Below are 41505 nucleotides of genomic sequence, written 5' to 3'. Positions count from 1 at the left end.
CCGACGCTCTTTCGGCGCGAGATCGCATCATAGTCTATGACATTCGCCTGCCGCGCGTCGCTCTAGGCGTTCTGATCGGCGCCGCGCTCGCGGTATCGGGCGCCGTAATGCAGGGCCTGTTTCGCAATCCGCTCGCCGATCCAGGCATCGTCGGCGTGTCCAGCGGGGCGAGCCTTGGTGCGGTTTCGGTGATCGTGCTCGGCGGCACGGTACTCGCGCCGCTGACCGGATCGCTCGGCATCTACGCGCTACCGGTGGCCGCCTTCCTGGGTGGGCTTGTCGTGACACTGGTGCTCTACCGCGTGTCGACGCGGCGCGGCCAAACCTCGGTCGCCACGATGCTGCTTGCCGGCATCGCGCTGGGCGCCATGGCCATGGCCTTCACCGGCATGCTGGTCTTCATGGCCGACGATCGCCAACTGCGCGACCTGACGTTCTGGCAGCTCGGCTCGCTCGCCGGCGCCACATGGGCCAAGATTGCGGCGGCGGGGCCGATCATCGCGCTCGGCCTGGCCGTCTCGCCCTTTCTGGCGCGCGGGCTGAACGCGCTGTCGCTTGGCGAGACTACGGCAAATCATCTCGGAATTCCGGTGCAGCGGCTCAAATATGTAGCAATTGTCGCGGTCGCCGCAGCCACCGGCGCGTCGGTCGCGGTAAGCGGCGGCATCGGCTTCGTCGGCATCGTCGTGCCGCATCTGCTGCGCCTGCTGATCGGACCGGACAACCGCTATCTGCTGCCGGCCTCGGCGCTTCTAGGCGCTTCGCTGCTGCTGCTTGCCGACGCGGTCAGCCGTACCATCGTCGCGCCCGCCGAACTGCCGATCGGCATCGTCACGGCTGCCGTCGGCGGTCCGTTCTTCCTGTGGATATTGCTGCGCAAGCGCGGCATCCTCGATCTCTGAGGCCGGCCGATGATTGAAGCGCGCGACGTCTCGGTATCGATCGGCCGCAAGCGGATTATCGCCAATGTCGATTACGAGATCCGGCCGGGGGAGATGGCCGCCATTGTCGGCCCCAACGGGTCGGGCAAGACCACCTTCCTGAAAGCGGTTTCGGGCGACCTGCCTTATACGGGCAATATCAGTATCAACGGCCGGGACATCGCCTCGATGAAGCCCTGGCAAGCGGCGGCGATGCGCGCCGTGCTGCCGCAGGCGACCACGCTGTCCTTCCCGTTCACCGTGCGCGAGGTCGTTAAGCTCGGCCTGACCGGCGGGCGTTCGGGCGTGCTGCCGGGGGAGGATGGAAGGCTGCCCGACAGCGCCCTGGCATGCGTCGATCTCGACGGCTTTGCCGGCCGGTTCTACCAGGAACTCTCCGGCGGCGAGCAGCAGCGCGTCCAACTCGCGCGCGTGCTCTGCCAGGTCTGGGCGCCGGTGCTCGACGGAAGTCCGCGCTACCTGCTTCTCGACGAGCCGGTTTCCAGCCTGGATATCAAGCATCAGCTCATCATCATGAACATCGCGCGCGATTTCGCGCGGCGTGGCGGAGGCGTGGTGGCGATCCTGCACGACCTCAATCTGGCAGCCATGTTTGCCGACCGTATCTTCGTCATGCATCGCGGGAGCCTGGCCGCTGCCGGCTCGCCGCAATCGGTGCTGAGCGACGAACTGATTTCAAGGGTATTCGAGTGCCGGCTGAAGGTCGGGGCGTTGCCCGCCGGCAATACGCCGTTCGTGTTGCCGCAGTCGGCGGCGGTTTAAGCCGCCGAAGCGGGCGCGGGTCGCTCCGGTAGAAAATCGATGCCGAGCCGCGTGCGCATGTCCTGCTTCGATGCGACGAGGTCGGCGATCGAATGGCGCGCCAGCACCGCGAAAAACGCGTTCAGCGCCTCGCGTAGCGCCGCGTTCAGCCCGCAGCTGTCGACCAGCGGGCATTCGGCGGCATCGGTCTCGAAGCACTCGGCCATGGCGAAGCTCTCCTCGGTCACGCGCACGACGTCGAACAGGCTGATCGTCTCGGCCGACCGACCGAGCCGCACGCCGCCATTGCGGCCGCGCACCGTTTCGACAAGGCCATGCTCGACGAGCGGCTGCAGGATCTTGAACAGAAAAAGCTCCGACACCGAATAGGAACTGGCGATCTCCGGAATCCGGCTGAGTCGGCCTTCATTGACCGCGCAATACATCAGAATGCGCATGGCATAATTGGTCTGGCGGGTTAGCCGCATCGTCTTTCCTTCGCGAGCACTGCTTTGCCGGAATATGGCCCATAGTTTGGAATAATTCCAGACAAGAGTGAGCATAAACATGACAAAGAAGTTCATATTATGCCGCGCCATACCTGAGCTGGCTGGAAAACCTTCTCCTCTCGACTTTTGGGAGAGAGCTGGCGCGATCTTGCAATCCATGTTGCAGTGCACAATATATGGACCGTGTCGATCGTCGTCGACTCTGGGAGGACCCATGAGGACCACGACATGCAAACGATGCCACCTTTCACCACTTTTCCGCCAGGCACGATCCGGCAGCTCAGGCCTTCCGACCTGCCGCGGTTTCGTGAACATCTGCTGAGGCTCGATCCGGAAAGCCGCCGCGACCGCTTCAATGGCGTGGCGGACGACAATTACATGGCTTCCTATGCAGAACGCTGTTTTGCCCAGGGCACGACCGTGATTGGCTATGTAGAAGGCGGCAAGGTTTTGGGCGCTGCCGAACTGCACGAGCGCCCGGATCTACCCGAGCCGACGGGCGAGATCGCCTTCAGCGTCGAACGCGAATTGCAGCGTATGGGTGTCGGCCGGGGGCTGTTCGAACGGCTGATCGGCAATGCCCGCGGTCTCGGCTACACCAAGCTCAGGGTCACCACCCACCCGTGCAATGAGACCATGAAGGCGCTGGCTCGCCGCTTCGATGCCGCGCTGTCGTTCGAGGATGGTGAAACCGTCGGCGTTATCGACCTCGATCCGCCTGTCCATGACGGACGCGGATTTTTTGTATCTCCAGCGGAGCGCATGTTCACCTGAGCGACGCAATGGGCAGGCATGAGCCCTGATCAGTCCTCCTCGACGAAGACCTCTTCGCGCTTCTTGCGGATCGAAGGCAGGAGGGACAAGACGATCGCAAGGGCAGCGACGGCAAGCAGGCCGGCGCTGATCGGCCGCTCGATAAACGTCATCGGGTCGCCGCGCGAGATGATCATGGCGCGACGCAAGTGCTCTTCGAGCAGCGGGCCGAGCACGAAGCCGAGCAGCAGCGGCGCCGGTTCGCAGTCGAGTTTGATCAACACGTATCCGATGATAGCAAGCACCACGATCGCATAGATGTCGAATGCGTTCAGTCCGATAGAATAGGTGCCGATGCAGGCGAAGGCGACGATAGCCGGAAACAGCATCCGATAAGGGATCGTCAGCATCTTCACCCAAATGCCGATCAGCGGCAGGTTGAGCACCACCAGCAGGAAATTGCCGATCCACATCGATGCAATCAGGCCCCAGAACAATGCCGGCTCGTCGGTCAGCACGTTCGGCCCCGGTGTAATGCCGTGGATAATGAAGGCGCCGATCATCAGCGCCATCACCGGATGAGCCGGGATGCCCAGCGTCAGCAGTGGGATGAAAGATGTCTGCGCGGCTGCGTTGTTGGCCGATTCGGGACCGGCGACACCCTCGATTGCACCCTTGCCGAATTCAGCTTCGTTGCGCGACAGCTTCTTTTCGAGCGAGTAGGAGGCGAAGGCAGCGAGCACGTGACCACCGCCTGGCAGCACCCCGAGGATGGAGCCGAGGCCCGTGCCGCGCAGGATCGGACTGACGATCCGCCGGAAATCTTCCTTCGTAAGCCAGAGATTCTCGACCTTGCTGACCAGAACAGTGCGGGTGGATTCGCTCTCCAGATTGCGCAGGATCTCGGCGACGCCAAACACGCCGACGGCCACTGAGACGAAGTTGATGCCGTTGTAGAGTTCGAAAAATCCGAACGTGAAGCGCGGCTGGCCGGAATAGAGGTCCTGACCGACCATGCCCAGCAAGAGCCCGAGCACGATCATGGCGAGCGCCTTGATGATAGAGCCGTGCGCCAGCGCGACCGACGCGATAAGACCGAGCACAATCAGCGAGAAATATTCCGCCGAGCCGAATTTGAGAGCGATGTTGACCAGCGGCGGCGCGGCCACTGCCAGCAGCAGCGTGGCGACCGAACCAGCGAAGAAGGAACCGAGCGCGGCGGTGGCGAGCGCCGGCCCTGCGCGCCCTTGCTTCGCCATTTCGTAGCCGTCGATGGCGGTGACCGCGGATGACGATTCGCCGGGCAGATTGATCAGGATCGCCGTCGTGGAGCCGCCATACTGCGCGCCGTAATAGATGCCGGCCAGCATGATTAGCGCGGTCACCGGCTCGAAGGTGAAGGTGATCGGCAGCAGGATGGCGACGGTTCCGGTCGGGCCGATGCCGGGCAGCACGCCGACCAGGGTGCCGAGAAGAACACCGACGAAGCAATATAGGATATTGTTCAAGGTGAGGGCGGTATCGAAACCGAGACCGAGGTTGGCAAGCAGATCCATATTCGATCCTCAGAATCTCAGCCAGGGACCGGTTACGGCCAGCGACAGGCCAAGCGCCCAGATGAAGATGAGTATGCAAATGGCTGTCAGCGCCGTGGCGAGGAGGAACGCGCCGACAACGCTGGTGCGCTCGCTGGCGAAGGCGCTCATGAAGGTGGCGACGAAGAGCGACGGCGCAAGGCCAAGACCGCGCACCGTGACCCCGAAGAAGATCAGACCGCCGGTCAAAAGGATAAGGCCGAACCAGGGGACACGCCCGAGCGGAATTTCGTCGGGGCCGGCGGCGAGGGATTGCACGAAGATGACGACGCCGAGCAGCAAAATCACACCCGACAGGATCAGCGGGAAATACCCAGGTCCCATCCGCAGTGCGGTGCCAATTTCGTAAGTGAGCGAAGCGTAGCCGAAGGCGAGGCCGAAGCCGATGAAGATCAACCCGGCAAGCAGGTCTTTCATGGATTTCTGACTGGTCATGGCGCGCCCGTTCCGAACGATGACAATGGGAGCAGGACAGGACGGCTATTCGCCATCCCGTCCATGCCGTCGATGGTGTCCGATCAGTTGGCCGATACGCCGGCCGCCTCGATGATCGGCTTCCACAATTCGGTCTGCGACGATAGCGTTTCGGTATGGGCCTCGGGCGTCGCGCGCTCCTGCGCAACCGGCGTGGTGCCGAGTTCGGCGAAACGGTCGATGACGTTCTGATCCTTCAGGGCCGTCTGAAGCGCCGCGGTCAATTTCTGAACCACGTCGTCGGGTGTGCCAGCCGGTACGTAGAGGCCATGCCATACGCTGACTTGCATATCGAGGCCGGCTTCGGTGGTGGTCGGCAGGTCGGGCAGGCTCGCCAGGCGCTCTCCCGTGGTCACGGCATACGCCTTCACCTGGCCGCCTTTGATCTGACCGGTCGTGTTGGTGGTCTGGTCGCACATGAAGTCAACCTGGCCGCCGACGAGATCGGTCAGGGCAGGGCCGGTGCCCTGATAGGGAACCGTGGTCAACTGGGTGTCGATCGCTTCCATGAACAGCATGCCGCAAAGGTGCGACGCCGCGCCGATGCCGGCATTCGCATAGGTGACTTTTTCCTTGTTCGCCTTGGCGTAATCGACGAGTTCCTGCAGTGTATTTGGCTCGAAATCCTTGCGTCCGATAATCGTCATCGGCACTTCCGTGACGAGGCCGACGGTCGCGAAATCCTCGAGCGGATTGTAGGGCAGGTTCTTGTAAAGCGTCGGCGCCGTAGACATGCCTATGTGGTGCATCAGCACCGTGTATCCGTCAGCCTCGGCCTTGGCGACCTGGCCCGCCGCGACCGTGCCGCCCGCGCCGGTGACATTCTGGATGACGATGCTCTGACCGAGCGCTTTTCCCATGGGCTCGGCGATCAGGCGGGTGACCGTGTCCGTCGGGCCGCCGGCCGAGAACGGCACGACGATCGTGATCGGCTGCGTCGGATAGTCCTGCGCGCTGGCCGAGAATGAATAGAGGGCTGCGGCGGCTGCCAGAGCGGCGACGAGTTTCTTCATCCTGAAATCCTCCCAAAACTAACACACCGCCCGGCGCGGGAATCTTCTCCCGTCGCCCTATGCGGATGATGCATAAAATAGGCCGGCCCGACAGATTGCAACTGCCCAGCGCGCTGCCCCTACGAAAGGCCGAGACAAATCTCGGTGCGCGAGCCGAAAGAGCCGCTTCGGTTTCGCGGCGATCTTCGTCGTACAGCTCACGTGTAAATGTCCGGTGAGAACACTAGGTTGACGATCGGGCCAGCAGGAGAGTTCAGCGAATGTCTTTAACCGGATATGATGCGCCCATCGAAGGGACGATCGCCGACGACGCCGCCAAGGTCGCTGCGCTGAGGCGCACCAAAGTCATAGCCACCGGGGCACTCGCGCTTTGTGTCGCCGTTTATGCGATCGCCAAATATTTCGAGCCGATCCTGCCCTGGCTGGGTTTCGTCGCGGCCTTCGCCGAGGCGGCGACGATCGGCGGACTGGCGGACTGGTATGCAGTCGTAGCGCTGTTCAGGCGGCCGCTCGGCCTGCCCATCCCGCACACGGCGATCATCCCGGAAAACCAGAACCGTATCGCAGACAATCTCGGCCGCTTCATCGAAGTCAATTTCCTGGCGCCCGGCCCGGTGCGAGAAAAGCTGAACGAGGTGGATTTCGCGGCGCTCGTCGCCGACTGGCTGTCCGATCCGGAGCGCGCGGCCGGCCTGTCGCGCTTCGTCGCGCGGCTTGTGCCGCAGACGCTGTCGGCCATCGAGCGGTCAGGCTTGCGCGACTTCGTCACGCAGAGAATTGTCGAGCAGGTCGAGAAGGTGCCGGTTGCGCCATTGGCCGCCGAGTTGCTGTCGGCCTTCACCGACGACCGCCGCCACCAGAAACTGTTCGATGAGTTCACCAAGGTCGTCGGAAGATTTCTCGCAGACGACGAGGCGCTCGCCGCGATGCGCGAGAAAATCCGCGAGGAACTGCCTACCGTGTTCAACCTGTTTCGCGCCGATGCCTATCTCCTGAAGAAGATCGTGGCGTCGACCGGCTTGCTGCTGGAGGAAGTGCGGGCTGATCCGCACCATCCGATGCGGCAGGAATTCGACCGTTTCGTGCTCAATTTCCTCGAAAAGCTGCGCACTTCCAGGGACTATGCCAAACGTGCCGAGAAGTTGAAGCGCGATTTCCTGGCGCGGCCCGAGCTCCGCGAGCTTGCGCAGGACATGTGGGAGAGCCTGCGCTCCGTCATCGAGCATGACGCCAGTGCGCCCAAATCGATGATCCGCGAGCATCTGGCCGGGATGTTCGTCGAAGTGGGACGGCATCTCGCGAGCGACCGGAAAATCCGCGCCGACATGAACCAGGGTTTCGTCGTCGCGCTGGCTTCCTTCGTCGAGAGCCAGAAAAGCGGCGTTTCCGGATTCATCGCCGACCAGGTCAAGCGTTGGGATCTGGCGCAACTCACGCGGTTGATTGAAATGAATATCGGCCGCGACCTCCAATATATCCGATTCAACGGCATGCTGATCGGCGGCATGGCCGGGCTGATGCTCTATGTCGGCGAGCTGCTTTTCCTGGCGAATTGACCCGGCCGGGCAAAGCTCTATTCTCGCTTGGCAAACGCCTGCGCGGCAAGGGAGAGAGCCATGGCCAAGAAGCCCGAATCCGAATCCTTCGTGGATATGTTCAGCAATTTCGGCCGTGACCTGAAGATGCCGAATGTCGATATCGAGGCCATCCTCAACCACCATCGCAAGAATCTCGAGGCGTTGCAGAAATCGGCTGCGGCCTCGGCGTCGGGCGCGCAGGACCTGATGGCCAAGCAGCGCCAGATCCTGCAGGACACGATGAGCGAAATTACCGATATGGCGCAGAGCTACCGCGCGCCCGGCAATCCACAGGAGATGATGACAAAGCAGGCCGAATTCGTCCGACGTTCCTTCGAGACCGCCGTCAAGAACGCCAGCGAAGCCGCTGAAATCATCAAGAAATCCGGAACCGAATCGGTTGAGGTACTGCGCGAGCGTATCCGCGAGACGATGGAAGAGATCCGCCAGGGCTACGAAAAGAACAGATAGCGGCGCTTGGCAGGGACATTGCTACCACTTCGGCGAGCAGCGGACCGAGCGCGACACACAGAGATCCAGGTTTCTGGCACGGGTGGAGCCGAGGCTCCGCTTCAGGTCGCCTGTTCCAACTCGCCGCGGGCCTTGGCGGCCGACACCTGCCGGATCGCGTCGGCGAGGGTGTCCGCGTCCTGCGCGCCCATGACCGCATATTTGCCTTCAAGCAGGAAGCAGGGAACGCCGGTTATGCCCATCCGGGAGGCCGTCGCAACCTCCGTCGCCACTGCATCGCGGTCCGCGTCGGTCGGCAAAAGGGTTTCGACGACCGCCGCGTCCATGCCGACTTCGCGCGCGGCCTCGATCAGCACGGCATGGTCGCCGACATTGGCGCCTTCTTCGAAATAGAACTGGAACAGCCGCTTCGCCAATCGGTCCTGCAAATCGCCGCCGGCCGCCGCCGCCCAGCGCAGCAGGCGGTGAGCATCGAGCGTGTTGGGCGAAACCTTGATCGCCCCGAAATCGAAGGCGATGCCTTCTTCCACGCCCAGCGGTTCGATGCGGGCGTGTATTTCGTGCAACCGCTCCTCGCTGCCGAATTTCGCCAGCATATAGGCCTTGCGGTCCTTGCCTTCGGGCGGAATGGTCGGGTCGAGCTGATAGGGTCGCCAGCGCACGTCAACATCGATTTCTGGAACCGCTTCCAGAGCCCGGCCGAGCCGCTTCTGGCCGATGAAGCACCAGGGACAGACGACATCGGACACAACATCTATGGTGATCGCCGGGCGTTCGGTCATAGGGCTTTCCTTTGCGCTGGATTATTCGGGCTTTCGCCACCAGGTCGGAAGTTGGAAACCGAATATAGGCGTCTTGTCCGGATGCGCCAGATAGGTCCAGTAGGCGACGGACTGTTCGGTATTGTGCTGCATCGGAACCATGTAGGCGCCGGATATCAGCAGACGGTCGAGCGCGCGCACCGCAGCGACGTAATCTTCCTTGTCGCGGGCGTTGAGCATCGCGTCGATCATCGCGTCTACTGCCGGATCGGCAACGCCGGCCAGGTTGAAGGAGCCTTCCGCATCCCGGGCTTCCGAACCCCAGCGGCCGATCAGTTCGATCCCTGGCGACAGCGTGCCGGAAAAGCCGGTCGAGCCGATCACCACCTCGAAGTCGAAGCGCTGCTTGCGCTGCTGGATCTGAGCGTCGTCGACGCTGCGGATGGAAACAGCGATGCCGAGTTTCTGCAGCGTACGCTGGTAAATCGAGGCGAGGCGCTCTTCGCCCTGCGAGGCAGTCAGGATCTCGAAGCCGAAAGGCTGGCCGTCCGGCCCTGTCAATGCGCCGCCATTCATTGCGAAGCCCGCGCTCTTCAGAAGCTCGAACGCCGACCTCAGGACAGCCCGGTCGCGGCCTGACCCGTCCGTCGCCGCCGGCCGCCAGGTGCCGTCCATCACCTCGGGAAGCACCGAGCCGGGAAAAGGCGCGAGCAGCGCCTTCTCCTTCTCGCTTGCCGGCCGGCCCAGCGCTGACAGTTCGGAATTCTGCCAGTAGCTCGCGGTTCGCTCGAATTTGCCGTCGAATATATTCTTGTTGGCCCATTCGAAATCGTAGAGCATCGCAAGCGCACGCCGCACCCTGACATCGGCGAATTTCGGCAGCCGCGTGTTGAACAGGAATCCTGTAACGACCGGCGGCAGATTCCGCTCGAAAGATTCGACGACCACGTCGCCGGCCTTGAATGCGGGAAAATCGAAATCTCGCGCGACCTGGGTTGGGTCGAGCCCCGTGTAGATCGGCCCGGCATAGGCCGAGCAGATGCCCTTTTTAAACGCCTCGAACTGAGAATTGGCGTTCAGGAAATATTCGATGGTGATGCGGTCGTAATTGTCGAAACCGCGCTTGGCGGGAAGGTCCTTGCCCCAATAGTCGGGGTTTCGCTCGAAGATTACGCGCTCGCCGGGCTCGACTTCGGCGATCCTGTAGGGGCCGCTGCCGGTCACCGGCTTCAGCGTCGTCTGGTCGAACGTTTCCTTGTCGAAGGCGTGCTTCGGCACGATCGGCGTCAAGGCGATGATCAGCGGAAATTCGCGGTCGGCATGCTCGTTGAAGGTGAAGCGGACCGAGTGCTCGCCGGTCTTTTCCAGCTTGGCGACCTTGGCCATGCGGTCGCTGTAGGGCGGCCGTCCCTTCTCGGTATAGACCTCATAGGTGAATAGTACGTCCTCCGGTGTGACCGGCTTGCCGTCCGACCATTTCGCGTTCGGATTGAGGTTGAATTCGACGGTCTTGCGATCCGGCGTGATGTCGATCGTTTCGGCGAGCAGCCCATAGAGCGAGAATGCTTCATCGGCATTGCGCGTCATCAGCGATTCGAACACCAGATTGCCGAATATGACGTCGATCACGCCGCGCGCCGTCGTGCGCAGACTCTTGACGATGAACGGGTTCAGATTGTCGAAGCTTCCGATCACGCAATAGGTGATGCTTCCGCCCTTCGGCGCGTTCGGATTGACGTAGGAGAAATGCCGGTAGTCCGGCGGCAGTGCCGGTTCGCCCTGCATGGCGATCGCGTGTCTCGGTTCGGCGCTTGCCGTTCTGCTCACGAGCGGCGACAAGGCCATCGCGGCGCAAAGGGCAAGAAGAAGGCGGCGCATTGGAACGTCCTGTCGTCGGTTCTTCGGATGATTCGAGTTTCACCCTATCACGATGGCGCCATTGTGAGATTAGCTCGGCATCCAGCCAAATAATCGAAAGCGGCGTCTGGATTCATGTTGCCGCGCGGTGTAACACGCCCGCGACAGTCATGCTGTTGCCTCATTTGGCCAACAGGTACGCGATGACTTTCGGCCGAAACGGCCGATCCGAGATCGTTTGAGAGGATATCGACAAGATGACGAGCCTGAAAACCGACTTTTCCCGCCTTTCGGTCTTGGCCGCAGGCGTGGTCGGGCTGCTCGCCGCCGGTCTTTCGCCGGCCGCGGCTCAACAGCAGCCGCAGATTCCGCAGGGCTGGTTCAAGGCCTGCTCCAAGCAGGAAGACGTGGATATCTGCAATGTGCAGAACATCACCACCGCCGCCAGCGGTCAGCTCGTCACCGGCATCAGCTTGATAGAGCTCAAGGGCAAGATCAACCGCAAGGTGTTCCAGGTCACGGTCCCGACCGGCCGTCTCGTGCCTCCCGGCATCGGCCTGCAGATCGATGGCGGCAAAGCGCAGAAGCTCGACTATGTGATCTGTTTCCCCGATCGCTGCGTGGCCGAAGTGGCGCTTTCCGACCAGATCGTAACGTCCTTCAAGAAGGGCCAGGAGCTGACCCTCACTTCGGTCAATTTCCAGAACCAGCCGAACCCGGTAAAGGTTTCGCTGAAGGGCTTCACCGGCGCCTTCGACGGTCCGCCGCTGCAGCAGTCCGATATCGAGGACCGGCAGAAGAAGCTTCAGGAATTCGTCAATAAGAACAATGAGGATTTCGCCAAGAAGCTCAAGGAAGAGCAGGACAAGGCGAAGGCGGCCAACTGACCGCATTCAGCAAGACACGAAAAAAGCGGGGCTTCGGCCCCGCTTTTTTGTACCTGCAATGCCGGGCCTTAATGGCTTAGATGGCTCTTCGGCCGGTACCGGCCGTCGGCGGTCTTATCAAAGATCTCGCCAATTTGCGGATGCCGCACCGGTTCGCCGGATTGGTCCTCGAGCAGATTCTGCTCCGAGACATAGGCAATGTACTCGGTCTCGGCGTTTTCTGCGAGTAGGTGATAGAATGGCTGGTCCTTGCGCGGCCGCACCTCGGCCGGGATTGCTTCGTACCACTCTTCCGTATTGGCGAATTGCGGATCGACATCGTAGATGACGCCGCGGAACGGAAACAGCCGATGCCGCACCACCTGGCCAATCGCGAATTTAGCTGTCTTCATTTCTTCCACGTGAAAATCTTTTTCGCCTATGTGGCGCAGGGCCGGGCGGAATTCAACCTTATACGCCCTTGACGCGTTGAGGAACAACGCGTTAGCGCGAAGGCCGATTTTTCGCGGCGGGGAACATATGTCTGACGTCATCGGCCTCGTCCTGCCGTTCTTCGGCTTGATCTTCATGGGTTTTCTGGTGGCGCGCATAACGCGCCAGCCGCTCGAAGCACTGGGCTGGATGAACACCTTCATCATCTATGTCGCGCTGCCCGCTTTGTTCTTCCAACTGCTCGCCAAGACTCCGATCGAGAGGCTGACCGAATGGAGCTACATTTTCGGCGCGGTGTTTTCGACCTACGTGGTCTTTTCCATAATGTTCGTCGGGTCGGTGCTGCTGTCGCGCGGCGAGATCGCAGAGTCCACCATCAAGGGACTGGCCGCCGCCTACGGCAATATCGGCTATATGGGGCCGGGGCTGGCTCTGCTCGCCTTCGGTCCTGAAGCCGCGGTTCCGGTCGCGCTGATCTTCTGTTTCGAAAACATCATGCATTTCGTCATGGCGCCGTTGATGATGGCGCTATCGGGCGGCGAAAAGACACCGCCGCTGCAATTGGCGGCCGGCGTGGCAAAAAAAATCGTCCTCCACCCGTTCATCATCGCCACCGCCGTCGGCGTGGCCGCTGCGGCGATCGAGTTCCGGCCGCCTCTGCCGATCGAGCGCTTTCTCGAATATCTTTCGAGCGCCGCCGCGCCTTGCGCGCTGTTCGCCATGGGCGTGACTTTGGCCTTACGGCCACTCAAGCGCGTCCCCAGAGAACTCGCGCCGATCGCCGCGCTCAAGCTGATCGTGCACCCGCTGATCTGTTACCTTGTCTTGAGCTGGGTGGGCAATTTCTCCGAAATATGGGTGTTTTCCGCTGTGCTCTTGGCGGGGCTGCCCACGGCGACCAACGTCTTCGTTATCGCCCAGCAATATGGCGTCTGGGTGGAGCGGGCCTCGGCAAGCGTGCTTATCACCACCTGCCTTTCTGTCGGCACGGTGACAGCGCTTCTCTACGCAATCACCACCGGCATGTTGCCGCCCGACCTATTCCCTTGAGAAAATCGAAGAGAAGCCGCTGCCCGGCCTGAGACCTTCGCGCATGAAGAATGCGCGTAGCGGCGCGAAAGAGCCGAGCACGCCGAGGCCTGCGCTGCGCATCAGTTGCGCCGGTAGCATGTTCGACAGCAGCGAACGGTTCAGCAGGCTGACGGCGCCAGTGCGCGCCAGAATGTCGGGCCGGCGCTTGGCGTCGTAAGCTGCCAAGGCGACTGGTGCTCCCGGGTCGGCGCGGTTTTCCGCTGCAATCGCAATTAGTTGCTCGACGTCCCTGATGCCGAGATTCAAGCCTTGCGCGCCGATGGGCGGGAAAACATGGGCGGCCTCGCCGACGAGCGCTACCCGATTTTGCGCAAAACGTGCCGGCGTCGCCGCCGATAGCGGATAGACCTGCCGGCCGGGCTCCACCCGGACGCGACCGAGCATCGACTGCATGCGCTCCTCGACCTTGGCCGAAAGAGCGTCATCGTCGAGGGCGGCGAGTTTCTCGGCGGTTTCGAGCGCGACCACCCACACCAGGCTCGAACGGTCGCCCGGCAGCGGCACCTGCGTGAATGGCCCGGTTTCAGTATGGAATTCCGTCGAGATGAAGCCGTGCGGCCGCGCATGCGCGAAATTGATGACCAGTGCGGCCTGGCGGTAGGCTCGCGTCGAGGTAGATATGCCGGCCGCCTGCCTGGCAGGCGACATGCGCCCGTCGGCAGCAACCGCAAGCGCGCCCGACACCTCGTCGCCGTCGGCCAGAACCGCCGTGACCTGGTCCGTCCCGACCGCCCAGTTTTCGACCAGTGTCCGCGGCCATTCGATACGGGGATGCGACGTCACCGCCTGCTCCAGGGCGGCATTCAAGTCACGGTTGGGAACGTTTAGCCCGAAGAACTCTTCCCCGATCTCGCCGGCATGGAAGGTGACGACAGGGCTGCGGATCAGCCGGGTCGTCGCGTCGACTATGCGCATGACGCGCAACGGCGCCGCCTTCGCCTTGATCGCGTCGGCAACGCCAAGCGTGTCGAGAAAGGCGAGCGCTGGAGACATCAGCGCCGTGGTGCGGCCGTCGTTGCGGCCGACTTCGGGACCGGCCAGGATCACCGGGAAGCCGGCATGCGCCAGTCCTAGGGCTGCTATCAACCCGGCCGGCCCGGTTCCCGCAACGATCACGTTCTGTGGATTATCCTGATCCAAGGCTGCTTCCGGACGCTCGGTGGCTTCGATGAGGGTATAGGCAGCCGACGCGCTCGGAGCAACGCGGCGATTCAGCCTATCGATGGTGGGCTCAATAGCGCTTGTACGGGCGACAGGGCTGCGATTAAGGTCAGGTTGACGGAAGAGGACAATCCATGGCGGACAGCCCGCATGTCGGTCGCACGAAACGCAGGCAGGTCACCTGGCCGCAGGCGAAGGCCTTTTCGGTTCATCTGCTCACCGCCTCGGGATCATTCCTGGCCTTTCTGTCGCTTGTGGCGGCCAGCGAGGAGCGCTGGACGGCTATGTTCTGGTGGCTTGGGCTGGCGCTGTTCGTGGACGGCATAGACGGCCCGATCGCGCGCAAGCTCGAAGTCAAGGAAATCCTTCCGACCTGGTCGGGTGAACTTCTCGACAACATCATCGACTACGTCACCTATGTTCTCATCCCGGCTTTCGCGCTCTATCAGTTTGGGCTGATGGGCGAAGGGCTCTCCTTCCTGTCCGCGGCGATCATCGTGGTTTCAAGCGCGATCTACTATGCCGACACGGGCATGAAGACGACGGAGAACTTCTTCAAGGGATTTCCGGTGGTGTGGAATATGGTGGTGTTCACGCTGTTCGTCACTGAGCCGGGCCAGTGGCTTTCCTTCGCCGTCGTTGTCTTCGCCGGCATCCTGACTTTCATGCCGGTCAATTTCCTGCACCCTGTCCGCGTCAGGCGGCTGCGGTCACTCAACCTGACGATCACGCTATTGTGGTGCGCTTTCGGCGCACTTGCGCTTGCGCAGTCGGCGCTCGCGAATTTCTATGATCGGATCGGTGTGCTGTCGGCCAATGTCGGTCTGTTTACCAAAGTTGGCATTGCCTCGACTGGTATCTACCTGTTCTTCATCGGCGGCGTTATGCAGCTGTTTCCCAACCTAGGCGCCAGGAAAGTCTGACATGTCGAAAGCAATAAAGATCCAGGCCAATGGCGGGCCGGAGGTGATGGCCTATGGAGAGAACGATCCAGGCCGTCCCGGTCCGGGGCAGGTGCTTGTCCGCCATACCGCGATCGGGTTGAACTTCCTCGATGTCTACTACCGCAGCGGGCTCTATCCCGCGCCAGCGGGATTTCCGCTTATCCTCGGCAATGAGGCGGCGGGCGTGGTTGTCGAGATCGGCGATGGCGTCGAAGGGCTGAAGAAAGGCGATCGCGTCGCCTATGTGGGACCGCTCGGCGCTTATAGTGACGAGCGGGTCATCACAGCGTCGGTTCTCGTCAGGGTTCCGGACGGCGTCAGCGATGAGCAGGCGGCTGCCATGATGCTGAAGGGCATGACCGCCGAATATCTGTTGCGCCGCACATTCCCGGTGAAGCCCGGCGACACCATCCTCTACCACGCCGCGGCCGGGGGCGTTGGACTGATCCTTGGCCAGTGGGCGAAACATCTCGGCGCAACCGTTATCGGTACGGCTAGCTCGGCCGAGAAGATCGCCCTGGCGAAGGCGCATGGCTTCGATCACGTCATCAATTACCGCGAGACCGATTTCGTGGGCGCCGTGAGGGAGATAACCGGCGGCAAGCTCTGCGACGTCGTTTACGATTCCGTCGGCAAGGACACGTTCCCGGGATCGCTCGACTGCCTCAGGCCGCGCGGCCTGTTTGTCTCCTTCGGCCAGTCGTCGGGTCCGATACCGCCTTTCAACATGGCGCTGCTGTCACAGAAGGGCTCGCTCTATGCGACCCGGCCGACGATCTTCTCCTATAACGCGAAGCGCGAGGATCTCGAGGCATCAGCGAAGGCGCTGTTCGAAGTGGTGGCGAGCGGTGCGGTCAAGATCGAGATTAACCAGCGCTACGCGCTGAAGGATGCGGCCAAGGCCCATTCCGATCTCGAAGCGCGCAAGACCACGGGGACAAGCATTCTCCTCCCTTGAGTTTTCTCCGAAATTCTTGAAGCACTTTCAAGCGGCGCCCGGCTTTGCGTTATGCAACGGCCGCGCCTACGATGCTTTCGGGAACAAAAATCAAGATGGGGGGCGTTGTGACGGCAACCCTTGAGACTGAAGGCGGCAACCTGCTCGAGGTGCGCGGCCTGACGAAAATCTTCGGCACGCTCAAGGCGTGCGACAATGTCGATCTCACGGTCGGCCGGGGCGAGATCCACGCGCTGCTCGGTGAAAACGGCGCCGGCAAGTCCACTCTGGTCAAGATGCTGTTCGGTTCGCTGGAGCCGAACGCCGGCGAAATCCGCTGGAACGGACAGGTCGAGCGCATTTCCAGCCCGGGCGCGGCCCGCAAGCTCGGCATCGGCATGGTTTTCCAGCACTTTTCGCTGTTCGATGCGCTGACCGCGGCCGAAAACATCGCCCTGTCGCTCGACGACGATACGCCGATCGCCACCATCGCCGCCAAGGCCAAGGCGCTCTCCTACAGTTACGGCCTGCCGCTCGATCCCTATTCGCTGGTCGGGGACTTGTCGGTGGGCGAGCGCCAGCGCATCGAGATCATCCGCTGCCTTTTGCAGACTCCGCAACTCATCATCCTCGATGAGCCGACATCTGTGCTGACGCCGCAGGAAGCCGACCGGCTGTTCGAGACGCTGGAAAGGCTGCGCGCGGAAGGCAAGTCGATCCTCTACATTTCGCACCGGCTGGAAGAGGTCAAACGCATGTGCGACCGCGCCACCGTGCTGCGGCACGGCAAGGTCGTCGGCCATTGCGATCCGCGCAAGGAAACGGCCTCGTCGCTGGCCCGCATGATGGTCGGCAACGAGGTGCAGGCGGTGGTGCGCGATCCCGTCCAGGGCATGGATAAGGCCGCCGCGCTGCTCGAGGTGCGCAATCTCTCGCGCACTCCCGCAACACCTTTCTCCATCCCGCTCCGCAACATCAATCTCAGCGCCCGCGCCGGTGAGGTGATCGGCATTGCCGGCGTCGCCGGCAACGGCCAGGGAGAATTCTTCGAGGCGGTGTCGGGCGAAGTCCTGCAGCATGATGCGGCGAGCGTCCGCATCCGTGGCAAGGATGCGGGCCGGCTGACGATTTCGGGCCGCAGGCTGCTCGGCGCTGCCTTCGTGCCGGAAGAGAGGCTCGGCCATGGCGCGGCACCGCGCATGCGGCTTTCCGAGAACCTGCTTCTGTCGCGCCACGCCACCGACCGCAAAGCCTTTCTCGGCACGGGCGGCACGGTGCAGACCCGCGCCATCGCCTCGGCCGCGCAGCGCATCATCGAAATCATGGACGTGCGCAAGAGCGCGCCCGACCCCGAAGCCGCGGCGCTTTCAGGCGGCAATCTGCAGAAATTCATCATCGGTCGCGAACTCGACCGCCGCCCTGCGGTTATGGTGGTCAATCAGCCGACCTGGGGCGTTGATGCCGGTGCTGCCGCGCGCATCCGGCAGGCGTTGATCGAACTGGCGCGGAGCGGCTCCGCGGTGGTCATCATCAGCCAGGACCTCGATGAATTGTTCGAGATCTCGGATTCCATCGCGGTCATGCACAATGGCGAGTTGTCGAAACCGCTGCCGATCGCCGAGGCAACCTTCGAGAAGGTCGGCTTGTTGATGGGCGGCGCCGAACCCGGCCATGTCGAGCCTGTGACGGAGTTGGCCTGATGCGGATCGAACTCGTCAAACGCCCGCAGCATTCGGCGCTGTTTTCCGCGCTGTCGCCCTTCATCGCGCTCGGCCTGACGCTGATCGCTGGCGCGATCATGTTTTCGCTGCTCGGCAAGAACCCGCTGGAAGCGCTCTATTACTATTTTGTCGATCCGCTGACCGGCCTATGGGACGAAAACAACCGCTGGCAGTTGCATGAGCTGGCGGTCAAGGCTGCGCCGTTGATCCTCATCGCAGTCGGGCTGTCGGTCTGCTTCTTGTCCAACAACTGGAATATCGGCGCCGAGGGCCAGTTCACAATCGGCGCGATCGTCGGTTCGATCCTGCCGGTCATGTATCCCGACCTGCAATCCTGGATCGTCCTGCCGCTGATGCTCCTGATGGGCATGATCGGCGGCGCGGCCTATGCCTCCGTGCCGGCCTACCTGAAGGCGCGGTTCAACACCAACGAGATCCTGACCAGCCTGATGCTGGTCTACGTCGCCCAGCTTTTCCTCGACTGGCTGGTGCGCGGTCCCTGGCGCAACCCCGGGGGTATGAATTTTCCGGAAACCCGCAACTTCCACGAATACGCCATCCTGCCCGAAGTCTGGTCGTCTTCCGGACGCGCCCACTGGGGCTTCGTCTTCGCACTGGTCGCTGCGGTCGCGGCCTGGTTCATGCTGTCCAGAACGCTGCGCGGCTTTGAAGTGAAGGTGCTCGGCCAGAGCCCGAGGGCAGGGCGCTTCGCCGGCTTCTCGGCGTCGAAAATGGTGTTCTTCGCCTTTATCGTCTCCGGTGCGCTTGCCGGTCTCGCGGGTATTTCGGAAGTGTCGGGCGCGATCGGTCAGTTGAGGCCGACCATTTCGCCGGGCTACGGCTTCGCGGCAATCATCGTGGCGTTTCTCGGCCGCCTCAATCCGCTCGGCATTGTCGCCGCCGGATTGATCCTCGCGCTTTCCTATCTCGGCGGCGAGGCAGCGCAGATATCGATAGGCGTTTCCGACAAGGTGGTGCGTGCATTCCAGGGCATGATCCTGTTCTTCGTGCTCGCCTGCGACACGCTGATCCACTACCGCGTCCGCTTCGTCGGCGCGCCTGCCGCCAAGGCGGCGGAGGTTTCCCAGAATGTTTGAATCCATCCTCATCACCATCGCGACTGCGGCGACGCCGCTGCTCATCGCTTCCATCGGCGAACTGGTCGTCGAACGCTCCGGTGTGCTCAATCTCGGCGTCGAAGGCATGATGGTCATGGGTGCGGTCACCGGCTTCGGCGTGACGCTCGCCACCGGCTCGCCCTGGCTGGGCATTTTCGCGGCAATCGCCGTCGGCGCGCTGTTCTCCCTGCTGTTCGGTTTCCTGACGCTGACGCTCGTCACCAACCAGGTGGCCACCGGCCTGGCGCTGACGCTGCTCGGCCTCGGCCTCTCCGGCATGCTCGGCGAAGGTTTTGTGGGCCAGCCCGGCATCAAGCTTGGTAATCTTTATATTCCGTATCTCTCCGATCTTCCTGTGATCGGACGGCTGATCTTCGGCCAGGATCCGGTGTTCTATCTTTCGGTCCTGTTGACCGTCGCCGTCGCCTGGTTCCTGTTCCGCACGCGTGCCGGCCTGACGCTGCGCTCGGTCGGCGACAATCACGGCTCGGCGCATGCTCTCGGTATCAACGTCATCGGGATACGCTATCTGGCGGTGATGTTCGGTGGGGCATGCGCCGGCCTGGCGGGCGCGTACCTGTCGCTCGTCTACACGCCGCAATGGATCGAGAACATGACTGCCGGGCGCGGCTGGATCGCGCTGGCGCTAGTCGTCTTCGCTTCATGGCGGCCGTGGCGCGTGCTCGCAGGCGCCTATCTGTTCGGCGCCGTCTCGATCGGCCAGTTGCACGCGCAGGCGCTGGGGATAGGCGTGCCTTCGCAGCTACTTTCTTCGCTTCCCTATCTGGCGACCATCGTGGTGCTTGTTCTAATCTCTCGCAACAGGCGGCTGACAATGGTCAACACACCGGCTTCTCTGGGGCGGCCGTTTGTGCCAGATCGCTAAAGCGCGATCCGAAAAATGGGAACGGTTTTCGGATCAGGCTCGAACAACAACGGGATAGTGTCCCCGGCAACACTGAAAGAGGAAGAACAAGAATGAAAAAAACAATTCTGTCATTGGCCGCAGCGGCAGCCGTGCTGTCGCTCGGCACAATGGGCGCGCAAGCCGCAACCAAGGCCTGCTATATCTATGTCGGGCCAATCGGCGACTTCGGCTGGTCCTATCAGCACCATCAGGGCGCGCTCGAGATGCAGAAGAATCTCGGCGAGGAAAATGTCGAGCTGGCCTATCTCGAAAGCGTGCCGGAAGGCGCCGACGCCGAGCGCGCCATCGAGCGTTTCGCACGCTCCGGCTGCAACATCATCTTCACGACCTCCTTCGGCTACATGGACCCGACCAACAAGGTCGCCGGCAAATTCCCGGACGTTAAGTTCGAGCACGCGACGGGCTACAAGCGCGAGCATCCGAACGTGGCGACCTACAATTCGAGGTTCTATGAGGGCCGTTACGTCCAGGGCATCATCGCGGCCAAGATGTCCAAGGCGGGTGTCGCCGGCTACATCGCCTCCTTCCCGATTCCGGAAGTGGTAATGGGCATCAACGCTTTCGTGCTTGGCGCGCAGTCCGTGAACCCTGACTTCAAGGTCAAGGTCGTGTGGGCCAACACCTGGTTCGACCCGGGCAAGGAAGCCGACGCGGCCAAGGCGTTGATTGATCAGGGTGTCGACATCATCACCCAGCACACGGATTCGACCGCGCCCATGCAGGTCGCGACCGAGCGCGGCATCAAGGCGTTCGGCCAGGCTTCCGATATGATCAAGTTCGGCCCGGAAACGCAGCTCACCTCGATCGTCGACGATTGGGGCCCGTACTATATCGAGCGGGTCAAGGCGGTGATCGACGGCACATGGAAGCAGCATGACGTCTGGGGTGGCATGAAGGAAGGCCATGTCGTTATGGCGCCCTACACCAACATGCCCGATGACGTGAAGAAGCTCGCCGAAGAGACGGAAGCCAAGATCAAGTCCGGCGAATTCAACCCCTTCACCGGCCCAATCAACAGGCAGGACGGCTCGGAATGGCTGAAGGACGGCGAGGTCGCCGAGGATGGCGTGCTGCTCGGCATGAATTTCTACGTCCAGGGCGTGGACGACCAACTGCCGAAGTGATCGGCCCACATTCACGCGAACGGAAAGGGGCGCCGGCGGCGCCCTTTTTGTTTGGCCGCGCGCCGACTGCAATATTGCGCTCCGGGAGCGAAATCGGGATTCGTCCGTTTAGACGCGCATGGACGCGCTGCTCTTTCACAACCCCAATGCCGGCTCGGGCGATCACTCGAGGAAGGATATGCTCGCGGCGCTGAGCAGGGCGGGGTTTCGAGCGACATACTGCTCGACCAAGGGGCCGGATTTCAAGGACATGCTGAAGGAGTCAGCCGATCTGGTGGTTGTCGCCGGCGGCGACGGCACCGTCCGGAAGGTCATGACGAGAATAGCCGATCGCAGCATTCCGATGGCAATCGTTCCGCTGGGCACCGCGAACAACGTCGCGACGTCCCTCGGCATTGTCGGCGATGCGTGGAAGCATGCCGAGGGATGGAAAGCGGGACGCAGACAGCGGTTCGACATCGGCCTGGCCACCGGCCCCTGGGGAGAACGGCCGTTCGTGGAGGCAGTGGGATGCGGCATCTTCGCCAAGGCGATCGGAACAAAAGTCGATGAGGATGCGACGCGCGAGCAGAAGATCCAGCTCGGCCGCGACGCGTTGCTGGACATCCTGAAGAAGGCGCCGCCGCTCGACGTGGACATCGATATCGACGGTGTCCGGGTGGAAGGCGACCTGCTCGCGGTGGAGGGTCTGAACATCGGCTTTATCGGTTCGAAACTGCCGTTTTATCCGAAGGCCAATTCGGGCGACCGGGTTTTCGATGTCGTCTGCCTTCGCAAGGACCAGCGATCCGCCATGCTCGATTGGCTCACCGCGCCGGATGGGACCGTTTCTCCGGCAACCGCCGTCCACGGCCGCCGCCTGCGGATTGAATATGAGGGGGATACGCCCCTTCGCATCGACGACAAGCTGCCCGACCGACCGGAAAAGCGCGCGGAACTCTTCGTGGAAGTGCATGGAAAGCCCATTGAAATCCTCCTTCCGGTGGAGCCTCCGCACGCGCCGGATGAGAATGAGACCGATCAGGAGCAAGTATGAACACACAGGACCAATCCCGGCATGAAACAGCGATTGAAGCACGATATCTTGCCAAGATCGAAAGGACGGCGGTCGAACTCGCCAATCTCGCGGGCGCTGAAATCAAGACAGCGCTCGGCGGAATGCTCTCCGTCCGCTACAAGACCATCTCGGAAGTGGAGGAAATCTGGCAGGATCCGGTATCGGAGGTCGATGATAACATCGAGGAACTGATCCGCGCCCGCCTGGCCAAATCCTTTCCGGAGCACGACATAATCGGAGAAGAATTGGACGAGCGTCCGGCGCGCGACCATGACTTTGTCTGGGCCGTCGATCCGATCGACGGGACGGCCAATTTCGTCAATGGCTTTCCGCTTTTTGCGGCGACCATCGGCGTCCTGCATCGCGGGCGGCCGGTCGCGGGCGCGATCTGGTGCGCCGCCAGCCATGAGCTGCGGGCTGGCGTCTACCATGCATCGCTGGGTGGAACGCTCTGCTTCAACGGTGATCCGGTCACGCCCAAGCACAATCCGCTCGTGCGCCGGCACCTGGCTGGCGTAGCCGCCGGGCGATCGAATGAAGGCGGCTGGGAGATGAGGACAACCGGTTCGGCGGCCATCGAAGCCGCCTTCGTTGCCGCCGGCCTGCTCGAGGCGGCGCATTTCGAGCGTCCAAACATCTGGGATGTTGCTGGTGGGGCCGCTTTGGTTCTCGCCGCCGGCGGCCGGGTCATGGTCGCGGGAGGCGAGGGCTGGGCTCCGCTGGACAAATTCGAAGCGCCTGAGCGAGGCGATGGCGCGCCGGACTTGCGGCATTGGAGCCACTCGCTCATTCTGGGCCGGGTCGAGGGAGATGTTCTCGTATCGGGCCTGGGTCAGCCCGTGGCCTAGATCGAACCCGGTGCCGGCTCAGACGGCCGAGCCGTAAAGGTCGTACGCGTCGGCACGCTCGATCCTGACCGTCACGATGTCGCCGGCGCGCAGCGGCCTGCGCGACTGGATGTGAACCGATCCGTCGATTTCCGGCGCGTCGTATTTCGTGCGTCCCTTGCCCGACATCCCGTGCGCCTCGTCGATGATGACGGGCAGGCGTTTGCCAACCTTCTTCTGCTGCCGGATAGCCGAGATCTTCTGCTGGCGCTGCATGAAGCGGTGCCAGCGGGATTCTTTCACCTCCTGCGGCACCTGTTCGAGACCGAGATCGTTCGAGCGGGCGCCTTTCACTGGCTCGTATTTGAAGCAGCCGGCGCGGTCGATCTTGGCTTCGTCCAGCCAATCGAGCAGCATCTCGAAATCCTCGTCGGTCTCGCCGGGAAAGCCGACGATGAAAGTCGAGCGGATGGCGAGATCGGGGCATATCTCGCGCCAGCCGCGAATGCGCTCCAGCGTCTTCTCGCCATGGGCCGGGCGGCGCATGTTCTTCAGCACCTGCGGCGAGGCGTGCTGGAAGGGTATATCGAGATAGGGGAGGATCTTTCCCTCGGCCATCAGCGGGATGACGTCCGCGACATGCGGGTAGGGATAGACGTAGTGCATGCGCACCCAGACGCCGAGTTCGCCCAGTTCCTTTGACAAATCGAGGAACTTGGCGCGCACCTCACGCTCCTGGAACAGGCTGGTCTGGTATTTGATGTCGATGCCGTAGGCGCTGGTATCCTGCGAGATGACCAGGATTTCCTTGACGCCGGCCTTGGCGAGTTTTTCGGCTTCGCGCAGCACATCGCCGGCGGGGCGCGAGACAAGGTCGCCGCGCAGCGCCGGGATGATGCAGAAGGTGCAGCGGTTGTTACAGCCTTCCGAAATCTTGAGATAGGCGTAGTGGCGCGGCGTCAGCTTCACGCCCTGCGGCGGCAGAAGATCGATGAACGGCTCGTGCGTCGGAGGCGCGGCCTCGTGAACGGCCGCCATCACGCTCTCATAGGCCTGCGGCCCTGTGATGGCGAGTACGTTGGGATGCTTCTCGCGAATGACGTCCGGCTCCGCGCCGAGGCATCCGGTGACGATGACCTTGCCGTTTTCCGACATGGCCGAGCCGATGGCGGCGAGCGACTCGTCACGCGCTGAATCGAGGAAGCCACAGGTGTTGACGACGACGAGGTCGGCGCCGTCATGCTTGCGAGCGATCTCGTATCCTTCGGCGCGCAGCCTGGTGATGATCCGCTCGGAATCGACAAGCGCCTTCGGGCATCCGAGGCTGACGAAACTGACGCGTGGAGCGGGTGCGGACATATCGTGTCTTTCAACGGCAAAAGCCGGAACCGTGGAGGTCCGGCCTTGCCTGAGTGCGTTGATTAATTGTGCGAGCGCCCACGGCGCTCGATTTACGCGGCGCAATAACACAGTTCCGGCCGCAGGAAAACCGCGACGCAGCGTCCCGGTCAGTGGCCCATCTGTCCCGGCGCACCGAACCACCCGCCGAGGAATGCGAGTTGCTCCGGCCACTGGCCGTAGGCACCCTTCAGCATCATCTCGATAGCCACATAGAGGATCACCAGCAGGCCGACATAGGCGATCCAGCGGTGCTTGTGCAGAAGCCGTGCGATAAAGGACGCGGCAAGACCCATCAGCGCGATGGAGAGCGCGAGCCCGATGATGAGCACGGTCGGGTGGTCCATCGCCGCGCCGGCGACCGCCAGCACGTTGTCGAGCGACATCGATACGTCGGCAATGACGATCTGCCAGGCAGCCTGCGCGAAGGTCTTGCGCGGAGCGCCTCCTGCTACTGCTCCGCTCTTGTCGTAGTCGATGTCCGACAGCGCCTCGGTCGCCTCTTCCTCCTCCTTGTGCGTGGTTCTGAGCTCGCGCCACATCTTCCAGCAGACGTAGAGCAGGAGGATGCCACCGCCGATTAGCAGGATCGGCCCGATTTGGAGGAGTTGTTGCGTGATCAGCGCGAAAAAGATTCGCAAAACAGTGGCCGCGAGAATGCCGACGATAATGGCCTTCTTGCGTTGTTCGGCTGGCAGCCCGGCCGCCGCCAGTCCGATGACGATGGCGTTGTCGCCGGCGAGAACGAGATCGATAGCAATGACCTGAAGGAGCGCGGAAAAGCCCGCGGCAGTGAAGATTTCCATGGGATTGGGGCCCTTCCTGTCCGATGCTTGGTTGGACCTCGGCCCTAACTCTTGACGCCGCGCGGCGTCAAGTCACTCCTGACAGCCTTGCGGATATGTCCAGCGCCTCAAGGCGGTGTTATTCGACATTGGCTGGTCGGCATGGCATCATCGGGGTCAACGAGGGCAACTCCGTGACGGCGGAATACCTGAACCATCAACTCGAATGCCCCTACTGCCTGACGATCCGGCTCAGGATACCTGCCAATGCGCGCCCGGAATCGGAGATCCGGTGCGACGATTGCGGCGAATATCTCGGCACCTGGGACGAGCTGCAGTCGGATTTCGAAAGGCAGGGCGGGCAGAACGGCGTGTTCCGCCTGGACCAGGGCCGGATCAGGCGGGTCGAGGACGTTCCGAAAGGATTTGCCCCGGACGAATAGCCGCCAAGCTATCCGGCTGTGTCGCTCAGGACACCTTTCTCGGACGGCCGCGCTTCGCGCCGGTGGCCGGCTTGACCTTCGGCGTCGCCTTTGTGCCGGGCTTGCGGCCGAGCCCCATGGTTTTCGCCAGGGCCGAGCGGGTGGCGGCGTAGTTCGGCGCGACCATCGGATAATCGCTCGGCAGGTTCCACTTGGCACGGTATTCGTCCGGCGTCATGCCGTAATGGGCGCTGAGATGGCGCTTCAGCGACTTGAACTTGCGTCCGTCCTCGAGCGAGACGATGTAATCCGGCGTCACCGATTTCTTGATCGGTACGGCTGGCGTCAAGGGCGCCGGCACCGGCTCCGGCGAGCTCGCGAGTTTCTGCAGCGAAGCGTGCACGCTGGCCACCAGGTCCGGCAGGCCGGCGACGGGAACGCTGTTCTTCGAGACATAGGCCGAGACGATGGAAGCTGTCAGTTCGAGGGCTGAAGTATCGTTTTCTTGCAAGGTCGCTACTCCGAATGGCCGACTAGGCCGGTATGGGAAATCAGTTGCCAAGTATTCAATCAGCTAGAATTACCAAATTTCTCCGGATGCAAGCAAAATCGTCAAAAACCCCGTAAAAACTTCAATTCAGGCAGGGAGCGGACTGATTCTGTCCTTTCAGGGCAATCGGCGCGTTAGTCTTCGATGAACTGCAACTTCGGATCGTGCACAAGCTGCAATTCGCGTGCCGGATGGTTGGCGATCCGCGCAAGCAAAAGCTGCCCCATCTGCAAGCCGGCCTCTATCGCCAGCGCCTTGACAGTCCAGTCGATTACATCGTTATAAATTTTGACCGGCGCTGCTCAGCAGCCGGATAAAGGGAGGTTTCAATGTCATTTCGAATGCTCACGAAACTCGCTGCGGGCGCGGCGCTGATCGCGCTGACCACCGGCGCCGCGAAGACGGCCGACAATGTCGAGGTTCTGCACTGGTGGACATCGGGCGGCGAAGCCGCCGCGCTCGAGGTCCTGAAGAAGGATCTCGAATCGAAGGGCGTCGCCTGGTCCGACATGCCGGTCGCCGGCGGTGGAGGCGAAGCCGCCATGACCGCGCTGCGCGCCCGCGTCACAGCCGGCAACCCGCCGACCGCCGTGCAGGCGCTGGGCTTCGACATCACCGACTGGGCCAATCAGGGCGTCGTCGGCGACCTGAGCGAGATCGCCACCGCCGAGGGCTGGGACAAGGTCATCCCGACCGCGCTGCAGAATTTCTCCAAGCATGACGGCAAGTGGATCGCGGCGCCTGTCAACGTGCACTCCACCAACTGGGTGTGGATTTCGAAGAAGGCCCTCGACGCGGCAGGCGGCAAGGAGCCGCAGAACTGGGACGAGCTGATCGCGCTCCTCGACAAGTTCAAGGAAAGCGGCATCACGCCGGTCGCGCATGGCGGCCAGCCCTGGCAGGACGCGACCATTTTCGACGCCGTCGTGCTGTCGCTCGGCAACGACTTCTACAAGGCCTCGATGGTCGATCTCGATCCCGCGGCCCTCGGCGGCGACAAGATGAAGGAAGCCTTCGGCCGCATGGAGAAGCTGCGCTCCTATGTCGACGACAATTTCTCCGGTCGCGACTGGAACCTAGCTTCGGCGATGGTCATCGAAGGCAAGGCCGGGCTGCAGTTCATGGGCGACTGGGCCAAGGGCGAGTTCCTGAAGGCCGGCCAGAAGCCGGGCACGGATTTCGTCTGCATCCGCTTTCCCGGCACGCAGGGGGCCGTCACCTTCAATTCCGACCAGTTCATGATGTTCAAGGTCGGCGAGGACAGCAAGAAGGCGCAGCTTGCGATGGCTTCGGCCATCGAGAACCCGGTCTTCCAGTCGGCGTTCAACGTGGTCAAGGGTTCGGTTCCGGCCCGCACCGATGTGCCGAATACCGATTTCGACGATTGCGGCAAGAAGGGAATGGCCGACCTCGCCGAAGCCAATACAAACGGCTCGCTGTTCGGTTCGATGGCGCATGGCCATTCGGCTCCGGCAGCGGTGAAGAACGCCATGTATGACGTCATCACCCGTCACTTCAACGGCGACCTTTCGACCGACGAAGCGCCGGCCGAACTCGCAGCCGCGGTCGCGGCGGCTCAGTAATCCCTCCACCCGGCGGGGCGCGCCCGAAAAGCGCGCTCCGCCTTTCACTGGCGGATCTCGTGTAATCCGCTTCCCCTAATGCCCTTGCGCCCGCCGCAGCGCTGGCGGACTGATGAGCCATGCTGACACGCAATCGACTGCAGGACGCCGTGCCGAGACTGGTGCTCGCGCCGAGCTTCGCCGCCATACTGCTCTTCGTCTACGGCTTCATCCTCTACACCGGCTTCCTGTCGCTGACCGATTCCAAGATGCTGCCGTCCTACGGTTTCGTCGGCCTCGAAAACTACCGGAAGCTCTGGGCGCTGCCGCATTGGTGGCGGGCGCTGACCAATCTCGGCATCTTCGGCTCCCTCTACATCATCATCTGCTCGGTGCTCGGCCTGTTTCTCGCAATCCTGCTTGACCAGAAGATCCGCGCCGAGGGTTTCCTGCGGCCGATCTATCTCTATCCGATGGCGCTCTCCTTCATCGTCACCGGCACGGCCTGGAAATGGTTCCTGGATCCCGGCATCGGCCTTCAGAACACCATGCATCTCTGGGGTTGGGAAAGTTTTACGTTTACCTGGATCAAGGATCGCAACCTGGCGATCTACTGCGTCGTCATCGCCGCGGTCTGGCAATCGTCGGGCTTCGTCATGGCAATGTTCCTGGCTGGCCTGCGCGGCGTCGACAACGAGATCATCAAGGCCGCGCAGATCGACGGCGCGTCGACCATGACCATCTACCGCCGCATCATCATTCCGCTGATGCGGCCGGTGTTCCTGTCGGCCTTCGTCGTGCTCGCTCACCTCGCCATCAAATCCTACGACCTCGTCGTGGCGCTGACCGGCGGCGGGCCGGGGCAGGCGACCGAACTGCCTGCCACCTTCATGTATTCCTACACCTTCACCCGCAATTCCATGGGCATCGGCGCCTCGTCGGCGATCATCATGCTGGTCATGATCTTCTCGATCATCATCCCCTACCTCTATTCGGAGCTGAGGGGAGGGCCGCGCGCATGAGCACTCCTTCGCCGGACAATGCCGCCAACATCAACAAGCTGGCGCGCGGGCTGATCTACATCGCGCTGATCCTGTTCGCGATCTACTACCTGCTGCCGCTCTACGTGATGGTGGTGAATTCGGTGAAGCCGCTCTCCGAAATCCGTGAGGGCAACATGTTGTCGCTGCCGAGCGTGCTCACCTTCGAGCCGTGGTTCACCGCGTGGTCGACCGCGCAGATCGGCGTGCAGGCGACCGGCCTCAAACCTTATTTCATGAATTCCATCCTGATGGTCGTGCCAGCCGTCGCGATCTCCACGCTGCTCGGCGCGCTGAACGGCTTCGTGCTGACCAAATGGCGGTTCCGCGGCGACAATCTCGTCTTCGGCCTGATGCTGCTCGCCTGCTTCATCCCGTTCCAGATCGCGCTCATCCCCGCGGCCCGCATTCTGGGCCTTCTCGGCATCGCAGGCACCACGCAGGGGCTGGTGCTGATCCACGTCGTCTATGGGCTTGGTTTCACCACTTTGTTTTTCCGCAATTACTACGCAGCCTTCCCGACCGAACTGGTCAAGGCCGCGCAGATCGATGGGGCCAGCTTCTTCCAGATTTTCCGGCGCATCCTTCTGCCGTCCTCCGGTCCGATCATCGTCGTCACTGTGATCTGGCAGTTCACCAACATCTGGAATGATTTCCTGTTCGGCGCATCCTTCGGCGATTTCGACTCGCAGCCCATGACGGTGGCGCTGAACAATCTCGTCTCCTCGTCGAGCGGCGTGAAGGAATACAATGTGCATTTCGCCGGCGCGATACTGGCGGCGCTGCCGACGCTGGTCGTGTATGTCGTGTCGGGTCGCTATTTCGTGCGCGGCCTGATGGCAGGCGCGGTAAAGGGTTAGAGAATGGCGTTTCTTGAAATCCGCAACCTGGAAAAGACCTTCGGCAGTGTGAGGGTGCTGAAGGGCATCGACCTCGACGTGGAGGAGGGCGGTTTCCTGGTGCTGGTCGGGCCGTCCGGCTGCGGGAAATCGACGCTGCTCAATTCGATCGCGGGCCTCGAAACCACTACCGGCGGCTCGATCAGCATCGGCGGACGCGTGGTCGACCGGCTGCACCCGTCGCAGCGGGACATCGCAATGGTGTTCCAGTCCTACGCGCTCTATCCCAACATGACTGTGGCGCAGAACATCGCCTTCGGTATGGAGATCCGCGGCGTGCCGAAACCCGAGCGGGACAAGGCGATAAGCCAGGTGGCCGACATGCTGCAGATCGGCCATCTGCTCGACCGCCGGCCGAGCCAGCTTTCCGGAGGCCAGCGTCAGCGCGTCGCTATAGGTCGAGCGCTGGTGCGCGACCCGCTAGTGTTCCTGTTCGACGAGCCGCTCAGCAATCTTGACGCCAAGCTCCGCGTCGATATGCGCACCGAGATCAAGCGCCTGCACCAGCGCATGGGAACCACGATCGTCTATGTCACGCACGACCAGATAGAGGCGATGACGCTGGCGACCAAGATCGCGGTGCTGAAGGACGGGCTGTTGCAACAGTCGGGCACGCCGGCCGAGATCTACAACAATCCGGCCAATTTGTTCGTTGCCGATTTCATGGGCTCGCCGGCAATGAACCTCGTTCCGGTCACGATTGGCAGCAACGGGGCCGCCGTCTCGATCTCGACCGGGCGCAGTGACAGCGAGCCGCTGGTGCTTTCCATCCCCAATGCACCGGCAGGGCTTGCCGCGCATGCCGGGCGGGAGGCGATCTTCGGCATCCGCCCGGAGGCGCTGACCGACAGGGACGGAGCCGATCGCAACGCCCGGCATCTGGCCGAGAGCGAATGCCTGATCGAGGTGGTCGAGCCGGCCGGTTCCGATACTTTCGCCGTTACCCGGCTGGGCGACCGGCAGGTCACGGCGCGGCTCCGCGCCGACGCCAATGTCGCGGCTGGCGAGACGGCGCGGCTGGTGTTCAATCTCGATAAGGCCGTGTTCTTCGATCCCGAGAGCGGTCAGCGCATCCTCTGAGGTTGCGCAAGAACTGTCCTATCGCCAGCTTTTCAAGCCAAGCAGCTTTTCGCCGAGTTCGGTGAGCACCGCCGTTTTGGCGTTCTTCTTTTCCCAGTCGCGCGGGTCGCCGGGGAAGGCGTCGCGCTTCGGGCTTTCCAGCTCGCGCCACATCTTTATCCGAGTCTCGCGCTCGACGACGTCGTCCTCGTCGGCCGGCTGCATTGAAATATACTGCGCCATGCGCACCCGATCCTTCGAGCGGTTCGGCCGCACCCCATGCGCCAGCAACGAGTTGAAGATCAGCAGGTCGCCGGGATTCATCTCGATGTTGGTGATCGTCAGCCCGGTAATGTCCGGGTGCATCGGATCGCGGTCAGCCGGCTGCGTTTTCACCCACTCGTCGAAGCCGAAGAACAGTTCGGGAATGCACTGGAAGCCGCCAATGTCGCCGTCCTGCTTGACCAGCGACAACACGCCCTGAACGCCGATCGGCAGCGGATCGAGCGAAGTGTCGGCGTCCCAGTGGATGAAGCCGTTGACATTGCCGGGCGTGCGCTTGGGCGGGTTCAGATTGGCGCGGTCGATTGTCACCCAGAGATCCTCGCGGTCCCATATGTCGACGAAAGCGTCGTAAACGCGCCGGACCTGGCGGTTGTCCCAGAGATACTGGTGATTGTAGATCTCCAGCATCCCGGTGCCGTTCAACTCCTTCATAAGGTGGTCGCGGCGCTGCGGTGCGTACCAGGTCTCAGGGTCGTTGGGGTCCTTCTCGTCAAACTCCCAGAGCAGATCCACGAGCCGCCGGACATTCTCCTGCGGCACTGCATCGCGAACAATCACATAGCCCCTCGAAATCCAGTGCTGCCAATCCTCCTCGCTCAATACCCGGAGCGGCAGCCGCTTTTGGATATCCTTGAGCTGCGTGGTGACCTGGCGCGTTGACGGATGCGCGTCTCTCTGAATTTGCGGCTGCATGTCTCTCTCCCATGGTTCCGCCTCCAGTGGCGATGATGGTAATCGTACAGCGCCGCAAGCCGCCAATGTTGTATTAGCGAAGCACATTCCGATACTATTCTGGCTTCTTTGACGGGAAACTCGCGCAATGAAGCCATTCCTTGAGAAGGTGCATCCCGAGCCGGGCGCCTCATGGGCAATGCTGAACAGGCGGCTCGATGCGGAAATTCCGTTCCAGTGGCACCACCATCCGGAGTTCGAACTGACGCTGACGCTGAATTCGCGCGGCCAGCGCTTCATCGGCGATCATACCGCCAGTTTTGGCGATGGCGATCTGGTTCTGGTCGGGCCCAATTTGCCGCACACATGGAGTTCCACCGACAAGATCGACCCGGACCGGCCGCATGTCGCGCTGGTCATGTGGTTCAGCGCGCAATGGGCGGCGACCCTAGGCGATGCCTTCGTCGAACTCGGCCACGTCGCCGCCATGCTGGAGCGCGCGGCTGCGGGCCTGAGTTTTTCGCCGGGTTGCGCCGGTCGCGTGCGGCCGGCGATCGAGGATCTGTTCACGCGGCCGCCGGACGAAAGGCTGCTGCGCCTCATCGAGGTCCTGAGCGTGCTCGCCAGGGACGAGACCAGCGAGACGCTGGCCAGCCGCATGGTGGTGGCGCGCCCGGCCGATGGCGACCGTGCCCGTATCGACCGCGTGCTCGATCATATCCACCTGAATTACGCGTCCGGCGTCGCAATCGGCGACCTCGCCGACATCGCGGCGCTCAGCCCTTCGGGCCTGCACAGGCTGTTTCGCCGCCATATGCGGCTCTCCATCTCCGACTATCTGATCCGCATGAAAATCGGCGAAGCCTGCGCTATGCTGACGGCGACCGCGAAGCCGGTCGCCCATATTGCCGACGCCGTCGGCTACAATTCACTGGCCAATTTCAACCGCCAGTTCAAGGCGCTCAAGGGCCTGACGCCGCGCCTTTACCGGCAGCGTTTCCAGCCGCCGCGACGCTGATCGAACTGCCTGGGCGGGTGCGGCCTTTCAAGTGGTCGGCTGCGACGCTAGATTGCCGCCCGGATGCGGAGACATACACCATGGCGACACTGACCTTTGCCACGCTCGACGATTTTGTCGGCAAGGAACTGGGCGTGTCCGAATGGGTCACCGTCGATCAGGCGATGATCGACAAGTTCGCCGATTGCACCGGCGATCACCAGTGGATCCATGTCGATGCCGAGCGCGCCCGCAGGGAGAGCCCGTTCCGCACGACCATCGCGCATGGCTATCTGACGCTGTCGCTGGTCGCGGCGCTCGCGCAAGATCTGGGCATGGTGCCGGAAAACACCCAGGCTGCCTTCAATTACGGCCTCGATAAGGTCCGGTTCGTCACTGCCGTGAAGTCAGGCGCACGGATCAGGCTGCGCGTCACGATGACGTCGATCGAGAACAAGGGCCCGGGACAGTATCTGATGAAGGCCAGCAACACGGTCGAGATCGAAGGCGACGAGCGGCCCGCGCTGATCGCCGAAACGCTGGTGATGCTCTATGAGCGCCGCAGAAAAGCGGCGCCTGACCGATAGCGCTCACTCCGCGTCCGGCTGGTTGGCGGGCGCGGCCTTGATGAAGGCCGGCAATGTCAGGCATTCGGCACTGATCCGGGAGATTACCGGGTAAGGTACCATGTTGAGGTTGAAACGGGCATTATTGGCGACCTGCGCGACGAGGCAGATGTCGGCCAGACCCGGCGAATCGCCATGGCAGAATTTTCCGGTATCCGAGCTTTCTGCCAGAATCTTTTCAAGCGGTTGGAAGGTTTCGTTGACCCAGTGCCGGAACCAGTTGGCGACGTCCTCGTCGCCCGCGCCGTAAAGCGTGCGTAGCGCCGTCAATATGCGCAGATTGTTCACCGGATGGATGTCGCAGGCGATCATCTGCGACAGCATACGCACCCGCGCCCGTCCCTGCGCGTCCGGGGGCAGCAGCGGCGGCTGCGGCTGGATTTCGTCCAAAAATTCCATGATCGCCAGCGACTGTGTGAGCAGCGCGCCGTCGCTCCAGATCAGCGCCGGCACCAAGCCTTGTGGATTGACCGCCAGATAGGCGGGTTCCAGATGCTCGCCGAGCCGCAGATGATGCGACACGTAGCGGTATTTTATCCCCTTCATCTCCAGCGCGATCCGCACCCTGTATGAGGTCGAGGAGCGGTAATAATTGTGCAGGATGATCTCGCTCATTTGCGTGCCTCGTCGCTGGTGACGCCGGTTTCACCCAGCCTTCGCCGCTCAGGAGAGCGGATCGGCTGCGTTTCCCTCCAAAATCTTGGCACGAAGCCATGCGGCGCGCCACCGGGCAACCTATTTGGTGGGTTGGTCCGATCCGATAAAAGAAGCATCTTCCCCCGCTTCGATAGCCGTGTATGATTTCGATCCGGGCCGCGCATCCTGGCGGCTGAACGTGCCGAGGAGGGAACATGTCCGAAGTATCGATGGTGGTGAACGGCCGGCAAGTCGGCGGGGTGGTCGAGGACCGCACGCTGCTGGTGCATTATCTTCGCGAGCATGTCGGCCTGACCGGCACCCATGTCGGCTGCGACACCTCGCAATGCGGCGCATGCGTGGTCCATGTCGACGGCAAGGCGGTGAAGTCCTGCACGATGCTCGCCGCCCAGGCATCCGGCTCGAATATCGTTACAATTGAAGGACTTGCGAACGGCGCCGAACTGCACCCGGTGCAGGCCGCCTTCAAGGAGCATCACGGTCTGCAATGCGGGTTCTGCACGCCGGGCATGATCATGGCGGCTACCGACATGATCGCCCGCCATCCGGACGGCCTGGACGAGGCAACTGTGCGAGCGGAGCTGGAAGGCAATATCTGCCGCTGCACCGGATATCATAACATTGTCAAGGCGATACTGGCTGCCTCGGCCGCGATGTCGGCGGGCGGCAGGAAGGCGGCTTGAGGTTCGTCGTGGATAAAAAGGTCATGGCCGGCGATCGGTGACACGAATAAATCTTCGGCGTTTCAAGGGCTTATCCCTACGCGCCTGCCGCCGTCGGCCCATTTTTGTTCACAACAAGGTTTGGGAGGAGAAATCGGATGGGCATTGAAGGCATTGGCGCCCGCGTGGCGCGCAAGGAAGACAAGAGATTCATTACCGGCGCCGGGCGCTATGTCGATGATTTCGTCCTGCCGGGAATGAAGCACGCGGCCTTCGTGCGTAGTCCGCACGCCCATGCCGATATCGCCGGCATCGATGTCGAGGCGGCGAAGGCGATGCCTGGCGTCGTCGGCGTGCTCACCGGGCGCGAGCTCAAGACCGATGGCATCGGCAACCTGATCTGCGGCTGGATGATCCATTCGAAGGACGGCACGCCGATGAAGATGGGCGCGTGGTCGCCGCTGGCGGTCGACCGGGTGCGCTATGTCGGCGATGCGGTGGCGATCGTGGTCGCCGACACCAAGGGTCAGGCGCGGGATGCCGCAGAAGCGGTGGAGGTAAGCTATCGCGAACTACCGGCGGTAACCGATGCGGTCAAGGCGCTGGAACCCGGCGCGCCGCAGCTCCACCCGGAAGCCGACAACAATCTGATCTTCGACTGGGACATCGGCAATGCCGACGAAACCGCCGCCGCCTTCGCCAGGGCCGCGCATGTCGTCAAGATCGACATCACCAACAACCGGCTGGTTCCGAACGCGATGGAGCCGCGCGCGGCGCTCGGTCATTACGACAAGGCCGAGGACCACTACACCTGCTGGACGACCAGCCAGAACCCGCATGTCGCCCGCCTGGTGATGAGCGCCTTCTACAACATCGCACCGGAAAACAAGTTGCGCGTCATCGCCCCCGATGTCGGCGGTGGCTTCGGCTCCAAGATATTCATCTATCCGGAAGAGATCGTCTGCCTGTGGGCGTCGAAGAAGACCGGCGTTCCCGTCAAATGGGTCGGCGACCGCACCGAAAGCTTCCTGACCGATGCGCATGGCCGTGACCACGCCACCCATGCCGAAATGGCTTTTGACGGCGATCACAGGGTGATCGGGCTCAAGGTCGAGACCAAGGCCAATTTCGGCGCCTATATGTCGCTGTTCTCCAGCTCGGTGCCGACCTATCTCTACGCGACGCTGCTGTCGGGGCAGTACAACATCCCGGCCATCCACGCCAATGTGAAGGCGATCTACACGAACACCGCGCCGGTCGACGCCTATCGCGGGGCAGGGCGGCCCGAGGCGACGTTCGTCATGGAACGGCTGATGGAGACGGCGGCAAGGCAGCTCGGCGTTTCGCCGGCCGAACTGCGCCGCAAGAATTTTATCACCGAGTTCCCGCACCAGACCCCGGTCATCATGTGCTATGACGCCGGCGACTATGCCGCCTCGCTCGACGCCGCTATGAAGGCCGCCGACTATCAGGGCTTCCCGCAGCGCCGGGAAGAGGCGAAGCGGCGCGGCAAGCTGCGCGGCATCGGCCTGTCCTGCTACATCGAGGCTTGCGGCATCGCGCCGAGTGCGGCCGTGGGCTCGCTCGGGGCCGGCGTCGGCCTGTGGGAAAGCGCGGAGGTGCGCGTCAATGCCGTAGGCACGATCGAGGTTCTCACCGGATCGCACAGTCACGGACAGGGCCACGAAACCTCATTCGCCCAGTTGGTCACAGAACGCTTCGGCGTGCCGATCGATTCCGTCTCGATCGTCCATGGCGACACCGACAAGGTGCAGATGGGCATGGGCACTTACGGTTCGCGCTCCGGCGCGGTCGGCATGAGCGCCATCGTCAAGGCGCTCGACAAGGTCGAAGCCAAGGCGAAGAAGATCGCGGCGCACCTGCTGGAGGCCGACGAGGGCGACATCGTCATCGAGGAGGGCGCCTGCAAGGTCGCCGGCACCGACAAGTCTGTGCCGTGGTTCCAACTGGCGCTCGCCGCCTACACCGCGCACAATCTGCCGGGCGGCATGGAGCCGGGGCTGAAGGAGACGGCTTTCTACGACCCCTCCAACTTCACCTTCCCGGCAGGCTGCTACGTCTGCGAGGTCGAAGTCGATCCGGAAACGGGCGTGACGAAAATCGTCCAGTTCGTGGCGGCCGACGATTTCGGCAACATCATCAATCCCATGATCGTCGAGGGCCAGGTGCATGGCGGTATCGCGCAGGGCGTCGGCCAGGCGCTGCTCGAAGGTGCGCATTACGATCCCGATAGCGGCCAACTCCTGACCGCGAGCTACATGGATTACACCATGCCGCGCGCCGACGATCTGCCGTCCTTCCAGGTCTCGACCTCCAACACGCCGTGCCCGGGCAACCCGCTTGGCATGAAGGGCTGCGGCGAGGCGGGCGCGATCGGCTCGCCGCCCGCGGTCATCAACGCCATCACCGACGCCATCGGAACCGACGAACTGACCATGCCTGCAACGCCGCAGAAGGTCTGGGCGGCGATTCGGAAGCATTGAAGAGAAGCGAATAGCGAATAGGGAGTAGCGAATAGGGAAGAAAAGCGCGGCGCAAATGGGGTCGGTCCCTGTTCGCTATTCGCTACTTCCTATTCGCTTTCTCCCGAAGGGAGAAAACCACATGTACGCAACCACCTACCACCGCGCCGCCTCCGTCGCCGATGCCGTAAAACTCGCCGGCCAGGGGGACGCCAAACTGCTTGCCGGCGGCATGACGCTGATCCCGGCGATGAAGACCAGGCTCGCCGCGCCCTCCGACCTGGTGGATATCGGCCGGATTGCGGAGTTGAAGGGCGTTAAGGTTTCCGGCTCGGCCGTCACCATCGGCGCGGGCACCACCCATGCCGAGGTCGCTGCCGACGCCGGCCTCAAGGCGGCGTGCCCGGCTCTGTCGAGGCTCGCCGGCATGATCGGCGACCCGCATGTCCGCCACATGGGCACGATCGGCGGCTCGATTGCCAACAACGATCCGGCGGCCGATTATCCTGCGGCGCTGCTGGCGCTCGCTGCCACCATCGTCACCGACCGTCGCGAGATCGCGGCCGACGATTTCTTCACCGGCCAGTTCGAAACCGCGCTGGAGGAGGGCGAGATCATCGCCGCGGTGCGCTTCACCGCGCCGGCCAAGGCGGCCTACGAGAAATTCCGCAACCCGGCCTCGCGCTACGCCATCGTCGGCGTGTTCGTGGCCACGGGCGATAGCGGGGTGAGGGCGGCCGTCACCGGCGCCGGCGACGACGGCGTGTTCCGGTCGGCCGAAATCGAAGCCGCGCTGGCCAACAATTTCGACCCGTCGGCGCTCGACGGGCTCAGCGTGCCGGCGGATAGCCTGATGACCGACATCCACGCCTCGGCCGAGTATAGGGCGAACCTGATCGTGGTCATGGCTAAACGGGCCGTCGCCCGCGCCAACGGGTGAGGGGAGGGTCGGTCGGCCGACAAACCAAGCCATGCTTCCTTGGGCGCGATTCACAGCAGAAGGCAGCGCGAGTTTTCGGCCAAGCCAGTTGGCATGTGCCTCTAGAGAACGAAATCGGTTCCCGTCATGAAGCTGGTGCCGGCGACCAGGATTTGCATGTCGGCGATTGAATCGCCGTTCACATCGGCGTCGATGATCACGGTGCCGTTGTAGTTGGTATAGCGTAGCTGGCCGGCCGCTCCAGAGAATGCTGCTGAGCCGATGAAGGAGAAGGCCTGGTTGCCGGCGACGAGCGTGTTGGCGTCGATAGTCGCGAGATCGATCAGGTCGAAGCCATGGCTGAAGCCGCCAACAATCGAGTCGCGAAGCGCCGGTCCGACCGGACTGTGGGAAACCAGGTCGAAATCGAACCGGTCGTTTCCCGCACCGCCATTGAGACTATCGCTGCCTGCGCCGCCGATCAGCGTGTCGTTGCCGACACCTCCGGTGAGCGTGTCATTACCGGCGCCGCCGGTGATGTAGTCATTCCCATCGCCACCACTCAGGCTGTTGTTTCCGGAATTGCCGACCAGCGTATTGTTCAAGCTGTTGCCGGTTCCGTTGAGGTTCGACGAGCCCTGAAGTTCCAGCCGCTCGACGTTGGCTCCCAACGTCCAGTTTATGTAGGAGCGAACCGTGTCAGTGCCGCCGCCGGCACTTTCCACCGTGATGTCCCCGGCCGCGGCGACGATGAAAGTGTCATCCCCGCCACCACCGACCATGTAGTCGTTTCCTGCGCCGCCGTTGAGCAAATTGTTGCCGGAATTGCCGACCAGCGTGTTATTGAGCGCATTGCCGGTGCCGTTCAGATTGCCTGAGCCCTGCAGCTCCAGCCGCTCGACATTGTTGGCCAGCACCCAGTCGATATAGGAGCGCACCGTGTCGGTACCTTCGCCGGCATTCTCGATGGTGGTGTCGCCTGCCGCGGCTACGATGTAGATGTCGTCGCCTGTGCCGCCGAACATAGCGTCCGCGCCAGCTCCGCCGTTGAGCGTGTCGTTGCCGCCACCACCATTGAGGATGTTGTTGCCGGAATTGCCTGTGATGACGTTTGCGGCTTCATCGCCGGTCCCGTTGATATTGGCGGAACCGAGCAGTTTCAGGTTTTCGACATGTGCATAGTCGCCAAGCGAGCGGCTGATAGTCGATGTGATAGTATCAACGCCGCCATAGACGGTTCCGACGAAAGCCGCAGATGGAAAAATGCTCTCAATTACTATGTCGAACCCAGCGCCAAGGACGTAGGTGTCATTGCCCTCTCGGCCCTCAAGCTGATCGACTATATTGTCCGCGCCACCGTCGAGAATGTTGTTGCCGGAATTGCCTGAGATGACGTTTGCAAGTTGATTACCGGTGCCATTGATGTTGGCGCTTCCCCACAGATGCAGATTTTCGATATTGCCATACGACGCCAGGCTGCGAGTGATCTCGGTACCAATTGTGTCGTTTCCACCGCTATCGATAATAATGAACGGCTTAGCGCCAAATACGTAGTAATCGTCACCAAGGCCTCCGTCGACTGCGTGATCGATTGTCCCGGTGCGGTTGTCAAAAAAATCGTTTCCGCCGCCAAGGAAGATTCCCCCTTGGATATTTCCATAGTTTATGACGATGTCTTCGCCGTCGCCGCCTTTGATTGCAAGATTGGCGGATTTTATAAATCCGTAATTTTCAACGTAAGTTGTAAGTTGTCCTTGTGATATGATGCCAATACCTTGAACATCAATTACGCTTTGCGAACCAAGTTTAATATCTAATCTGCTATTCACCGAGATGATACCGGAGTATCCTTCGATTTTTCCATTATTCTCTATTTGAGAGTGATTCGACGCAGCCTCTACATATATTCCAGCCTCCGCTACAATGGAGCCGAAATTGGAAATTTTGATATCGTTTCCATTGCCGTACATGCCAATATTCGAAGCGGTAATGATGCCGTGGTTGTCAGCCGCCGTACCGTCGCCGTAAAAAGCCATGCCATTGTAGGCATGAATAGTGCCGAGATCGGCAACGCTCAAAATGGCGTCCAAACCGTCGGAGTAGACGCCCGCCTTGTAGGTGGCGTTCGCCGTTATGTGGCCTCGCACTTCGACGACGCTGTCGTGGTAGGCTCCGCCGTTGAAAATCCCGTGACCGTTCGCCACGTTGATCGAAACGCCATTGGCCAAGACCCAGTTGTCGTTTGGGGCCGTGATATTGAACTGCGTGGTCAGGTTGCTGGTAATCGTCGTGGTCATTGCGGAGAGCCTTTCGTGTTGAGGAGTTGGGGCGACACGCCAACGCCCATTCCCGGCCCGAACAGGCGGCCTGGATGCTCGTGGAGTTTCGTCGTTTGGGCGCTCAACTAAGCTCGCCGGCGACGCATGTCGTCACCCGAACGGATGACGATGCCAAATCCGTCGCATCGAATTTTCCGCGCGCGGAAGTGAAACTTGCTATTGGCGGTCTTGCCCTGCTTCGTCCCGGGGGCGGAGACCGCGATAGCAGGAGTCGTTTTGAGCAGGTTGAGCCAGGAACTGCTGTCGTCGATCGTTGGCGACATCTACGATTGTGCTTTAAACTCGGAGATCTGGACTGACGTATTGGTCCGGATCACACAAGCCGTCGACGCCGCCTATACAACCATCGCCCTGGCCGGCGCCGACGACAACCGCGGCCGTTTCGCGGCTCAATCGCCCTGGGATCCGGCGCAGATGCGCGCTCTCCAGGAATATGATTTTGAAGGAATTCCAGGGCTGAAGGCAGCGGTCCTCGGCGACATCGACACGCCGGCGGCGACCTTGTCGAGCATGAGCGAAGCCGAACTGCAGCAATCGCCCTTCTATCGGAACTGGGCCAGGCCGCAGGGATTGCGCGAGGCCTGCATTGCCAAATTCGTCCATACGTCGGACCGGATCGGCCTGGTGAGCTATACGATACGGGCCAGCAGAGGCTTCATAACCCCCGAGGAACAGCGTTTCCTGGCATTGCTCTCGCCGCATTTGCGGCGGGCATCCATGATCGGCGATCTGCTCGACCAGGCGCGGGTCGCGGCCAGCCTCTACCGCGCGGCGCTCGATAACCTCGCGACGCCTGTCGTTCTTACCGGCGCGAATGGCGCCATCCTCTACGCGAATTCGCGCGCCGAGGCGATGCTCTCCGCACAAGGCCCCATTTTTTCCAGAAGCGGACTGCTTCATGCGCAGAACCCCAGGACGGCTCGCGCCTTGCTGGACGCGATCGCCAGCGCGGCCAACGCCGAAACTTCGCTTGGCTCGCGCGGCATTGGACTGCCGATCTCGGCGGCCGGTCAGCCGCCAGCCGTCGCTTATGTCCTGCCGCTGACCGAGGGGACCGCGCGCGCCACTTTCCGTCCCGCCTGCGCTGCTGTCTTCATATCGACGACGACGTCCGCTTCGCCGCCGCCGGAAGCAGTGCTTACGACGCTTTTCGATCTTACGCCCGCGGAGGCGCGCGTCCTGCTGCGGGTCGGCGGCGGAATGACCGCGTCAAAGAGCGCCGTATCGCTC

General features: G+C 62.2%; 40 protein-coding genes. 26 read left to right on the top strand and 14 right to left on the bottom strand.

What is annotated here, in order from left to right:
- Positions 1-902 (top strand): FecCD family ABC transporter permease (locus MAXJ12_RS15385; protein ID WP_008836833.1); only part of this gene is annotated, 902 nt, incomplete at its 5' end.
- A 9-nt stretch (positions 903-911) separates the two neighbouring features.
- On the top strand, positions 912-1703 hold the full coding sequence (locus MAXJ12_RS15380; protein ID WP_008836832.1) for a heme ABC transporter ATP-binding protein: 792 nt from the start codon (positions 912-914) through the stop codon (positions 1701-1703).
- On the opposite strand, the gene rirA is transcribed toward MAXJ12_RS15380, so the two are convergent.
- Positions 1700-2170, bottom strand: coding sequence for an iron-responsive transcriptional regulator RirA (rirA, locus tag MAXJ12_RS15375; protein WP_008836831.1), 471 nt, complete (start codon positions 2168-2170; stop codon positions 1700-1702). The two genes, MAXJ12_RS15380 and rirA, sit on opposite strands and share 4 nt — an antisense overlap.
- Positions 2171-2419: 249 nt before the next feature.
- On the opposite strand from rirA, the gene MAXJ12_RS15370 reads away from it, so the two are divergent.
- Positions 2420-2965 (top strand): GNAT family N-acetyltransferase, encoded by a 546-nt coding sequence (locus MAXJ12_RS15370; RefSeq protein ID WP_050898832.1) that lies wholly within the window; start codon positions 2420-2422, stop codon positions 2963-2965.
- A gap of 29 nt (positions 2966-2994) precedes the next feature.
- Here the strand turns inward: MAXJ12_RS15370 and MAXJ12_RS15365 are convergent, their stop codons facing one another.
- The 3 genes from MAXJ12_RS15365 to MAXJ12_RS15355 all read right to left on the bottom strand — a co-directional run bounded on the left by MAXJ12_RS15365 (position 2995) and on the right by MAXJ12_RS15355 (position 6026).
- A complete protein-coding gene (locus MAXJ12_RS15365) occupies positions 2995-4500 on the bottom strand; it encodes a tripartite tricarboxylate transporter permease (protein ID WP_008836829.1) in 1506 nt (501 codons plus the stop codon).
- 9 nt (positions 4501-4509) lie between these two features.
- Complete coding sequence (locus MAXJ12_RS15360) at positions 4510-4974, bottom strand: tripartite tricarboxylate transporter TctB family protein (protein ID WP_008836828.1); 465 nt, start codon at positions 4972-4974, stop codon at positions 4510-4512.
- Between the two features lie 83 nt (positions 4975-5057).
- Complete coding sequence (locus MAXJ12_RS15355) at positions 5058-6026, bottom strand: tripartite tricarboxylate transporter substrate-binding protein (RefSeq protein WP_008836827.1); 969 nt, start codon at positions 6024-6026, stop codon at positions 5058-5060.
- A 260-nt stretch (positions 6027-6286) separates the two neighbouring features.
- Between MAXJ12_RS15355 and MAXJ12_RS15350 the strand changes: the two genes are divergently transcribed.
- Together MAXJ12_RS15350 and MAXJ12_RS15345 are read left to right on the top strand one after the other, a co-directional pair.
- Positions 6287-7582 (top strand): DUF445 domain-containing protein, encoded by a 1296-nt coding sequence (locus MAXJ12_RS15350; protein ID WP_008836826.1) that lies wholly within the window; start codon positions 6287-6289, stop codon positions 7580-7582.
- A 60-nt stretch (positions 7583-7642) separates the two neighbouring features.
- Positions 7643-8074, top strand: coding sequence for a phasin family protein (locus tag MAXJ12_RS15345; protein WP_008836825.1), 432 nt, complete (start codon positions 7643-7645; stop codon positions 8072-8074).
- 101 nt (positions 8075-8175) lie between these two features.
- Here the strand turns inward: MAXJ12_RS15345 and MAXJ12_RS15340 are convergent, their stop codons facing one another.
- Together MAXJ12_RS15340 and MAXJ12_RS15335 are read right to left on the bottom strand one after the other, a co-directional pair.
- On the bottom strand, positions 8176-8856 hold the full coding sequence (locus tag MAXJ12_RS15340) for a DsbA family oxidoreductase (RefSeq protein ID WP_008836824.1): 681 nt from the start codon (positions 8854-8856) through the stop codon (positions 8176-8178).
- A gap of 21 nt (positions 8857-8877) precedes the next feature.
- A complete protein-coding gene (locus tag MAXJ12_RS15335; RefSeq protein WP_420492380.1) occupies positions 8878-10680 on the bottom strand; it encodes an extracellular solute-binding protein in 1803 nt (600 codons plus the stop codon).
- 269 nt (positions 10681-10949) lie between these two features.
- Here MAXJ12_RS15335 and MAXJ12_RS15330 point away from each other — a divergent pair, with 269 nt between their 5' ends.
- On the top strand, positions 10950-11579 hold the full coding sequence (locus MAXJ12_RS15330) for an invasion associated locus B family protein (protein WP_008836822.1): 630 nt from the start codon (positions 10950-10952) through the stop codon (positions 11577-11579).
- Positions 11580-11647: 68 nt separating this feature from the next.
- Here the strand turns inward: MAXJ12_RS15330 and hspQ are convergent, their stop codons facing one another.
- Positions 11648-11971, bottom strand: coding sequence for a heat shock protein HspQ (hspQ, locus tag MAXJ12_RS15325; protein ID WP_040586384.1), 324 nt, complete (start codon positions 11969-11971; stop codon positions 11648-11650).
- A 127-nt stretch (positions 11972-12098) separates the two neighbouring features.
- On the opposite strand from hspQ, the gene MAXJ12_RS15320 reads away from it, so the two are divergent.
- The gene (locus MAXJ12_RS15320; protein ID WP_008836820.1) at positions 12099-13061 is read left to right on the top strand and encodes an AEC family transporter; all 963 of its coding nucleotides are present in this window, start codon (positions 12099-12101) and stop codon (positions 13059-13061) included.
- Here MAXJ12_RS15320 and MAXJ12_RS15315 read toward each other — a convergent pair.
- Positions 13050-14243, bottom strand: coding sequence for a UbiH/UbiF family hydroxylase (locus tag MAXJ12_RS15315; protein ID WP_008836819.1), 1194 nt, complete (start codon positions 14241-14243; stop codon positions 13050-13052). The genes MAXJ12_RS15320 and MAXJ12_RS15315 overlap by 12 nt on opposite strands.
- 155 nt (positions 14244-14398) lie before the next feature.
- Between MAXJ12_RS15315 and pcsA the strand changes: the two genes are divergently transcribed.
- The 8 genes from pcsA to MAXJ12_RS15275 all read left to right on the top strand — a co-directional run bounded on the left by pcsA (position 14399) and on the right by MAXJ12_RS15275 (position 22941).
- A complete protein-coding gene (gene pcsA / locus MAXJ12_RS15310) occupies positions 14399-15187 on the top strand; it encodes a phosphatidylcholine synthase (RefSeq protein WP_008836818.1) in 789 nt (262 codons plus the stop codon).
- A 1-nt stretch (position 15188) separates the two neighbouring features.
- A complete protein-coding gene (locus MAXJ12_RS15305) occupies positions 15189-16166 on the top strand; it encodes a quinone oxidoreductase family protein (protein WP_008836817.1) in 978 nt (325 codons plus the stop codon).
- A gap of 95 nt (positions 16167-16261) precedes the next feature.
- Positions 16262-17845: an ABC transporter ATP-binding protein gene (locus MAXJ12_RS15300; protein ID WP_008836816.1), complete on the top strand. Its 1584-nt coding sequence runs from the start codon at positions 16262-16264 to the stop codon at positions 17843-17845.
- Positions 17845-18963: an ABC transporter permease gene (locus MAXJ12_RS15295; protein WP_008836815.1), complete on the top strand. Its 1119-nt coding sequence runs from the start codon at positions 17845-17847 to the stop codon at positions 18961-18963. The genes MAXJ12_RS15300 and MAXJ12_RS15295 overlap by 1 nt, the downstream gene beginning before the upstream one ends.
- Positions 18956-19870: an ABC transporter permease gene (locus MAXJ12_RS15290; RefSeq protein WP_008836814.1), complete on the top strand. Its 915-nt coding sequence runs from the start codon at positions 18956-18958 to the stop codon at positions 19868-19870. Before MAXJ12_RS15295 ends, MAXJ12_RS15290 begins: the two co-directional genes overlap by 8 nt.
- Before the next feature lie 92 nt (positions 19871-19962).
- Entirely contained in the window at positions 19963-21036 is a 1074-nt protein-coding gene (locus MAXJ12_RS15285) for a BMP family ABC transporter substrate-binding protein (RefSeq protein ID WP_008836813.1), read from the top strand.
- Positions 21037-21154: 118 nt separating this feature from the next.
- The gene (locus MAXJ12_RS15280; RefSeq protein ID WP_008836812.1) at positions 21155-22072 is read left to right on the top strand and encodes a diacylglycerol/lipid kinase family protein; all 918 of its coding nucleotides are present in this window, start codon (positions 21155-21157) and stop codon (positions 22070-22072) included.
- Positions 22069-22941 carry an inositol monophosphatase family protein gene (locus MAXJ12_RS15275; protein WP_008836811.1) on the top strand — a complete coding sequence of 291 codons (873 nt, stop codon included), beginning with the start codon at positions 22069-22071 and terminating at the stop codon, positions 22939-22941. Before MAXJ12_RS15280 ends, MAXJ12_RS15275 begins: the two co-directional genes overlap by 4 nt.
- An 18-nt stretch (positions 22942-22959) precedes the next feature.
- Here the strand turns inward: MAXJ12_RS15275 and rimO are convergent, their stop codons facing one another.
- Together rimO and MAXJ12_RS15265 are read right to left on the bottom strand one after the other, a co-directional pair.
- On the bottom strand, positions 22960-24279 hold the full coding sequence (rimO, locus tag MAXJ12_RS15270) for a 30S ribosomal protein S12 methylthiotransferase RimO (protein ID WP_008836810.1): 1320 nt from the start codon (positions 24277-24279) through the stop codon (positions 22960-22962).
- Between the two features lie 149 nt (positions 24280-24428).
- Positions 24429-25124, bottom strand: coding sequence for a TerC family protein (locus MAXJ12_RS15265; protein ID WP_008836809.1), 696 nt, complete (start codon positions 25122-25124; stop codon positions 24429-24431).
- A gap of 128 nt (positions 25125-25252) precedes the next feature.
- On the opposite strand from MAXJ12_RS15265, the gene MAXJ12_RS15260 reads away from it, so the two are divergent.
- Entirely contained in the window at positions 25253-25546 is a 294-nt protein-coding gene (locus MAXJ12_RS15260; protein WP_008836808.1) for a hypothetical protein, read from the top strand.
- A gap of 25 nt (positions 25547-25571) precedes the next feature.
- Here MAXJ12_RS15260 and MAXJ12_RS15255 read toward each other — a convergent pair whose 3' ends face one another.
- Positions 25572-26036, bottom strand: a complete 465-nt coding sequence (locus MAXJ12_RS15255) for a Ros/MucR family transcriptional regulator (protein WP_008836807.1) — start codon at positions 26034-26036, stop codon at positions 25572-25574.
- A 380-nt stretch (positions 26037-26416) separates the two neighbouring features.
- On the opposite strand from MAXJ12_RS15255, the gene MAXJ12_RS15250 reads away from it, so the two are divergent.
- The 4 genes from MAXJ12_RS15250 (at position 26417) to MAXJ12_RS15235 (ending at position 30656) form a co-directional block, all read left to right on the top strand.
- Positions 26417-27658, top strand: coding sequence for an ABC transporter substrate-binding protein (locus MAXJ12_RS15250; RefSeq protein ID WP_008836805.1), 1242 nt, complete (start codon positions 26417-26419; stop codon positions 27656-27658).
- 119 nt (positions 27659-27777) lie between these two features.
- On the top strand, positions 27778-28659 hold the full coding sequence (locus MAXJ12_RS15245) for a carbohydrate ABC transporter permease (RefSeq protein ID WP_008836804.1): 882 nt from the start codon (positions 27778-27780) through the stop codon (positions 28657-28659).
- Entirely contained in the window at positions 28656-29537 is an 882-nt protein-coding gene (locus MAXJ12_RS15240) for a carbohydrate ABC transporter permease (protein WP_008836803.1), read from the top strand. The genes MAXJ12_RS15245 and MAXJ12_RS15240 overlap by 4 nt, the downstream gene beginning before the upstream one ends.
- Positions 29538-29540: 3 nt before the next feature.
- Positions 29541-30656 carry an ABC transporter ATP-binding protein gene (locus MAXJ12_RS15235; protein WP_008836802.1) on the top strand — a complete coding sequence of 372 codons (1116 nt, stop codon included), beginning with the start codon at positions 29541-29543 and terminating at the stop codon, positions 30654-30656.
- 18 nt (positions 30657-30674) lie between these two features.
- Here the strand turns inward: MAXJ12_RS15235 and MAXJ12_RS15230 are convergent, their stop codons facing one another.
- Positions 30675-31613 (bottom strand): phytanoyl-CoA dioxygenase family protein, encoded by a 939-nt coding sequence (locus MAXJ12_RS15230; RefSeq protein WP_008836801.1) that lies wholly within the window; start codon positions 31611-31613, stop codon positions 30675-30677.
- 127 nt (positions 31614-31740) lie between these two features.
- Here MAXJ12_RS15230 and MAXJ12_RS15225 point away from each other — a divergent pair, with 127 nt between their 5' ends.
- Together MAXJ12_RS15225 and MAXJ12_RS15220 are read left to right on the top strand one after the other, a co-directional pair.
- Positions 31741-32610, top strand: a complete 870-nt coding sequence (locus MAXJ12_RS15225; RefSeq protein WP_008836800.1) for a helix-turn-helix domain-containing protein — start codon at positions 31741-31743, stop codon at positions 32608-32610.
- Positions 32611-32690: 80 nt separating this feature from the next.
- Complete coding sequence (locus MAXJ12_RS15220) at positions 32691-33176, top strand: MaoC family dehydratase (protein WP_008836799.1); 486 nt, start codon at positions 32691-32693, stop codon at positions 33174-33176.
- Positions 33177-33179: 3 nt separating this feature from the next.
- Here the strand turns inward: MAXJ12_RS15220 and maiA are convergent, their stop codons facing one another.
- Complete coding sequence (gene maiA / locus MAXJ12_RS15215; RefSeq protein WP_008836798.1) at positions 33180-33830, bottom strand: maleylacetoacetate isomerase; 651 nt, start codon at positions 33828-33830, stop codon at positions 33180-33182.
- A gap of 236 nt (positions 33831-34066) precedes the next feature.
- Between maiA and MAXJ12_RS15210 the strand changes: the two genes are divergently transcribed.
- From MAXJ12_RS15210 to MAXJ12_RS15200, 3 genes are all read left to right on the top strand, one after another.
- Entirely contained in the window at positions 34067-34555 is a 489-nt protein-coding gene (locus MAXJ12_RS15210) for a (2Fe-2S)-binding protein (protein ID WP_008836797.1), read from the top strand.
- 137 nt (positions 34556-34692) lie between these two features.
- On the top strand, positions 34693-37038 hold the full coding sequence (locus MAXJ12_RS15205; protein ID WP_008836796.1) for a xanthine dehydrogenase family protein molybdopterin-binding subunit: 2346 nt from the start codon (positions 34693-34695) through the stop codon (positions 37036-37038).
- A gap of 121 nt (positions 37039-37159) precedes the next feature.
- Positions 37160-37957 carry an FAD binding domain-containing protein gene (locus tag MAXJ12_RS15200; protein WP_008836795.1) on the top strand — a complete coding sequence of 266 codons (798 nt, stop codon included), beginning with the start codon at positions 37160-37162 and terminating at the stop codon, positions 37955-37957.
- 101 nt (positions 37958-38058) lie between these two features.
- Here the strand turns inward: MAXJ12_RS15200 and MAXJ12_RS34440 are convergent, their stop codons facing one another.
- Positions 38059-40233 (bottom strand): calcium-binding protein, encoded by a 2175-nt coding sequence (locus tag MAXJ12_RS34440; RefSeq protein WP_008836794.1) that lies wholly within the window; start codon positions 40231-40233, stop codon positions 38059-38061.
- A 258-nt stretch (positions 40234-40491) separates the two neighbouring features.
- Between MAXJ12_RS34440 and MAXJ12_RS15190 the strand changes: the two genes are divergently transcribed.
- The coding region (locus tag MAXJ12_RS15190; protein ID WP_040586378.1) for a PAS domain-containing protein at positions 40492-41505 on the top strand (1014 nt) is incomplete at its 3' end.

This window comes from Mesorhizobium alhagi CCNWXJ12-2 (genome assembly GCF_000236565.1).
Taxonomy (GTDB): Bacteria; Pseudomonadota; Alphaproteobacteria; order Rhizobiales; family Rhizobiaceae; genus Allomesorhizobium; species Allomesorhizobium alhagi.
The sequence above is the reverse complement of the archived record's forward strand: the minus strand, read 5'-3'. Positions and strand labels throughout refer to the sequence as shown.

What these genes read in the sequence shown, in the direction of transcription:
- MAXJ12_RS15380 (WP_008836832.1), top strand. Translation starts at nt 912, where the DNA reads ATGATTGAAGCGCGCGACGTCTCGGTATCGATCGGCCGCAAGCGGATT.
- rirA (WP_008836831.1), bottom strand. Translation starts at nt 2,170, where the DNA reads ATGCGGCTAACCCGCCAGACCAATTATGCCATGCGCATTCTGATGTAT.
- MAXJ12_RS15370 (WP_050898832.1), top strand. Translation starts at nt 2,420, where the DNA reads ATGCAAACGATGCCACCTTTCACCACTTTTCCGCCAGGCACGATCCGG.
- MAXJ12_RS15365 (WP_008836829.1), bottom strand. Translation starts at nt 4,500, where the DNA reads ATGGATCTGCTTGCCAACCTCGGTCTCGGTTTCGATACCGCCCTCACC.
- MAXJ12_RS15360 (WP_008836828.1), bottom strand. Translation starts at nt 4,974, where the DNA reads ATGACCAGTCAGAAATCCATGAAAGACCTGCTTGCCGGGTTGATCTTC.
- MAXJ12_RS15355 (WP_008836827.1), bottom strand. Translation starts at nt 6,026, where the DNA reads ATGAAGAAACTCGTCGCCGCTCTGGCAGCCGCCGCAGCCCTCTATTCA.
- MAXJ12_RS15350 (WP_008836826.1), top strand. Translation starts at nt 6,287, where the DNA reads ATGTCTTTAACCGGATATGATGCGCCCATCGAAGGGACGATCGCCGAC.
- MAXJ12_RS15345 (WP_008836825.1), top strand. Translation starts at nt 7,643, where the DNA reads ATGGCCAAGAAGCCCGAATCCGAATCCTTCGTGGATATGTTCAGCAAT.
- MAXJ12_RS15340 (WP_008836824.1), bottom strand. Translation starts at nt 8,856, where the DNA reads ATGACCGAACGCCCGGCGATCACCATAGATGTTGTGTCCGATGTCGTC.
- MAXJ12_RS15335 (WP_420492380.1), bottom strand. Translation starts at nt 10,680, where the DNA reads ATGGCCTTGTCGCCGCTCGTGAGCAGAACGGCAAGCGCCGAACCGAGA.
- MAXJ12_RS15330 (WP_008836822.1), top strand. Translation starts at nt 10,950, where the DNA reads ATGACGAGCCTGAAAACCGACTTTTCCCGCCTTTCGGTCTTGGCCGCA.
- hspQ (WP_040586384.1), bottom strand. Translation starts at nt 11,971, where the DNA reads ATGAAGACAGCTAAATTCGCGATTGGCCAGGTGGTGCGGCATCGGCTG.
- MAXJ12_RS15320 (WP_008836820.1), top strand. Translation starts at nt 12,099, where the DNA reads ATGTCTGACGTCATCGGCCTCGTCCTGCCGTTCTTCGGCTTGATCTTC.
- pcsA (WP_008836818.1), top strand. Translation starts at nt 14,399, where the DNA reads ATGGCGGACAGCCCGCATGTCGGTCGCACGAAACGCAGGCAGGTCACC.
- MAXJ12_RS15305 (WP_008836817.1), top strand. Translation starts at nt 15,189, where the DNA reads ATGTCGAAAGCAATAAAGATCCAGGCCAATGGCGGGCCGGAGGTGATG.
- MAXJ12_RS15300 (WP_008836816.1), top strand. Translation starts at nt 16,262, where the DNA reads ATGGGGGGCGTTGTGACGGCAACCCTTGAGACTGAAGGCGGCAACCTG.
- MAXJ12_RS15295 (WP_008836815.1), top strand. Translation starts at nt 17,845, where the DNA reads ATGCGGATCGAACTCGTCAAACGCCCGCAGCATTCGGCGCTGTTTTCC.
- MAXJ12_RS15290 (WP_008836814.1), top strand. Translation starts at nt 18,956, where the DNA reads ATGTTTGAATCCATCCTCATCACCATCGCGACTGCGGCGACGCCGCTG.
- MAXJ12_RS15285 (WP_008836813.1), top strand. Translation starts at nt 19,963, where the DNA reads ATGAAAAAAACAATTCTGTCATTGGCCGCAGCGGCAGCCGTGCTGTCG.
- MAXJ12_RS15280 (WP_008836812.1), top strand. Translation starts at nt 21,155, where the DNA reads ATGGACGCGCTGCTCTTTCACAACCCCAATGCCGGCTCGGGCGATCAC.
- MAXJ12_RS15275 (WP_008836811.1), top strand. Translation starts at nt 22,069, where the DNA reads ATGAACACACAGGACCAATCCCGGCATGAAACAGCGATTGAAGCACGA.
- rimO (WP_008836810.1), bottom strand. Translation starts at nt 24,279, where the DNA reads ATGTCCGCACCCGCTCCACGCGTCAGTTTCGTCAGCCTCGGATGCCCG.
- MAXJ12_RS15265 (WP_008836809.1), bottom strand. Translation starts at nt 25,124, where the DNA reads ATGGAAATCTTCACTGCCGCGGGCTTTTCCGCGCTCCTTCAGGTCATT.
- MAXJ12_RS15250 (WP_008836805.1), top strand. Translation starts at nt 26,417, where the DNA reads ATGCTCACGAAACTCGCTGCGGGCGCGGCGCTGATCGCGCTGACCACC.
- MAXJ12_RS15245 (WP_008836804.1), top strand. Translation starts at nt 27,778, where the DNA reads ATGCTGACACGCAATCGACTGCAGGACGCCGTGCCGAGACTGGTGCTC.
- MAXJ12_RS15240 (WP_008836803.1), top strand. Translation starts at nt 28,656, where the DNA reads ATGAGCACTCCTTCGCCGGACAATGCCGCCAACATCAACAAGCTGGCG.
- MAXJ12_RS15235 (WP_008836802.1), top strand. Translation starts at nt 29,541, where the DNA reads ATGGCGTTTCTTGAAATCCGCAACCTGGAAAAGACCTTCGGCAGTGTG.
- MAXJ12_RS15230 (WP_008836801.1), bottom strand. Translation starts at nt 31,613, where the DNA reads ATGCAGCCGCAAATTCAGAGAGACGCGCATCCGTCAACGCGCCAGGTC.
- MAXJ12_RS15225 (WP_008836800.1), top strand. Translation starts at nt 31,741, where the DNA reads ATGAAGCCATTCCTTGAGAAGGTGCATCCCGAGCCGGGCGCCTCATGG.
- MAXJ12_RS15220 (WP_008836799.1), top strand. Translation starts at nt 32,691, where the DNA reads ATGGCGACACTGACCTTTGCCACGCTCGACGATTTTGTCGGCAAGGAA.
- maiA (WP_008836798.1), bottom strand. Translation starts at nt 33,830, where the DNA reads ATGAGCGAGATCATCCTGCACAATTATTACCGCTCCTCGACCTCATAC.
- MAXJ12_RS15210 (WP_008836797.1), top strand. Translation starts at nt 34,067, where the DNA reads ATGTCCGAAGTATCGATGGTGGTGAACGGCCGGCAAGTCGGCGGGGTG.
- MAXJ12_RS15205 (WP_008836796.1), top strand. Translation starts at nt 34,693, where the DNA reads ATGGGCATTGAAGGCATTGGCGCCCGCGTGGCGCGCAAGGAAGACAAG.
- MAXJ12_RS15200 (WP_008836795.1), top strand. Translation starts at nt 37,160, where the DNA reads ATGTACGCAACCACCTACCACCGCGCCGCCTCCGTCGCCGATGCCGTA.
- MAXJ12_RS34440 (WP_008836794.1), bottom strand. Translation starts at nt 40,233, where the DNA reads ATGACCACGACGATTACCAGCAACCTGACCACGCAGTTCAATATCACG.